Below are 55437 nucleotides of genomic sequence, written 5' to 3' on the forward strand. Positions count from 1 at the left end.
GCGACCGCCACGCGGTCGGGCAGGCTCACCTCGAGGCGCTTGCCGGAGACCTCGACGACGACGGTGTGGCGCGACTCGCCGGCGGCCGGCGACTCGAGCTCGCCGTCCCACGCGGGGATGTCGTTGACGAACTCGGTCTCGATCCAGCGGGTGAAGATGCCGAACTCGCCGTTCTCGGCCGTGAATGCCGGGTCGCGGACGACCTTGCGGTGGAACGGGATGACGGTGGGGAGACCGGCGACCTCGAACTCGTCGAGTGCGCGGCGGGAGCGCTCCAGCGCCTCCGCCCTGTCCTTGCCGGTCACGATGATCTTCGCGAGCAGCGAGTCGAACGCGCCCGAGACCGAATCGCCGGCGGTGACGCCGGAGTCGAGGCGGATGCCGGGACCCCCGAAGGTCTTGAAGACGTGGATCGGACCGGGCTGGGGGAGGAACCCGCGACCGGGGTCCTCACCGTTGATGCGGAACTCGATGGAGTGGCCCTGCGGCTTCGGGTCGTCGTAGTCGATGGTGCCGCCGGCCGCGATGCGGAACTGCTCGCGCACCAGGTCGATGCCGGTGACCTCTTCGGAGACCGGGTGCTCGACCTGCAGGCGGGTGTTCACCTCGAGGAACGAGACCGTGCCGTCGGCACCGATCAGGAACTCGCAGGTGCCCGCACCGACGTATCCGACCTCCTTGAGGATGGCCTTCGACGCCGAGTAGAGCAGGTCGTTCTGCTCCTCGGTCAGGAACGGTGCAGGAGCCTCTTCGACGAGCTTCTGGTGGCGGCGCTGCAGCGAGCAGTCGCGCGTGGAGATGACGACGACGTTGCCCTCGGCATCGGCCAGGCACTGCGTCTCGACGTGGCGCGGCTTGTCGAGGTACTTCTCGACGAAGCACTCGCCGCGACCGAAGGCGGCGACGGCCTCGCGGGTGGCCGACTCGAACAGCTCGGCGACCTCGTCGAGCTCGCGGGCGACCTTGAGGCCACGTCCGCCGCCGCCGTATGCCGCCTTGATGGCGATCGGGAGGCCGAACTCCTTCGCGAAGGCGATGACCTCGTCGGCTCCGGCCACGGGACCGGGGGTTCCGGGCGCGAGGGGAGCGCCGACCTTCTCGGCGACGTGACGCGCGGTCACCTTGTCGCCGAGGGCCTCGATCGCCTCGGGCGACGGGCCGATCCAGGTCATCCCCGCGTCGATGATGGCGCGGGCGAACTCGGCGTTCTCGGCGAGGAACCCGTAGCCGGGGTGCACGGCGTCGGCACCGGCGCGGCGGGCGATGGAGAGGATCTTCTCGATCTGCAGGTACGTCTCGGCGCTGGTCGAGCCGCCGAGCGCGTACGCCTCGTCTGCGAGACGGGAGTGCAGGGCATCACGATCCTGGTCGGCGTAGACGGCGACCGACGCGATCCCGGAGTCTCGAGCGGCGCGGATGATGCGTACGGCGATCTCGCCGCGGTTGGCGACGAGCACCTTGGCGATAGCAGGCATGGTTGCCAGCCTAGCGAGAAGGCCCTCGATCCCTTTGACGACTCCCCACAAGAAAGTGGGGGAAACGTGGAGGGGAGTCTACGACCACAGATCCGTCCATCGGACGCCGAGCTCTGCGACCAGGCGCCGCACGGTCGACAGGGACATGCCCACGACGGTCGAGGGATCGCCGTCGACCCGGGTGATGAAGGCGCCGCCCAGACTGTCCACGGTGAAGGCTCCGGCCACGTGCAGCGGCTCGCCCGAGGCCACGTAGGCCGCGATCTCCGCGTCGCTCACGTCTTCGGCGAAGGTCACCGCCGCCTCGGCGACGGCGGTCGCCTCGACGGGCTCCGCGCCGGGAACGACCCGGAACACCGAGTGCCCGGAGTGCAGGATGCCCGTCGCTCCGCGCATCTCCTCCCACCGCCGGGTGGCCTCCTCCGCGGTGTACGGCTTGCCGTAGACCCGCCCGTCGAGCGCGAACATCGAGTCACCGCCGATCACGAGACCGTCGAACTCGCCCTCCTCTGCGAGACTGCGGGCGACCGCTGCGGCCTTGGCGCGGGCGAGGAGCAGCACCAGCTCGGCGGGGGCGAGCGCGGCGCCGCGTTCGGCCTCGGCGGCTGCGGCGACGGCATCCTCGTCGACATCGGGAGAGAGGGTGAGCGGCTCGATCCCCGCCTGCCTCAGCAGCATCAGTCGGGCGGGAGAGGTGGAGGCGAGGCAGACGCGCATGTCCACCACCGTATCCTCGAAGAATGACTTCCTCCGCAGCCGACGTGCTCGAACTCGACATCACCGGCATCGCACACGGGGGCACCTTTGTCGCCCGCCATGAGGGCCGCGTGGTCTTCGTCTCCGATGCGATCCCCGGGGAGCGTGTCCGTGCCAGGGTGATCGCCCCGCAGGAGGGCGCGGACGCCTCCACCCGCAGCTTCTGGCGGGCCGAGACGATCGAGGTCCTCGACGCGTCGGAGCATCGCCGTCCGCACATCTGGGCCGAGGCCGATCTCTCCCGGGATCCGGCGGACCGCCCGGGCGGAGCCGATCTCGGCCACATCGACCTCGGGTACCAGCGGGTGCTCAAGCGCCAGGTGCTGACGGAGGCGCTCGACCGGTTCGCGGGATCAGGTCTCGTCGCTCCCGAGATCGAGGCCGTCGACTCCGGTGACGGCACCGGCTGGCGCACCCGCGTCACCCTGCACGTCGACGAGTCGGGTGAGGTCGGTCCGTTCGCTGCGCGCAGCCACCGCGTGATCCCCGTCACCAGCTACCCGCTCTCGCGTCCCGCCATCGCCGAGGCCGCACTTGCCCTGCACGGCGAGGCGCCGGGACGCATCGAACTCGTCGAACCGGCCGACGGCCGAGTCCGCGTCATCCGGCGGGAGGAGGCCGAGCGGCCGGCGAAGGTCGCTCGCGGCTTCCGTCGCCGCCCGACACCGGAAGTGATCGAGGAGGTCGTCGGCGACCGCCGCTTCCAGGTCGATGCGACGGGATTCTGGCAGGTGCACCCGCGCGCGGCGTCCGTGCTCGACGCCGCGGTCTACGGCGTGCTCGAGGGGCACGTCGACGAGCAGAAGACGCACTACGACCTCTACGGCGGTGTCGGACTCTTCGCTGCGACCCTCGCCGACCTCGGCGGCTCCGACATCGTCACGGTCGAGTCGAGTGCGCGGGCCACCCAGCACGCAGCCGCCAACCTCGCCCCGCTCGATGTGAAGGCCGTGACCGCGCGCGTGGATCGCTTCCTCTCCACGCAGAAGAGCGGTGGGCGCACCGGAGCCGTCATCCTCGACCCGCCGCGTGCCGGGGCCGGGCGCCAGGTCGTCGACGCGGTGCACGCCCTCGCGCCGGAGGCCATCGCGTACGTCGCGTGCGACCCGGTGGCCCTCGCCAGAGACCTCGGGACGTTCCGGACCCTCGGGTGGAAGGTCGACCGGCTGCGCGGCTTCGACCTCTTCCCGCACTCGCACCACTTCGAGGTCGTCGCGCTCCTCACCCGGTGACCGATCCCGGCCGCCGCCGGGTACTCACTAGGCTGGGTGGATGAGCAGGGTCGCACTCATCGACGATCACGAGTCCGTTCGCCTCGGCCTCGAGGCCGCGTGCGCGCGTGATTCGCAGACGGTGGTGTTCTCCGGCAGCACGGTCGTCTCCTACCTCGAGTGGCGAGTGGCCTCCGCGTCCGCTCCGGCCGACGTGGTCGTGCTCGACCTCACTCTCGGTGACGGGTCGACCGTGACGGAGAACGTGACCTCGCTCGTGAACGACGGGGCGAGCGTCGTGATCCACAGCGTGGCCGACCGTCCCGCAGCAGTGCGCGAGGCGCTCTCGGCCGGCGCCGCCGGCGTCGTCAGCAAGTCATCCGCTCTCGACGACGTGTTGGATGCGATCCGCACCGTCGCCCAGGGCGAAGCGCTCAACAACGTCGAATGGGCCAGCGCCGTCGACGGCGATCGGGCGTTCGCCGACGCGCAGCTCTCCACTCGCGAGCGCGAGGTGCTCCGGCTCTATGCCACGGGACTGCCGCTGAAGGCGGTCGCCGAACGTCTCGGCGTCGCCTACTCCACGGCCAAGGAGAACATCACCCGCGTCCGCGTGAAGTACGTCGAGGTCGGTCGTCCGGCACCCACCAAGGTGGACCTCCTCCGTCGGGCGATGGAGGACGGGATCGTCGCGGCCGACGGGGCGGCGAGTGCCCGCTGATCCGCTCAGCATCCGCGATGCCTGGAGCAAGATCCCCTCGCCCGGCAGCGCGGACACCGAGTTCGAGCGCTTCACCGGCAAGCGCATGGAGCGGATCCTCGCGATCGTCGTGGCGATCGGCTCTGCTGCGCTCGGCGTGCAGGCTCTGATCGCCGCGCTGAGCTCTCCGTTGCGTACAGATGCGGCGGATGCCGTGATCCTGGCCGCGGTCTTCGTGCCCCTGGCGGCGATGCTCGCCGCGTGTCTGATCGGGCGCGGTGTCCGCCTCTTCTCCGGCGTCTTCGCCGTGATCTACGTCCTGGCCCTGGCCGCATGGCCGACCGTCGTCGATCCGACCGACAAGAGTGCGGGGGATCAGCCGTGGATCTTCTTCCTCGTCAACGTCGGCGTGGTCGCGGCGATGCTCGCGTTCCCGCTGCGACTCCAGTTCGCCTGGGCGGCGGGGATGCCGTTCGTCTACGGGTACGTCCGACTCGTCCAGGGCGAGTTCTCGCGGGAGTTCTGGGTGACGACCGCGTTCGATGTGTCGTTCACGCTGATCCTGGGCGTGGTTATGATCTCGCTCGGCTGGATGTTCCGCTCGGTCGCGGCCGGCGTGGACGAGGCCAGAGGCCAGGCGGTCTCGTCGTACTCGACCGCCGCCGCTGCTGCTGCCGCAGAGGAGGAGCGGGTGGCCATGTCGGCACTCATGCACGACAGCGTCCTGGCTGCGCTGATCGCCGCGGAGCGCGCCGAAGGCGATCGGGCGAAGGAGCTCGCTGTCGCGATGGCGCGCGAAGCGCTCACCCGGCTGGCGAACACCGAAGCCGCGGTGGCGCAGGAGGGGAGTGATGAGCCGATCGGGACGGCGCAGATCGTGGTGGAGCTGCGTCGAGCGCTCTCCGAACTCGGCGCCGACGCGATCGTCGAGGAGCGGGGCGGGATCGGGCTGATTCCCGGTCGCGCGGCCCGGGCCCTGGTGCTCGCCGCGCGTCAGGCCATCGGCAACGCCGTCGCACATGCCGGCGGGCGCGGCCTGCACATCGTCGCCGAGGGACACGGCGACGAGGGGATCGCCGTCACGGTGTCCGACGCCGGGCCGGGTTTCGACGTCGAGAGCATCGGGGCGGATCGTCTCGGCATCCGGGCGTCCATCCTCGCTCGCATGGCCGGCGTCGCGGGCACCGCGGAGATCCGATCCGACGAGCACGGCACGATCGTGGTCCTGGGCTGGGAGCGCTCGTGAACCGCACCGTCCGCAGCGTCGCCACCTCGCTCGCCGTCGGGTTCGCGCTGTACTTCGTCGCGCGCGGTATCTGGTGGATCGAGCAGCCGACCGCACCGCTGGCGATGGTCCTCGCGATCGGTCTCTACCTCGTCGTCGTCAACATCGCGATCCTCGGCAGCGCCACTTCGGTGCGGATGCCGTTGTGGTCGGCCGTGCTCGCGCTGCTGGCCAGTGCCGTCATCCCGGCGCTGGTGACGTTCGCGCTCGACCCCGCCGACCGCACTGCGCCGTTCGCCACCTGGTACATCGGCGCACTCGGCCTGCTCGGGGTCGTGTGCGTCGTCCGTCGTCGGTTCCTCGTCGGCTGGGCGACGCTGGCGGTCCTGGTGGCGGCGACGTCCGCCTATCTCGGCCTCGGTGTGGCGTTGAGCCTCGGTCTGGTGGGCTCGATCATGTGGGTCGTCGTCGCCCGTCTGCTCGTGATGTTCTGGGATCGCGCGGTCCGCGACACGGAACGCCTCGCCGAGATCCAGCAGGCGGTCTCGGCCTGGCACGCCACGCAACGGGTGCGTCAGCGTGAACGGCGCCTGCGCACGCAGTTCGCTCTGGCTGTCGCGGGGCCCGTCCTGAGCCGTGTGGTGGCGTCTCGCGGGTCGCTGGACGATCAGGAGCGCCTGGATGCCCGTCTGGCCGAGGGGCGACTGCGGGATGAGCTGCGCGGTGCGGATCTGCTCAACGATGCGGTGCGGAATGCGATCGACAGCGCGCGTCGACGGGGCGCGGTCGTGACGGTGTTCGACGAAGGCGGCTTCGACGGCATCGACGAGGCGCGACGGGTCGAGATCCGGGATGAGCTGGCCGCCGTGCTCATCCGTGCCCGGAGCGCTCGCCTCATCATCCGTTCGGCTCGTGATCCTCGCGTCGCCGTGACCGTGGTCGGCCGCGCCGGCACTCGCTCCTCCGGCGACGATGATTCCGTCGACCTGTGGCACGAGATCCTGCGGGACGCCGCCGCGGTCTGATCCCCACCGACGCGGCGCGCCGCCCCTCGGCTCCGGTGGGGGAGGAGACCGGAGTCGAGGCGGTAGAGAGTGGGCGAGGGGCGGCGTATCCGCCTGCCCCTCGCCGTGCGGACAGTTACCCGAAAACCGTCCGCTGGTGGCCGATCAGCGTCTGTCTACCCTGGGACAGAGAGACCAGCCGAACGCGAAGCGTCTCATTCAGTCTGAGGGTTCTTCCAATCGTTGTCTGTAGGTATTTTGGGGGACACGATTTCCCCGCCGATGGGGGATCATTGGACGATGGGAACGCGCCGGGGCACGAATCTTCCGCGGATGGGCGACTTCAATCAGTCCGTCGTGTTGGAGGCCATCCGTCAGTCCGGTGAGGGGTCGAGCCGGATCGAGCTCGCCGCAGCGACGGGTCTGTCGGCGCAGACCGTCACCAACATCACACGGCGGCTGCTCGACGAAGGCCTCATCCGCGAGGCCGGACGCACGATCAACGGACCGGGCAAGCCGCGCGTCACGCTGCGGCTCGTCGCGGACAGCCGCTTCTCGGTCGGTGTGCATCTGGATCCCGCCCTCATGACTTTCGTGCTCCTCGACCTGTCCGGTGCGGTCGTGCGGCGTGTCGGCGTGCGCACCCCGGCCATGGAACCTCCTCGGATCGTCCAGGCCATGGCGGCGACGGTCGACGCGCTCATCACGGTCTCGGGCATCGACAGGGCATCGATCGCCGGTGTCGGGGTCGCGGCGCCCGGCCCCCTCGATGCGGAGAAGGGCACCGTGATCGACCCGCCGAAGCTGCTCGGCTGGAACCGGGTGCCGCTTCGCTCCGTGCTGGCCGAGGCGATCGGCCTCCCGGTGGTACTCGAGAAGGACACGACCGCCGCCGCGGTGGGCGAGCTCTGGACGCGGAGGGCGTCGGCCGACGACTCCTTCGTGTTCGTGTATCTGGGCACGGGTATCGGGGCGGCGCTGGCCAGAGACGGGGAGGCCGTCCCCGGAAGCACCCGCAACATCGGAGAGATCGGACACCTCATCGTCGACCCGGACGGACCGCCGTGCACGTGCGGCTCCCGTGGGTGCGTCGAGGTCGTCTGCACCCCGCAGGCGATCGTCGCGCAGGCGGAGCGGGCGGGAGTGTTCCGCGACGATCGTGAGGTCAGCGATGTCGAGGCGGTGGACGCGCGTTTCACGGAGCTGTGTCAGCGGGCGGCTGACGGCGATGAGCTCGCCGACGGTGTGCTGACGCGGGCCGCGGCGCACATGGCGGTGCTGACGGCCGGGCTGACGAACATGCTCGACGTGGACCGTGTGGTCTTCGGCGGCCCGTTCTGGTCGCGGCTGGCCGAGGTCTACCTGCGGGAGATCCCCGACCGGCTCGAACGGGCGAGCGCCACACGTGCGGTGCGCTCGCTGCCCGTGGACGGAACGGTCGTCGGTGACGATGTCGCCGCTGTGGGGGCCGGCTGCGTGGTGCTCGATTCCGTGCTCAGCCCGCGAGCATCGGCGCTGCTGCTCGACCACTGATCCCGATCAGCCGGAGAATCTTCCCCAGGGGATGTCTCGACGCAGCGGGCGACGGAGCGGGCGCTGCGTGCGGGTCCAGGCCGAGACCGAAGGCTCCTCGACGACGGCGTCCGCAGCCTCGGCGGCGTACGCCTCGCTGATCACCGCGATGAGTGCGGCGAGTTCCTCTTCGGTGGCGGCTCCACGGGTGATCTCGAGCATCGGCGCGACGTCCCCTGATGCTGCGTCCTGCGTGTCGTGCGCGGTCACAGGGGGATGTTCCCGTGCTTCTTCGGCGGCAGCTCTGCACGCTTGCCGCGCAGAGCACGCAGCGCCTTCGCGATCGAGACGCGGGTGTTCGCGGGCTCGATGATGCCGTCGAGCTCGCCGCGCTCCGCCGCGAGGAACGGCGACGCCACGTCGTAGGTGTACTCGTTCGCGAGGCGGGTGCGCACGGCGGCGACGTCTTCGCCGGCCTCCTCCGCCTTCTTGATCTCACCGCGGTACAGGATGTTGACGGCACCCTGGCCGCCCATGACCGCGATCTCGGCGGTGGGCCAGGCGAGGTTCACGTCGGCGCCGAGCTGCTTGGATCCCATCACGATGTAGGCGCCGCCGTAGGCCTTGCGCAGGATGACGGTGACCAGCGGCACGGTGGCCTCGGCGTACGCGTAGAGGAGCTTCGCACCGCGCCGGATGACGCCTTCCCATTCCTGGTCGGTGCCCGGCAGGTATCCGGGCACATCGACGAGGGTGACGATCGGGATCGAGAACGCGTCGCAGAAGCGCACGAACCGGCTGGCTTTCTCTCCGGCCTCGATGTTGAGCGTTCCGGCCATCTGCGACGGCTGGTTGGCGATGATGCCGACCGAACGTCCCTCGATGCGGCCGAAGCCGATCACGATGTTCGGGGCGAACAGCGGCTGGACCTCGAGGAAGTCGCCTTCGTCGACGATGTGCTCGATCACCGTGTGGATGTCGTAGGGCTGGTTCGTCGAGTCCGGCACGATCGTGTTCAGCGTGCGGTCGGCGTCGGTGGTCTCGAACTCGAAGGTGCTCTCGTACGAGGGCAGCTCCGCCATGTTGTTGTCGGGGAGGAAGCTGAGGAGCGTGCGCGCGTAGTCGATCGCATCGTCCTCATCCTCGGCGAGATAGTGCGAGACGCCGGAGCGGGTGTTGTGCGTGTACGCGCCGCCGAGCTCCTCCATACCCACGTCCTCGCCGGTGACGGTCTTGATCACGTCGGGTCCGGTGACGAACATCTGGCTGGTCTTGTCGACCATGATGACGAAGTCGGTGAGTGCCGGCGAGTACACAGCTCCTCCGGCGGCCGGGCCCATGATGATGGAGATCTGCGGGATGACTCCGGAAGCGCGGGTGTTCAGGCGGAAGATCTCGCCGTACTTGCCGAGCGCGACCACACCCTCCTGGATGCGTGCGCCGCCCGAATCCAGGATGCCGATGCACGGCATGCCTCCGGAGAGCGCGAACTCCATGATCTTGATGATCTTCTCGCCGGCGACCTCGCCGAGCGATCCGCCGAATGTCGAGAAGTCCTGGGAGTACACCGCGACGGTGCGTCCGTTGATCGTGCCGACGCCGGTGACGACCGAGTCGCCGTAGGGACGGGAGCGGTCCATGCCGAACGCGGTCGTGCGGTGGCGCACATACTCGTCGAACTCGACGAAGCTCCCGGGGTCGACGAGCAGTTCGATGCGCTCGCGGGCGGTCATCTTGCCCTTGGCGTGCTGCTTCTCCTTCGCCTTCGCTTCCGCGTCGACGACGGCTTCCGTGTAGCGAGCGCGCAGATCCGCGATCTTGCCGGCGGTGGTAAAGAGGTCGGGCTTGTCCGTCACGGATTCCACCCTAGCGTCGGGGCGACGCGCTCCGTTGGATGCTCGGCACAACGGGTCGGTCAATCCTTTGGCGATGAACGCGCGAGCTCAGTGCCCGCCGGGGTCCGGTTCCTGCTCGTGGTCGGTCTCCTCCAGTGCCGGATCGTTTCTGGGCGAGCGGCCGAGGGAGAGCGCTTTGCGACCGACCCACTCGACACCGCGGACTGTCGTCCCGGCAGCACCGGCCACCGCCGTGCCGGCGTACCGGGCGCCGCGCAGCACGCGCAGTTCGACCTTCTCGGCGCCGGGAACGGGCTCCAGCTCGAACGGGAGATCGATCGGAGCTGCACCGAACGCCCGATGCGATGTGGTGAGCACGCGACGACCGAGGATGTGGTTTCCGGCCCCGCCGATCGCCGCCCCGATGCCGAACGGCAACGCTTTGCCGATGATCGACGCTCCGCCCTTCGCGGCGAACTGCTTCACGAACATGCTCTTGAGCTGGTCGACCAGGGGGCCGACGGCGGCGCGGGGCAGCGACTTCGTGACCAGCTCGCCCCAGTACGACGATCTGCTCCCGCCGCGCCCGGCCATCTGCCCCGCCAGCTGCCCGACCAGGTCGACGCCCTCCTTGCCCAGCATCAGGGTCATCACGAGAGCGCGTGCGCGATCGGGGTTGGCGACCGCGATGCCGTGCACCTCGGCGACCGACTGCGCGAAGAGCGCCGTCGACTCCACGAAACCCACGGTCTCGACGCCCGAGAGTGCCAGGGTCACGCCGGTACCGATGCCGGGGACGACCGCGGTCGCTCCCACTGCCGCCCCGCCCGTGGTCACGGCAGCGAGGTAGCGTCGCTCGAGGATGCGGATGATCTCGGCGGGCGTCGCGTGCGGGTTGCGCAGGCGGATGCTGCGGATGTGCGCGAGCACGAGCGGGCGCTGGATCGACAGCACGCGGTCGAGCCCCCGCACCATCATCGGATGCTCCGGGGATCCGGCGGGAGGCACGCCCTTGTCCCACGGAGCATCGTCCGGCAGGGAGTGGATCTTGTGCACCTTGGGGGTCATGCGGCGATCCTAGGGAGTCAGCCCGCGAAAACGCCGAAAGCCCGGCCCCACGACGGGGGCCGGGCTTTCGGGAATCGGGTCAGACGAAGAGGTTCGCCCGCTCGAGGTCTTCTGCGAAGTCGACCTCGACCGCGTACAGGTCAGAGACGTCCATCGGCTCGAGGAGGAGACCGTCCTCGGCGATGGCCAGCTCGAGACCGCGCTCGAAGTAGTCCTGATCCTCGACGCGCTGCAGCTGGCGCATGAACGCCTTCTTGTGCGCGGAGGAGATGTAGTTGATGCCCACGGCCTCACCCAGACCGCCCTTGACGGTCTTGGACAGCTCGTTGATGAAGCCCTCGGCGGTGACCGTGTACTTCACCTCTTCGTCGCTGACCTTGGAGGTGTTGACGGTGACGAACGACTGATCGCGCTCGATGAAGGCGGCGGCACGACCGAGGATCATCGGGTCGAACACCACGTCGCCGTTCATCCACAGCACTCCACCCTTGCCGGTCGCGCCGAGGGCGCGCAGCAGGCTCTTCGACGTATTGGTCTCGTCGTAGCGCTCGTTGTGGACGTAGTTGACGGCGGGGAAGGCGTCGATGATGGTCTCGGCGCGATAGCCGACCACTGTGGTGATGCGCGCGTCCGAACCGAAGGCGGCGCGGATGTTGTCGTGCTGCTGGCCCATGATCGTGCGGCCGTCGCTCAGTTCGGTGAGCGGCTTCGGCAGCGCTCGGCCGAGGCGCGAGCCCATGCCGGCGGCGAGGATGACGGTCTGAAGAGTCACGAGTGCTCCTAAAGGAAGTTGTGTTCACGGTCGATTCACCGACCAGACACTTCGTCGTGCCGAGTTCATGGTAGCGAGGCAGCCTGGGAAGCCCCGGGTCGGGGAGCCTCCCGTTGTCATTTCGTGATCGAGTACACACCGGACGCACAGGCTCGCCCTCCGGGCCCATTGTGTCGGATCCGAGGGTTCGTCGGTGAATGTTGCGCGGCGGCCTTGGCATGCGGCTCCCCATTGATACCGTAGGACGGTGACTTCCTCCCCTGACGACCGCGCCGCCCAGGTGGACGAGACCGAGACCGCGCCGCCGAAGGCATCGACGAAGCCTGTAGCGAAGACGACTGCCGCAAAAACGACGCCCACGAAGACCGCTGCTGCGAAGTCGACTGCTGCGAAGACCGCTGCTGCGAAGTCGACTGCTGCGAAATCGACTGCTGCGAAATCGACCGCCGCGAAGACCACTGCCGCGAAGAAGCCCGCCGGGAACCGCGCTCCGGCGAAACCGGCCGCCTCGAAGGTGGCTCCTGCCAAGAGGCCCGCCGCCACGACGACGGCGAGATCGGCTGCAGAGCAGGCGGCACCGACCGCTGAGGTCGTCGTGGAGCCTCTGAAGAACGCCATGCTCGATCGATCCGCGTCGAACGCCGCTCCGAAGCGCGCGTCTGCGACGGCCCGCACGGCCGCGGCGAAGAACACGGCCGCACGTGCCGCGGCGACGAAGCCCGCCGCGGGGACAACGGCATCGGCGAAGTCCGCGGCAGCCAAGACCGCCGCAGCGAAGACCGCCGCAGCCAAGACCGCCGCAGCGAAGACGGCGGCGGCCAAGACTGCGGCCGCGAAGACCACGGCCCGGTCGACGACCGCGAAGACGGCGGCAGCGAAGACGGCGGCGGCGAAGGCTGCCGCGGAGAAGGCTGCCGCGGACAAGGCTGCCGCGGAGAAGGCTGCCGCGGCCGCCGCGGAGGCCGAGACGGTTGCCGCCACCGCAACGCCCGTCGTCGAGCCGGCGCCGGCTGGCGACCAGACGGCTCCCGTCGAGTCCGCTTCGGCGATCGAACCCGCCCCCGCATCCGAGGAACCGGTGCGCGGTGAGGTAGAGGCACCCGCGGTGACGGCGGCAGACGACGTCGCTGTACCGACCGAGGTCGAGGTCGAGGTCGAGTCGGAGCGCGAAGCGACGTCGGTCGAGGTCGTCGAAGCCGTGGTCGACTCCGACGACGCGGCCTCCGATGCGGTCGGCGCAGCCGACAGCACGTCCGACGGCGAGGCGATCAGCATCCGCGGTCTCGTGAAGCAGTTCGGCGACAACCGTGCCGTCGCCGGGATCGACCTGACAGTCCCGGCCGGGTCGTTCTACGGCGTCGTCGGCCCCAATGGCGCCGGTAAGACCACCACGCTCTCCATCGTCGCCGGTCTGCTGCGCGCCGATGAGGGCAGCGTCGTGATCTGCGGAATCGATCAGGCGGTGCAGCCGCAGGCGGCGAAGCGAATGATGGGCGTGCTGCCCGACCGGCTGCGCACGTTCGACCGGCTCACCGGCCGCCAGCTCCTCTACTACTACGGTCTTCTGCGCGGGCTCACGGCCGATGTCATCGAGAAGCGTGCGGCTGACCTCGCTCGTGCCTTCGATCTCGGCGACGCGCTCAGCCGAGTGGTCTCGGACTATTCGGCGGGCATGACGAAGAAGATCATGCTCGCGGGAGCCATGATCCATTCGCCGCGCGTCCTCGTGCTCGACGAGCCGTTCGAATCGGTCGATCCGGTCTCGTCCGCGGTCATCCTCGACATCCTGCGCGCCTACGTCTCACACGGCGGCACCGTCGTCCTCTCCAGCCACGGCATGGATCTGGTCGAGCGCGTCTGCTCGCGTGTGGCCATCATCGTCAACGGCGAGGTGCTCGCAGAAGGAACGATCGACGAGGTGCGCGCAGGTCAGACCCTCGAAGCCCGCTTCGTGGAGCTCGCCGGATCCAGCGGAGAGGTGGAGGGGCTCGAGTGGCTGCACACGTTCTCCGACTGAGAGTCGCGCTCCTCTTCGGGGCGCTGCGCAGCGATCGTCGGGTTCGGATGCTCGTGATGCTCGCAGCGGTCGTCGCCGTCACGGTCATCGTCTGCCTCGCGATCTTCAGCCTTGCCGATGCTCCTGTTCCCGTCGCCCGCGCGGTCACGGTGCTCGGCGGGGCCGCCCTGCTCGTCGGCTTCCTCGTGGGCCCGATCCTCGTCGGCGCGGTCGACCAGCTGGATCCCCGTCGGTTCGCGGTCTTCGGCGTGGACGAACGCCAGATGCCCTGGGTGCTCACGCTGGCGGCCTTCGTCAGTGTGCCCAGCCTGGCGCTGCTCGCCGTCTACATCAGCGTCTGCATCGTCGCGGTCCAGGCGGGAACGCCGTGGCCGCTCGCCATCCTGATGACGCTCCTCGGCGTCGTGACGACCGTGCTCGTCTCCCGGATCGGTATGGCGGTCAACGCCCTGCTGCTCCCCGAGCGTCGCTCGCGCGAGCTCACCGCGCTGTTCGCGCTCGCGCTGCTGGTGATCGCGTTCCCCGTCGCGGTGTTCCTCGGGTCCCTGCGCTGGGACGGTCTCGTCCCCGACTCACTGGCGACGCTGTCGACGGTGCTCGGGTTCAGTCCGTTCGCCGCGGCGCCTGCCTTCCTCTTCTCGTCCGCTGCAGGAGGGACGGCATCGGCGTGGGTGAGCGGCATCGTGGCGGTCCTCACCGTCGGCCTCCTGTGGGTCGCCTGGTCGTGGCTCGTGCGTCGCCTGCTCACGACGACCGAGCGCCCCGTCACCTCGCGAGAGCGCACCGGGCTCGGTTGGTTCGGTCTCCTGCCGTCCAACGCGTTCGGCGCGATCGCCGCCCGCAGTCTCGTGTACTGGCTCCGGGATCGCCGGTACATCATGAACATCATCGTCGTGCCGGTCGCCGGGGTGCTGACGGTGCTTCCTCTCATCGTCGCGGGCGTGCCCGTCGAGGTCGCCGCCCTGGTGCCCGTCCCGGTGATGGCGCTCTTCTTCGGCTGGCTGCCGCACAACGACGTCGCCTACGACTCGACGGCTCTGTGGACCCACGTGGCGAGCGGGGTGCGCGGGCTTCCCGATCGCCTCGGTCGCCTGGTTCCGGTTCTGCTGGTGGCTGTTCCCGTCCTCGCGATCGCCACGCCGCTGTCGCTCCTCCTCATCGGCGACTGGAGCCTCCTGCTGCCGCTCGGGGGGCTTGCGGCGAGTCTGCTGTTCTCGGCGCTCGGCATCTCGAGCATCGTCTCGGTCGTGGCCCCGTACGCGGTCTCCCGGCCCGGTGACAGCCCTTTCCAGCAGCCGCAGCGGCCCAGCTCGCGAGGCACGTACGGCCCGGCGGCCGCTTTCCTCGGAGCGATCGTGGTCAGCATCCCGACCGCCTGGCTGTTCGCGGCCACGGTCCTCGAGGGGTCGGCCTATGCGCCGGCGACGTTCTGGGTCGGGCTCCTCGTCGGGCTCACCGTGCTGGCAGCCGGAGCGGTCATCGGCGGCCGCATCTTCGAGCGCAGCGGCGAGAGGCTGATGGAGTTCGTCGAGACCGCGTGACGACCGCCCGCGGCGTCTTCGACGCCGCTAGACTCTCGGGATGAGTACTCCGCTGGACAGCCCCGATCAGGGCGGCGTGGCAACGCTTGATCGCGAACTGGAAGAGCTCCTCCGCGAGGAGAATCTCGAGCCGGGCGACCACGAGCGCTTCTCGCACTACGTGAAGAAGGACAAGATCCTCGAGTCCGCGATCACCGGGAAACCGGTGCGGGCACTGTGCGGCAAGAAGTGGACGCCGGGTCGCGACCCGGAGAAGTTCCCGATCTGCCCCACGTGCAAGGAGATCTACGAGTCGATGATCGGCTGACGTCAGTCGGCTTCGACGTACACGGTGGGAATCGCCGGGTCGGACTTGCTGAGCGCGAGAGCGCGCACCGGCAGTTCCTCGCGCACGCGCAGGTGGTGCGCTCGCGCGGCCGCTGTCCCCGCCGCCCCCTCGTGGGCGGTGTCGATGTCTCCCGCCTCGACGAAGGTCACCTGAAGCGCACGGCCGTCGGGGTGCTCGTCGGGCGTGTCCAGTTCCTCGAAGCCGTCGGAGACGACGACCGTCTCTGCGGTCGCGACGCCGTCGACCACGGTGCGGAACGCCGCCTTGCGGCCGCCGTACGAGGCCTTGTCGGCAGACGCCTTCGCCACGCCGATCCACGACCCGTCGGCATCCTGCCGTGCGACGAGCTTGTAGACCATGCTCGCCGTGGGGTATCCGGAGCCGGTGACCACGGATGTGCCGACACCGTAGGCATCGACCGGTGATGCGGCGAGAGCCGCGATGGCGTACTCGTCGAGGTCGCTGGTCACGGTGATGCGTGTGTGGGCGGCACCGAGCTCGTCGAGCTGTGCGCGCACATCCGCGGCGACGATCGGAAGGTCCCCGGAGTCGATGCGCACACCGCCGAGACGGGGGCCGGCGACGCGGATCGCCGTCTCGACGCCGGTGCGGATGTCGTATGTGTCGACGAGCAGCGTGGTGTCGGCGCCCATGCTCTCCACCTGGGCGCGGAACGCCTCCTCCTCGGTGTCGTGCAGCAGCGTCCACGAGTGGGCGGCCGTGCCCATCGTGGGAATGCCCCAGCTCCGCCCGGCTTCGAGGTTGCTCGTCGCGCCGAACCCCGCGATGTAGGCGGCGCGGGCTGCGGCCACGGCTGAGCGCTCGGCCGCACGTCGCGAACCCATCTCCGCCAGCGGACGCTCGCCCGCCGCGATGCTCATCCGCGCGGCGGCGGTCGCGACTGCTGAGTCGTGGTTGAGCACGCTGAGCGCCAGCGTCTCCAGGACCACCGCGTCGGCGAACGTCCCCTCGACGGTGAGGATGGGGGAGCCGGGGAAGTACAGTTCACCCTCGCGGTAACCGCGGATCGATCCGGTGAACCGGTAGTCCTCGAGGTACTTCAGCGACTCGGCGTCCACGACCTGCGCGTCACGCAGGAAGCGCAGCTCCTCCTCACCGAAGCGGAACTCGCGCAGCAGCCCGAGAAGGCGACCGGTGCCGGCCACCACGCCGAACCGGCGACCGCCGGACAAGCGGCGGGAGAACAGTTCGAAGACGCTGGGACGGAAGGCCGTCCCGTCCCGGAGGGAAGCGGCGAGCATCGTCAGCTCGTAGCGGTCGGTGAGCAGCGCCGTCGACGTGGTCATGCGCTCAGCATACTGAGCGTGCTGATGCGCGCGTCGGGCCGCGCGCGGGTAGGCTGGGGAGTCATGAACGACGCGCCGATCGGGATCTTCGACTCCGGTGTCGGCGGGCTCACGGTGGCGCGGGCCATCCGCGCCCAGCTGCCCCGAGAGTCGTTCGTCTACATCGGCGACACCGCGCACTCCCCGTACGGTCCCAAGCCGATCGCCGACGTCCGCCGCTACTCGCTCGAGGTGCTCGACACACTCGTCGACCAGGGCGTGAAGATGCTCGTGATCGCGTGCAACACGGCGTCGGCCGCGATGCTCCGTGACGCGCGGGAGCGATACGACATCCCCGTCGTCGAGGTCATCGGCCCCGCCGTGCGCCGAGCCGTCTCCACGACGCGCAACGGACGGGTCGGCGTCATCGGCACGGTGGGCACCATCGGATCCCGGGCCTATCAGGACATGCTCGAGGTGAACGAGAGACTGCGGGTCTTCACGGCGGCCTGTCCGCGGTTCGTCGAGTTCGTCGAAGCGGGGATCACGGGGACTCCCGAGGTCCTCGCGGTCGCCGAGGAGTACCTCGCTCCGTTGCGGAACGCGGACGTGGACACGCTCGTGCTCGGGTGCACGCACTATCCGTTCCTCCGCGGTGCCATCAGCTATGTCATGGGCGAGGGCGTCACCCTCGTCTCCAGCGACGACGAGACCGCAGGCGACGTGTACCGCCAGCTGGTCAGAGGCGACCTCCTGGCGTCGCCCGACGCGACGGCGACCTACGTCTACGAGGCCACCGGAGCCTCCGCCGATGAATTCACGGCATTGGCCAACCGGCTCATGGGTCGTGAGGTCCGCGACGTGCAGCTCGTGCAGACCGGCGTGATCCCCCTTCCCCGCATCGCCTTCGAGTAAGGCCTCCTCGAATCGTCCTGACTCGATTCGTCCACCCCGACCGAGAGAAGCACATGACCGAAATCGTCCGCGTCGACGGCCGTTCCACCGACCAGCTGCGAGAGATCACCATCGAGCGCAACTGGAGCGCGCACGCCGAGGGGTCCGCCCTGATCAGCTTCGGCGGCACGAAGGTGCTGTGCACCGCCTCCTTCACCAACGGCGTCCCGCGCTGGCTGACCGGGAAGGGCAAGGGATGGGTGACGGCCGAGTACTCGATGCTCCCGCGTGCGACGAACAGCCGCAACGACCGCGAGAGCGTCAAGGGGCGTATCGGCGGTCGCACACACGAGATCTCCCGCCTCATCGGCCGCGCGCTGCGCGCCGTCGTCGACACCAAGGCACTCGGTGAGAACACGATCGTGATCGACTGCGATGTGCTGCAGGCAGACGGTGGCACGCGCACCGCAGCCATCACGGGCGCGTACGTAGCGCTGGCCGACGCGATCGAGTGGGGTCGGGAGAAGAAGTTCATCGGCAAGAACTCCACGCCGCTGCTCGACTCCGTGGCCGCCGTGTCGGTGGGGATCATCGACGGCGAGCCCATGCTCGATCTGGCATACACCGAGGATGTCCGGGCCGAGACCGACATGAACGTCGTGGTCACCGGGCGCGGGCTCTTCGTCGAGGTGCAGGGCACTGCGGAGGGAGCGCCGTTCGACAAGCGCGAACTCGATGCGCTGCTCGAGCTCGGCGTGGCCGGCTGCGAGGACCTGAAGGGCAAGCAGCTCGCCGCGCTGGCGGGGGAGTGACGATGCAGGTCGTCCTCGCGACCCACAACGCCCACAAGGTCGCGGAGTTCCAGCAGATCGTGGCGCAGGCGCGTCCTGACCTCGAGGTCGTCGGCTACGACGGACCCGAACCGGTCGAAGACGGAGTCACCTTCGCCGAGAACGCGCTGATCAAGGCGCGGGCGGCGTCCGCGCACACCGGACTCGCTGCCCTGGCTGACGACTCCGGGATCTGCGTCGACGTGCTCGGCGGCTCTCCCGGAGTCTTCTCCGCCTACTGGGCAGGACAGAAGAAGGATGCTTCGGCCAACCTCGAGCTGCTGCTCGACCAGCTGCGCGATATCGCTGACCCGCACCGGGCCGCGCACTTCACCTCGACGATCGCTCTGGTTCTGCCGGATGGACGCGAGCATGTCGTGGAGGGGCGCTGGCCTGGGCGCCTCGCGCACGCGTCGTCGGGCGACGGCGGCTTCGGATACGACCCGATCTTCATCCCCGATGGTCAGCCGGAAGGGCAGGAGCGGACCGTGGGCGGCTTCTCCGCGGACGAGAAGCAGTCGCAGTCGCATCGGGCCCGCGCTTTCGCCGAACTGCTGCCGCTGCTCGGCGCGCTCTGACGTCGCACGGTCCTTCAGCGAATCGCAGATGACGGTGAGAATCGTTACCCTTCCCGACTAGTCGGAACCGGGCTTCCGGCCCGGTTTCCCGGTCTAGCCTGGGGGCATGCACGATCACGCACCCGCCGCCGGCGGCATCCGTTCGGCCAGCAGTCGACGCCTGTTGGCGATCTCGTTGTCGCTCACCGCGACCGTGATGGTCGTGCAGGTCGTCGGTGCGATCCTGACCGGATCGCTCGCGCTCCTCGCGGACACCGCCCACATGTTCACGGATGCGTCCGCCCTCGTCATCGCGCTGATCGCGGCGACGGTGGCCGCACGCCCGGCCGATGACCGGCGCACCTTCGGCTATCAGCGCGCCGAGGTGTTCGGCGCGCTGATCAACGCGGTGATCCTGATCGCTCTGGCGACCTGGGTGGCGGTGGAGGGCATCGGTCGGCTCGTGAACCCGGGAGACGTCGAGGTCGCCGGCGGGCTCATGCTGGTCGTCGCCGTGGTGGGCCTGGTCGCCAACGCCATTTCGATGTGGTTGCTGAGCCGCGCGCAGCGCACGAGCATCAACGTGCGTGGGGCGTATCTCGAGGTGATGGGCGACCTGATCGGATCTGCGGCCGTCATCGTCGCGGCGATCGTCATCCTCCTCACCGGATGGATGCCGGCGGATGCCATCGCGTCCCTCTTCATCGCCGCCATGATCATCCCGCGGGCGGTCACACTCCTACGCGAGGTCTTCTCGGTCCTCGCCGAATCCGCGCCGAAGGGGACGGCCGTCAGCGACATCCGGACGCACCTGCTCGGATACGCGGGTGTGGTCGGAGTGCACGATGTGCATGTCTGGCAGCTGACCCGAGGGGCGCCCGTGTTCACGGCCCACGTGAGCGTCGATCCGCAGTTGATCGCCGACGGACGATCGACGCAACTGCTCTCCGACATGCAGGCGTGTCTCGCCGATCACTTCGACGTCGAGCACTCGACCTTCCAGATCGAGCCGGCGGAACAGTCGGACTGCGAACCGCATCACGCCTGAGGCGAGCCGACGAGTGGGTGTTCAGGGCTCGACGACGATGTCGTCCGGCTCCTTGTCCGGGCGCAGCCCCCGCCACCGGGCGTGGCGAAGGACGCCGTCCGGAGTCCAGTTCGCGAACTCCACTTCGCCGACGAGCTCGGGGCGCACCCAGAGTGCATCGGACGCATCGGGGGCCGGCACGCCCTCGAGGGGAGCGGTCTTCACGCGCAGCGGCTCCAGGCGCGTGAGGAGGTCGCGCAGGATGCGTTCCGTGAACCCGGAGCCCACGCGTCCGACGTAACGGAGCCGTAGCGGTCCGTCGACACCGTCAGCAGGCTCCGGCACCGCGAGCAGCAGCGAGCCGAGGGTGCTCTCCCGATCCCCCTTCCCCGGGCGGATGCCGACGATCACGGCCTCCTGCATGCGCGTGTGCTTGAGTTTCAGCCAGGACGGGCTTCGTTGCCCCGGGCGATAGCGGGACTGCGGATCCTTGACCACGACCCCTTCGAGGCCGAACTCCCGGCTCGCGGCCAGGGCAGCGTCGACGTCGTCGAAGACCGGCGGGAGCTGGACGGGAGCGTCGAGGTCGGCGATCACGTCTTCGAGCAGTGTGCGCCTTTCCCGCAGCGGCATTCCGGTGAGGTCATGACCGTCGAGGCGCAGCAGATCGAACAGCATGTAGACGATCGGCGTGCGGATGACCTCACGCTCGATCTCACGCGGCCTCGTGAGGTGCATGCGGTTCTGCAGCAGCGAGAAGCTCGGTCGCCCGTGGCCGTCGAACGCCACGATCTCCCCGTCCACGACGGCGTCCGTGACCGGGAGGAACGGCGCACCATCCGCTGTCAGTTCGGGGTAGCGGGCGGTGATATCGGTGCCCCGACGTGCGTGCAGCAGCATCCGCCCGTCCGCCCACGTGCCCATCGCGCGGATGCCGTCCCACTTCACCTCGACCCAAGAGGGGTCGCTCAGCGCGCGCGCGACTCCGGGCGTGCCGTTCTCCGCGAGCATCGGTGCGAGCGTGGCGGGGGTGCTGTCGGTCGCCGGGATCGGTCCGCTACGCGGATGGCGCGAAGATCGACGCGGCGATGTCGTCGCCGCGGGCGGCGGCGGCGGCGTCGACTCGACGGCGTGGGGTCGAAGGCTCGCGAGAGGATCCATACCCGAAGCCGACCTGTTCAGAACCTGTTCGAAGTCGAGCTGCGCCAGGGTGGGGTCGTCGAGCTCCTCCCAGGTGCGAGGGGCGGCGACCCAGGGGCGTGCGCGACCACGAAGGGAGTAGGGCGAGATGGTCGTCTTCTTGCCGTTGTTCTGGCTCCAGTCGAGGAAGACCTTCCCCCCGCGCACCGCCTTCGACATGACGCTGGTGGCGAGGTCGGGGTGATCGTTCTCGATCAGGCGCGCGAGTTCCTTCACGACGGCGGAGATCTCGTCGCTGGTCTGCTCGCCCGGCAGAGCCGCGTACAGGTGGATGCCCTTGCTCCCACTCGTCACAGGGAACGGATCGAGTCCCATGTCGGTCAGGATGACGCGGGCGAACCGGGCGACCTCGGCGCACTGCGCAAGACCCACCCCGGGCCCGGGATCGAGATCGAGGACGAGACGATCGGGGCGACCGGGCAGCCCGTCCGGGGCGAAGCGCCATTGCGGCACGTGCAGTTCGATCGCCGCGACCTGGGCGAGCCACACCAGGGTGGGCACGTCCTCGACCAGCGGATACTCCTTCGGGCCGTCGGAATGCTGGATCGCCTGCCGCGGAATCCACTCGGGCGCCCCGGGTTCGAGCTGCTTCGTGAAGAACGCATCGGCCGGAGCATCCGCGGTTCCGACTCCCTCCACCCAGCGCTTGCGGGTCACCGGACGACCGTCCAGGAGAGGAAGGAGGAGGGGGGCGATGGTGCTGTAATAGGCGATGACCTCACCCTTGGTGGTGCCGGTCTCGGGGTACACGACCTTGTCGAGGTTCGTCACGCGCAGACGACGGCCGCCGACCTGCACGACCTGCCCCTGTCCGACCATGCAGCCAGCGTAGTCAAGGGTCTGGCCGCGACGGTGTCGGCTGGTGTTCACTGGTCACATGAGAACGATCTGGAAGGGCGCGCTGACGTTCGGCCTCGTGAACGTGCCGGTCAAGGTGTACTCCGCGACCGAGGACCACGACGTGCCGCTGCATCAGGTGCACGAGAAGGACGGCGGGCGCATCCGCTACCAGCGCACCTGCGAGGTGTGCGGTGAGACGGTGGCCTACGCCGACATCGACCGCGCCTACGTCGAGGAGGGGCAGACCGTCGTGCTCACCAAGGACGACCTCGCAGCCCTCCCTGCGGAGAAGAGCCGGGAGATCGACGTGGTCGAGTTCGTCCCGTCCGACCAGGTCGATCTGCTCACGCTCGACAAGCCGTACTACCTCGAGCCCGACTCGAAGTCTCCCAAGGCGTACGTGCTGCTGCGGAAGACCCTGGAGCAGACCGATCGCACCGCGATCGTGCGGTTCACGCTACGGCAGAAGACGAGGCTGGCGGCGCTCCGCGTGCGGGGCAAGGTGCTCGTGCTGCAGACGCTCCTATGGGCCGACGAGGTGCGCGAAGCCGAGTTCCCCGCGCTGGACGAGGACGTGCGGATCTCGAAGAAGGAGCTCGAGCTCTCGGCATCGCTCGTCGACAGCTACTCGGCTGATTTCGATCCCGAGGAGTTCGTGGACGAGTACCAGAAGGAGCTGCGCACCCTCATCGACGCGAAGATCGAGGCAGGCGACACGTTCGACGTGGCAGAGACCTTCGGCGAAGCCGAGAAGGCGGCCGAGGGCGGCGAGGTCATCGACTTGATGGAGGCGCTCCGCGCCAGCGTCGCGCGCACCAAGGAGGAACGCGCCAAGAACGCGGGCTGAGAGGTCGGCGCCGCGGTGACGGCGCCGGGAACTCAGTGCTTGCCGTCGCCGTCCAGGTCGGGCGCGCGGTCGAACACGTCGGCGTCCAGGACGAGCTCCTGCGCCTCCTCGGCATCCGTCACGACGTCTTCACCGGCCGCTGCAGCCTTCTTCGCCTTGTGGCGCTCGGAGAAGTAGTGCCAGAGCGTAACCAGAGCGGTGCCGCCGACCGCGATCAGCAGGATCACGTCGATGTACTCGACGACGAGATCGCGCACCCACGGGATGTAGGCGATCAGGTAGCCGACCATCGTGAGGCCGAAGCCCCAGATCATGGCGCCGATGAAGTTGTACAGCGAGTATCGACGCCACGGCATGTGTCCGACGCCCGCTGCGACCGGGGCGAAGGTGCGCACGATCGGGACGAAGCGCGCCAGGATGACCGTGAGACCGCCGAAGCGCTCGAAGAACGCGTTCGTCCGCTCCACGTTCTTCTTGCTGAAGAGCCCCGATTCCTTGCGCTCGAAGATCGCCGGGCCGCCCTTGTGGCCGATCAGATAGCCGACTTCGCCGCCGATGAACGCCGAGAGGGCGATCAGGAGCGAGACGACCCAGATGTTCACGCCGAACACGTTGCTGGTGTGCGTGAGCAGGCCCGCGATGATGAGCAGCGTGTCGCCGGGAAGCAGGAACCCGACCAGCAGACCCGTCTCGGCGAAGATGATGAAGCACACGACGAGCAGTGCCCACGGCCCGGCCGCGCCGATGATCGTCTGGGGGTCGAGCCAGGGGATGAGAGCGGTCGGCGCGTGCAGCATGGTTTCGAGCACTGGGGGAGTCCCGTCGGTCGTGAGTGGTCGGCGGTGCGGCTGAGCGACGCGTGCGGCGACCGGCGGACGGCAGCATCGTCTCTCGTGCGGAAGGTGGGACTTGAACCCACACGCCCTGGGGCACAGGAACCTAAATCCTGCGTGTCTGCCAATTCCACCACTCCCGCGCGGTGGAATCAGTCTACTGACCGCTGAAACCGCGTGTCTGGGGATCAGCCCGCAGTTCGCCCCCGCCGACCGACGGGCCGCGCCTCACGCGTGAGGAGCCGAGGGTGGGATGCCGGGCTCCGACGGGTTCGGCGCGAGAGGTTCTTCGGGGTTCGGCGCGAGAGGTTCTTCGGGGTTGGGCGCCAGCGGCTCTTCCGGGTTGGGGGCGAGCGGCTCATCGGGGAAGAGCGGAGAGGGCTCGTCGGGGTTCGACGGGGACGGAGTGGTGTCGGTCATGTCGGTGTCCTTTCGCTGAGATCACGTCATGCATCGCCGAGTCCAGCAGGGGACGGCCACGGCGTCTGCTCCCTTGCGCGACGGCGACGGATGTGGTGAGGGTCGTGCTGAGGCGGCGCTCCCGCGGTCCCCAAGATGGCTGTGGATAACTTCGGAGCCACCCGGCGGATTGTTGCGAGGATGCCGGGGTGAGTCATCCTTCCGCCCTTGTCGCCGAACGTGTGCGGATGCGTCTCCGATCCGAGGGCATCGATCCCGCCGTGGATCCGGACTCGGCGTGGCGGATCACTCACGCGGAGGTGCGTCGTCATGACGACCGCGCCCTCGCGCGCGGGGAGGCCCTGATCGAGGACGAGGCGGCGTGCGTCCGCGAGGTGCTGGCATCCCTCAGCGGATTCGGGGCGCTGCAGCCCCTGCTCGACGATCCCGTGGTCGAGGAGATCTGGCTGAACGGCTCCGGCCACGTGCATGTGGCTCGTGAGGGCGTAGCGGAACGGACCCGGCTGCGACTCGACGAGATCGCGGTGCGCGATCTCGTCGAACGGATGCTGCAGTCCACCGGACGACGTGTGGACATCAGTCAGCCGTTCGTCGACGCTTCGCTACCCGACGGGTCTCGTCTGCACGTGGCCATCGCCGATGTCGTGCGAGGGTCGTGGGCCGTCAACATCCGCAAGTTCCTGCCGAAGTACCGGTCGCTCGAGGCATTGACACGTCAGGGCATGATGCCCGCCACCGTCGCGGAGACCCTGCGGGGCGCGATGCACGACGGTCGCAGTGTGATCGTCTCCGGAGCGACGCATGCCGGCAAGACGACCGTGCTCGGGGCGCTGCTGGACTCATGCGCCGGGTCGCAGCGCATCGTGACGGTCGAGGAGACCTTCGAGTTGGCCGTCGACGGCCCCGACCTCGTCGCGCTCCAAGGGCGTCAGGCCAGCCTGGAAGGCACAGGCGAGATCACCCTGCGCCGTCTGGTCAAAGAAGCGCTGCGCATGCGGCCGGATCGGCTGGTGGTCGGTGAGGTGCGCGACGCCGAGGCGCTCGATCTGGTGCTCGCGCTCAACACCGGCGTCCCCGGTGCCTGCACCGTACACGCGAGCTCCGCCACGGAGGCGCTCGAGAAGCTGAGCATCCTGCCGTTGCTGGCCGGCCGGAACATCGATCGCGGATTCATCGCTCCTGCGCTCGCGGCGTCGGTCGATCTCGTGGTGCACTGCGTCCGCGACCGTGCCGGGGAACGGCGGGTGCAGGAGATCATCGCTCCCACCGGCGACGTCGATGACGGACGCATCCGCACCACCCGGATCTATCAGGCCGAGGTCGCGTCGTGACGTTCCTCCTCGGGGCGGTCCTCGCGGCCGGAGTGCTCCTGTGCGCGTCTCCGTGGCTGTGGCCACCGAGACCGGACGCCGCCCCGACGGCCCCCAAGGCGCGACTGATCCGTTTGAACGCCGAGGCGGGGTTCGACAGTCTGTCGGCGCGTGCGCTCATCGCCGTGATCATGGCCGCCGGGCTCACCGCCGCCTCCACCGCATGGCTGCTGACCGGACTCCCCATCCTCGTGCTGCTCGCCGCGTCGGCGGGAGCCTTGACGCCGATCATGTTCCTGCGCGGAAGGCGGCTGCGGCTGCGCCGGCTGCGTCGGCAGCTGTGGCCCGACGTCTGCGACCTTCTGATCGCGTCGATCCGCGTCGGACTCTCCCTCCCCGATGCCGTGGCGAGCCTGGCCGAGTCCGCGCCCACGATGCTGCGGCCCGCGTTCGGCGTGTTCGCCAGAGACCTGCAAGCGAGCGGTCGATTCGAGACGAGCCTCGATCGGCTGAAGACGTCGTTGGCGGACCCGATCGGCGATCGCATCGTCGAGACCCTGCGGATGGCGCGTCAGGTCGGCGGCACCGAGCTGGTCGGGGTGCTCCGCGCGCTCTCCGCGTCCGTGCGGGCGGATGCCGCCCTGCGGGGAGAGGTCGAGGCGCGGCAGTCGTGGATTCGCGGCGCGGCCGTGCTCGGCGCGATCGCACCGTGGGTCATCCTCGCGCTACTGGTCATGCGACCGGAAGGCGCCTCGGCGTATGGCACACCCGAAGGCGTGATCGTGATCTGCGTCGGCGCGGGGGTCTCGGTCATCGCCTTCCAGATCATGGTCCGCGTCGGGCGGCTCCCGGAACCTCGGCGGTGGTTCGGGTGAGCGGGTTCTCTGCGCTCGCCTGTGCCGTGCTCGTCGGTGGCGGCTTCGCCGTCGGGGTGCTGAGCATCCTCGCCGGCCTCCCGCGCTGGCGGGCCGCTTCACTGAGCGTGCGGATCGGCCCCTACGTGCGAGAGGTGGTCCCGGATGAGGACCTCCCACGGGGTGTTCTCCCGCTCGCGGGCACACTGCCCGCGAACGCCCGAACTCTGTGGGGCGGGCTGCGGGACGTGTTCGAGCGCATACTCGGAGGCGGAGAGGTGCTTCGGCGGCGGCTCTCCCAGGCCGGTGTTTCGATGGAGCCGGCGACGTTCCGTGGCAGGCAGTTGGGCTGGGCGCTCGCCGGCATCGGGGCCGGCGCCGTCGTTCTGATCGTGCTCGCCCTGACCGGACGGCTGTCCGTTCCCACAGGCGTCATGCCGTTGCTGTGCGGCGCCGCCGCCGCGACCGCGTACGATCTGCAGCTGTCGGCACGGGCCAAGGCGCGCCGCGTGCGTCTCACCGATGAGCTTCCGACGACCCTGGAGTTCCTGGCCCTGTGCCTGTCGGCAGGCGAGGGGTTCCTCGATGCTCTGCGTCGTGTGGCCGCTGTCGGCTCCGGCGAGCTGACCGGCGAGCTCCGTGGCGTCGTGGTCGCGGTCGGCACCGGGTCGCCGCTCGCCGATGCGCTGACCGAGATGGCGAGACGCCTCGACCTGACCGCGCTGTCACGTGCCGTCGACCAGGTGATCGCCGCCCTCGAGCACGGTGCACCGCTCGCCGCCGTGCTGCATGCGCAGGCGGGAGACGCACGGGAAGACGCGAAGCGAACGCTCATCGAACAGGCAGGGCGCAAGGAGATCCTGATGCTGCTGCCGCTCGTCTTCCTCATCCTCCCGCTGTCGGTGCTGTTCGCCGTCTACCCGGGACTCTTCATCCTCCGACTCGGTATCGGCTGACCGGCCATGACGATCAGCCATGAAAGGACGACCATGTTCGCACCACGACAGGACACCCGTCATCTTCAGGGCACCCGGCGACGCCCGTGGCGCTCGGTCGCGAGCCGCGTCGACGCGTTCGCCCGCGACGAGACCGGAGACGTACCCGGCTGGGTGCTCGTCACGCTGATGACGGCCGGACTGGTCGTCTTGATCTGGGCTGTCGCCGGCCCTGCGCTGACCGCACTGTTCGAGCAGGCCATTCAGCGCGTCTCCGGGCTCTGACATGCGCGTCGCGCGGTCACTCGCCGACGACCGGGGATCCAGCCCCGTCGAGTTCCTGCTGGTCGGGACGCTCCTCACAGCGCTGACGCTCGGAGTCCTCCAGCTCGCGCTCGCCGTGTACGTGCGCAACGTGGTCCACGACGCGGCCGTGGAGGGCGCGTATCACGCGGCCCTCGCCGACACGACTCAGGAGGAGGGGATCGAGCGCACCCAGGAGGTCATCACCCGGGCGATCGGTGCGTCGTATGCCGAAGACGTCCGGATCGGCTCCTCGGGCGCTCGAGGGCAGGAGACCGTCGACGTTCGAGTGCGCTCGACCTTCCCTCTGCTCGGACTGATCGGCGTACCTTTCGCGATGGAGGTGGAGGCGCATGCACCGGTGGAGGCGTTCGGTGATCGATGACGCCGGTTCCGCGGCGCTCGAGTTCATCACCGTCGGAGTGATCCTCCTGGTGCCGATGATCTACCTCGTCGTCGCACTCGGAACGATCCAGGAGCAGATTCTCGGAGCGGAGGCGGCCGCTCGCCACATCGCCCGCGCCATCGCGCAGGCTCCCGACGCCGCGTCGGCCGCGGCACGCGGCGACGTCGTGCTCGCACAGGTGATCGACGAGTACGGGCTCGATGCCGGCGCGGTCGATCTCACACTCTCCTGTCGCCCCACGGGCACCGAATGCCCTTCTGCCGGAGCGACGATCATCGTCACCGTCGCCACGCGGGCGCGACTCCCGCTGGTGCCGGAGATCCTCGCCTTGGACCGATCCACCGCGGTGCCCGTGCAGGCGCAATCCGTGCAGAAGATGTCGAGGCTGTGGGGCTCGGAGTGAGCGGCCGCAGTATGCGCGGAGCGCGGGCGGCCGGCATGGGCGATGACGGCAGCACGCTTCCGTTGATCCTCGGCTATGTGCTCCTCACCCTGGTGGTGATCTTCGTGTGTGTCTGCGCCACCGATCTCTATCTCGCGCAGAAGCGACTGGACGCGCTCGCCGACTCCGCCGCGCTCGCCGGGGCGGACGGATTCACCGTGCAGGCGATCGATGGTGCGGTTCGGGCCGAGCTGACGGATGCCGCGGTGACGGAGCAGGCGGCCGAGTTGGTGAGTGCATTGCCGGGGGAGGCGTCACTCGTCTCGGCCAGGACTCCGGACGGGGTGTCTGCGCGAGTGACCGTGGCGGCCTCGTGGCATCCGCCCCTGTTGTCCCCGTTCGTGCCCGACGGCGTCCGCCTGGAGTCCACGGCGACCAGTCGCACCGCGCTGCGTTGACGAGCGAGTCGGTTCAGCGGGGATCGCGCAGCTGCGTGAGCAGACCGTCGAGCCGGGGTTCGAGCTGTGGTGGTATCGCGGTAGGCAGCGCGTCGACCGGCCACCAGCGCAGATCCTCGGATTCGTCGCTGACGGTGAGCACTGCATCTCGATCGACCACGACGGCGATCCCGATGTCGAGGTGCGAGACGCACGCACCGAAGCGGGAGGACAGCCCATGGTGGTCGAGGTCGTACGCGAGGGGAGCGGCCGGTGGGTCCGTCACGATACCGGTCTCCTCACGCAGCTCCCGCAGTGCTGCGCTCACGACAGAGTCGTCGCCGCGCTCGACGTGACCCCCCCGGCTGCACCCAGAACTGTCCCTTGCGGTGGAAGACGAGCAGCGTGTGTTGCAGCGAGGCGTCGAAGACCACGCACGAGGCGGTCAGATGATCCGGACCTGAGCCGCGATGCACCGGCCCCCGGGCCTCCCCGAAGAACGAGGCGAAGTCCGCGTGTGCGCGGCGGTCACGCTCGGAGCGGGGCACGAACGTCGAGACCAGACGATGGGCATCGGCCGTCAGATTCGTGATCATTCCGCACCCTCGTCGGTCGGGTTGTCGTTCGGTCGCTCCCGCGGCACGAACCTCGGTATCCAGCGCACGAACCCTGCCGCGCCGACGAGACCGATCACACCCATGGCGGCCGCGGCGAACGGCAGCGCGGCGACCGCGGTTATCGCCGAGACCAGCAACGGCGCGAGCGCACCGCCCGCATCGGTCAGCGTCCGCCAGGAGCCCAGGAAGGCGGCCGGCTCGCGCTTCGGGGCCACGTCCGCGCCGAGAGTCAGCAGGATGCCGCTGGACAGGCCGTTGCCGACGCCCAGCACCGCCGCGAACATCCCGAACCACAGCACCGCGGCGTCGGCATCGTGCGTGAATGACAGGGCGAGGAAGCCGGCACCCATCAGCACCATCGCGGGCATCGCCGCCCACAACCGCCCGAAGCGGTCCATCACCTGGCCGCTCGCGTAGAACAGCGCGAAGTCGATCGCCCCGGAGACGCCGACCACGAGGGCGATCGTCGAGGCATCCAGTCCCAGCGAGAGTCCCCACAGAGGGAGCACGACCTGTCGGGCGGATCGGACGGCGGAGAGTGAGGCGGCGGCCAGTCCGAGGCGCCCGAGCACCGCGCGCTGTCGCCACATGGTCTGGAAGATCCCCAGCCGTTCGATCGTCGGGATGGATCCGCTCACGGCCTCACCAGAGTCCTCCAGATAGCGCTCGTGAGTGGTCGACGGAAGGGGAGCGATCGCTTTCTCGGGGTCGGGCCCGAAGAGGACCAGCACGACCATCACGACGAGGCAGCCCAGGAAGAACCAGATCGCCGCACTCTCGCTGCCGAAGACCTGCAGGAGCCCGGCGGCGACGAACGGCCCGATGAAAATTCCGAGGCGGAAGCTGCCGCCGAGCAGCGAGAGGGAGCGCGCACGGAAGGCGACCGGCACGCGGGTGGTCATGAACGCGTGACGGGCGAGGCCGAAGGCCGCCGCGCAGATGCCGAGCAGGAACACCGACGCCGCGAGCACGCCGAGCGAGGGCGCGAACACCATCCCGATCCCCGCGATGATCGCGATCACGCCGGCGATCACCATCGTGTACCGCTCGCCGATCCTGCCCACCGCCCATCCGGCAGGGAGGTTGCCGCACAGCTGGCCGATCACCAACGCCGACGCCACGAGCGCGGCGAACGCCACGTCTGCGCCCATGGATGCCGCCAGCACCGGGATGAGCGGGATCACGGCGCCCTCGCCGAGCGCGAACAGGACCGTCGGCAGGTACACCATGGGTCCGAACTGTCGAAGGACCGCCGATGCACTGCTCACGTCTTCACGCTACTCCGGCCGATGTGCCGTCGAAGACGAGGTCCCCGTGCGTGCGGGCGGCACGTTAGGCTGAGGTGTCATGCTCGAACTAGATCTCTCCGCCGAAATCCAGGCGCTCAGGCACACCTTCGGCGACATCAGCGAGGTCGTCGATGTCTCCCGTCTCCGCGACGACATCGCGCGTCTCAGCGAGGAGGCCGGTGCCCCCGACCTCTGGGACGACACCGAGAACGCGCAGAAGGTCACCAGCGCACTCAGCCACCGTCAGTCCGAGCTCGCCCGCATCACCGGCATCGCGCAGCGTCTCGACGACCTCGAGGTGCTCGTGGGTCTCGCGAACGAGATGGGGGATGAGGAGTCCGCGCAGGAGGCTCGCACCGAACTCGCCTCGCTCACCGACCTGATCAACCAGCTCGAGGTGCAGACTCTGCTCGACGGCGAGTACGACGAGCGCAGCGCCATCATCACCATCCGCTCCGGTGCGGGCGGCGACGACGCCACAGACTTCGCAGAGATGCTGATGCGCATGTACCTGCGCTGGGCCGAGCGGCACAAGTACCCGGTCAAGGTCATGGACACCTCCTATGCGGAGGGCGCGGGCATCAAGTCGGCGACGTTCGAGATCGACGCGCCCTACGCGTTCGGCACCATCTCGGTCGAGGCCGGCACACACCGTCTGGCCCGAATCAGCCCGTTCGGATCCGCCGACAAGCGCCAGACGTCGTTCGCCGCGGTCGAGGTCATCCCGCTGATGGAGGAGGCGACCGAGGTCGACATCCCCGAGAACGACATCCGCGTCGATGTGTTCCGCTCTTCCGGCCCCGGCGGTCAGTCGGTCAACACGACCGACTCCGCTGTGCGCCTGACGCACCTTCCGACCGGCATCGTCGTGTCGATGCAGAACGAGAAGTCGCAGATCCAGAACCGCGCCGCCGCCATGCGCGTGCTGCAGACCCGCCTCCTGCTGCTGCAGAAGGAACAGGAAGCAGCCAAGAAGAAGGAGCTCGCGGGCAACATCACCGCGAGCTGGGGTGACCAGATGCGCTCGTACTTCCTCTACGGCCAGCAGCTGGTGAAGGATCTGCGCACCGGCCAGGAGTCGGGCAACCCGGCTGCCGTGTTCGACGGAGACCTGGATGACTTCATCTCCGCGGGCATCCGCTGGCGCAAGCGCAAGATCGAAGACTGAATCCATGAAGAAGGCCCCGGATCACTCCGGGGCCTTCTTCGTGTGACTCGTCAGTATTTCGCACCCTCGAGAGTGCCGGTCACGTCTTCATAGCTGTACAGGATGCACTGGACGGTGCGATCGTCTGCGCGGGCCCAGGAGGTCTCCGTCGGCTGATAGGTGTAGAAATCCAGCACCGAGTCTTCATAGGCGATGCCGACGTATGCGTCGAAGTGCGAGGCACAGCCGTCCCATGCCGCTTCGCCGAGAGCATCGTCGCCGGGGAACGCCTCTTCATCGACCTCGAAGATGAAGTACACCTCATCCGTGTGCGGCCGCTCACACGGGACGACGGGCAACTCGTAGATCTGACCCGTGTCCTCGTAGTCGACGAACGGCAGGCAGTCGCCGACCTCGAGCTCGGCGAAGGGCACCATCTCGGCACCCTCGATCGGCGCGGGGTCCGTGCGCTCCTCGGCGCTCGCAGCGGCGTCGGCCGGGGCCGAGACGGTCGCGAGCAGCAGCAGCGACACGGCGAACGCCAGGAGCGCTCCGATCGCCGACACCACCAGCCCCGTGATCCCCGGCCACTTGCGGCCGCGGAGGAACAGGGACACGAGCGACAGCACGAATCCGACGCCGAGAAGCGCCCAGCCGACGATCGAGATCACCGGGATGCAGGCGCACACGACGCCGACGACCACCACGGCGAGACCGATGATTCCGAGCACCGAGACTCCGGGCGCGGGCGGCTGCGGTGCCGGCGCACCCCACGCCCCGCCGGGTGCTCCGACGAGGTCGGGCGCGATCATCCGCTCGGTCGACACCCCCGACGAGGGCAGCGTGTAGGGCGGGGTGAACGGCGCTGTGCCGGGCGACGGCACGGCGGAGGCAACCGGCTCGACCGACGGTCGTTCCGGGGCCACCGGCGCACCGTCGGAGGTCCGCACGTGCGCGGTCCACTGCGTGCCGTCCCACCACCGCAGGCTGCCGGAGCCGTCGTCATACCAGCCGGCAGGCGTCGTCATCAGATGGTTCCGCTCGTCCGACGGCTCAGGGGACGAAGCACGCGGTGATGGCTTCGGTGTCGCCCAGTACCTCGGCGAAACCGTACGCGGCGTCGACATCCGTCAGCGTGCCGTCGCTCTCCGCGATCGCGCGCAGCGTCGAGTTGTCGAGCTCGGACTCGACGAGAAGGTCCGAGAGGCACGTGATCTGCGGCTCGGTGTAGCCCTCCGTGCCTTCGGCGGCCAGGATCGCGGTCAGTCCGACCGCCACCTCGGCCGAGGTGGGACGCGTGCCGTCGTCGGCGCTGTCCGTCCCGTCGGTCTCGCCCGGCTCGGTGGCTTCGATCGACGGCGAGGAGCTGGGCAGGTTGTTCATCTCTTCACTCGCGTTCTGGGCGATAGCGAAGAAGAAGACGAAGAACATCACGGCGCTGATGATGCCGCCGACCACGGAGAGGATCAGGCCGGCGATCCCCGGCCACTTCTTCCCCTTCAGGAAGAGCGAGATGAGGGAGACGATGAAGCCCGCGCCGAGGAGGATGAAGCCGATGAAGCCGATCAGCGGGATGAACGCCAGGATCGTGCCGACGGCCGACAGTCCGAGTCCGACGAGTCCGAGCACCGACAGCTTCTTCGGAGCTTCCGGCTCGGTCTGCACGTACGGGGCAGCTGCGGGATAGCCGGACGGTGCGCCCGCGCCGGGGTATGCCGGAGCCGCGCCCGGGTAGCTCGACACGGGCTGTTCCGGCGTGGCCGTCGGGGAGTAGTCGGGCGCTGCCGGAGCCGCGTAGGCGGCCACGTCGTCGCCGAGCGGTGTGGTCGCGGCGGTCGGCGCCTCGGCGGAGGTGCGGATCACGGTGTCATCGGTGGACGGTGCCTCCGGTGCGTCATAAGAGGGCTCCTCGTCGACGGCGGGAGCGTCGGTCACCGGTGTCTCGATTCCGGTCGACGCCTCGGCGGCATCCGGTGCCACCGGTGTCGACTCCGCATCGGCTGCGGCGGTCGCGTCCGGAGCGAAGTGCTCCGTCCACTGCTCACCGTCCCACCACCGCTGGCGTCCGCTGCCGTCGTCGTACCAACCTGCAGGTGTCGTGCTCATGGGTCCCCCTCGAAGACGATTCGGCCGCTCCATGGTGCGACCGCACCCTTATGTATAGCAGTGGCCGGTGACTTCGCAGGGAGTTCCTGATGGGGAGCAATCCCCATGCTCTCCGGATGCGGACGCGCCGGTGCGGGGTGTCGCTCGCGGTCAGCAGGAGGGGCGCGCTTAGGCTCGAACCGTCATGATTCGGTTCGAGAACGTCACGAAACGCTACCGCGGGACGTCGAAGCCCGCCCTCTCCGGTGTCGACTTCGAAGTGCAACGCGGGGAGTTCGTCTTCCTCGTCGGCGCCTCGGGCTCCGGCAAGTCCTCCTGTCTTCGTCTGATCCTGCGCGAAGACGTACCGACGGCAGGCCGCGTCGCCGTGCTCGGCCGGGATCTCCGTTCGCTCGCCAACCGCAAGGTGCCCTACTTCCGGCGCCACATCGGTTCGGTGTTCCAGGACTTCCGCCTCCTGCCGTCGAAGACGGTCTACCAGAACGTCGCCTTCACCCTGCAGGTGACCGGCTCTTCGCGCGGATTCATCCAGCAGGCAGTGCCCGAGGCGCTCGCGCTCGTGGGACTCGACGGCAAGCAGAAGCGCATGCCGCATGAGCTGTCCGGCGGCGAGCAGCAGCGCGTCGCGATCGCTCGTGCCCTCGTCAATCGTCCGCAGGTGCTGCTCGCCGACGAGCCCACAGGCAACCTCGACCCTGCGACCTCCGTCGACATCATGCAGCTTCTCGCGCGCATCAACGCCGGCGGCACGACCGTGCTGATGGCTACGCATGAGGCCGGCTTCGTTGACCAGATGCAGCGCCGGGTGATCGAGCTGCGCGACGGCGAGATTGTGCGTGACGAGGTTCACGGCGGATACGGCGACACCTCCAACATCCCGCGCCTCGTGCCGGAGAAGGTGCGCGGTGCTGCCGCCGCAGCGGCGTTGACGGCGGTGCAGGAGGTCCAGCGTCAGACAGCGGACCTCTCCTCGGTCCGCGCTGCCTTGGCCGAGGAGCTCAGCTCCCAGCGGAAGGCCGCCGCAGACGAGCGCGCCTCGGATGCTCCGGCAGGTGCTCCGCAGAAGGCCGAACCCCCGCGCACGGTCGAGCCACCGGAGCCGAGCGCCGTCCCGGCGACCGGCGCCATCGCCGCTGTCGTGGAGCCGCCGACCGTCGTGGAACCACCGGCCGTCGTCGAGCCGCCGACCGTGACGGAGCCGCCGGCGGTCGTCCGACCTCGCACGCACCCGATCACCCTGCCCACCGTCGATGTCGCCGAGCTCGGAGTCGCAGATCGCCTCGGGCTCTCCGACGAAGACGACGAGGAAGTGGGCCCGACCTCATGAGAATCGGACTCATCCTGACCGAGGCCCTGGGCGGTCTCCGACGGAACATCTCGATGGTCATCTCGGTGATCCTCGTCACCTTCGTCTCGCTCACCTTCGTCGGCGCGGCGATCCTGATGCAGTCGCAGATCGGCGTCATGCGGGGTTACTGGGCCGAGCGTGCCCAGGTCGCCGTGTACATGTGCTCCGCGGTCTCGGAATCCGACACCTGCATCGACGGAGCCGCGAGCGAGGAGCAGGTGGCCGCGGTCCGGGCGCAGCTCGAAGGCGACGCGCTGGCACCGCTCATCAGCTCGCTGACCTTCGATACCAAAGAGGACACGTACGCCAAGCTCGTCGAGCAGCTCGGCGAGGACCAGGCGAGTGTGCTCACGCCCGACCAGGCATTCGAGGTCTTCTTCGTGACGATGAAAGACCCGGGGCAGTCGCAGGTGCTCGCCGAGGCATTCAGCGGCCAGGCCGGAGTGGAGCAGGTCAAGGATCAGCTCCAATACCTCGAACCGCTGTTCTCCGCTTTGACCGTCGCGACGTATATCGCCGTCGGCATAGCGGTGCTCATGCTGATAGCGGCGACCCTGCTGATCGGGACGACGATCCGGTTGTCGGCGTATGCGCGTCGCAAGGAGATCGGCATCATGCGCCTGGTCGGCGCTTCGAACCGGTTCATCCAGACACCGTTCGTGCTCGAAGGCGTGTTCGCGGCGTTCCTCGGCTCGGCGCTGGCCAGTGCCGCGGTCGTCGCCGGCATGCATTTCGGGGTGAACGGCTACCTGCGAGGCCGCGTCCCGTTCATCACGACCTGGGTGACGATGCAGGACGCGATGCTCGTCGTCCCGGTGCTGATCGGCATCGGCGTCGTCCTGGCCGCGTTGTCCGCCGGCTTCGCGATCAGGCGTTGGCTCCGTACCTGATATCCTGAAAGGCTGCTCGGTCGGAACGATCGATCGAGCTCATCACGGCAACAGGAGAGCATCATGCCCAGGGAACGCGGAGAGAAGGTCGTCGCGACCAATCGTCGCGCACGTCACGACTACACGATCGAGAAGTCGTACGAGGCGGGGATGGTGCTCACCGGCACCGAGGTCAAGTCACTGCGTCAGGGGCGCGCCAACCTCAGCGACGGTTACGCGTTCGTGAAGGGCAACGAGGTCTTCCTCGATTCGGTGCACATCCCGGAGTACTCCCAGGGGCATTGGACCAATCACTCGGCGAAGCGGATCCGCAAGCTGCTGCTGCATCGCGAGGAGATCGCCAAGATCGCGCATGCCGTCTCGGCGGGTGGATACACCCTGATCCCGCTGAAACTGTACTTCTCCGATGGGCGGGCGAAGGTCGAGATCGCCCTCGCCAAGGGAAAGCGCGAGTACGACAAGCGGCAGACCCTGCGCGAACGTCAGGACACCCGCGAGGCGGATCGTGCCATGCGCCTGCGCAATCGCGTGGGCGAGTAGCGACCGGTCGTCACAGCGTCGGCTCGAAGCCGAACACGCGGCCGAGGAAGATCAGTTCACGCTCGAGCGCGTCGATGATCGTGTCGGCACTGCGGAACCCGTGCCCCTCAGCGGGGTAGAGGACATACTCGTGGTCGACGCCTCGGGCGGCCAGCGCGTCTCTGATCGCCTCGGACTGCGAGGGCGGGACCACTCGATCTTCTCCGCCCTGCAGCAGCAGCACGGGGACTCCGATGCGATCCGCGTGGGTGAGTGGTGATCGTTCGACGTAGATGTGCTCGTACTCGGGGAGAGGCCCCACGAGACCGTCGATGTACGACGCCTCGAAGTCGTGCGTCTCGGCGACCAGCATCCGCAGATCGGCCACGCCGTAGCGGCTGATCCCCGCGGCGAAGGCCCCGCCGCGCACGAGCGCGGACAGCACCGTCCAGCCGCCCGCGGATCCACCGCGGATGGCGATGCGGGACGGGTCGGCGAGGCCGGCATCCGCGAGGCCCTGTGCGGCGGCGATCACGTCATCGACGTCCACGACGCCCCATCGGCGGTCCAGGCGTTCGCGGTAGGCGCGTCCGTAGCCGGTGGAGCCGCCGTAGTTGACGTCGAGCACGCCGATTCCCCTGCTCGTGTAGAACGCGTTGGCGGCGGAAGCCGCGCCGGTGACGTGCGCGGTCGGTCCGCCGTGCACCAGCACCACGTACGGGGGGAGCTCGTCGGCGGGGGCTGTCGCGTCGGGGTTCGCCGGGGGGTAGGCGAAGGCGTGCACGACTCCGTGCCTTCCGTCGACCTCGATCGGCACAGCGCGCGGCATCCATTCGGCATCGACGGGCTCACCTCCGCGCACGGCGACGGTCGCGCCGGAGTCCACATCGATGCACCACAGGCCGGCGGTCACGCCGGAGCCACTGCCGGAGAGCAGCACGCGCGACCCGTCCACATCGTCGATGCTCACATGGCCGTCGGCTGGGATATCGATCGGGCGTGCGGCACCGTCCGGTGAGATCAGGACGACCTCGTCGCGCCCGTTCGTGCGGACGGCGACGATCCGTCCGTCGGCGAGGGGTCGATACCAGCGGTTGCCGAGCACCCACAGCCCGTAGCCGGTGTCGGCATCGGTCGGGCTGAGCGCGCGCGGTGCGCCGACCGGCGAGACTCCGTCGAGCTCGATGCGATGCAGGCCCCAGCGGTCGTCCGGATCATCGGCGAACATCAGCTCCGTCTCGCTGAGCCACTCGGGCTGCAACGCCGCTCGAGCGGGGATCTCGTGCACGTCGCTGCCGTCGCTCTGCGCGATCTGCAGCTGCGAGGCCTCCCAGGGCATCCGTCCGCGGTTCCAGGTGATCCAGGCGACGCGGCCGCCGTCGGGCGAGAGTGCGGGGTGAGCGAAGAAGCCGTCGCCCTCGACGATGACTCGAATTCCGGACGCGTCCTCCGCGGCGGAGCCGTCGATCGGGATCTCGACGATCGCGCGGGTATGCGGCGCGGCCGACAGATCTTCGCGCACGGCGAGCAGACGGCCGTCTTGCACGCGGAGGCCTCCGTGCGATGGCCCCGCCGGTGTCAGCGGGACGGGCTCGGCACCGGCGACCAGTCGATGGACACGCTGATCGCCGGCATCGACGAAGTACAGGATGCCCGTGGAATCGGCGGTCCATGCCCCGCCGCCGTACTCGTGTACACGAGAGCGAGCACTCCAGGGCGCCGGGAGCATCTCGGCTCCCGAGGAGCTTCGCACCGTGACCCGCCCCTTCTCGGCGGGCACGGATTCTCCCCACCAGATCTCGGAGCCGACGAAGCGCGCCCCGTCGATGCGCGGGGACGATGCCGCGACGGAGGCTGCGGAGAACGGAGAGGGCCAGGAACCGTGAGGCGACGACATGCTCCGAGCCTATGGTCTGAACTCAGACGGCGCGCAGCACCGCCACGACCTTACCGAGCACCACGGACTCGTCGCCGAGGATGGGTTCGAAGGAGGAGTTTCGGGGGAGGAGCCAGGTGTGGCCGTCGCGACGGCGCAGCACCTTGACCGTGGCCTCGCCGTCGAGCATCGCGGCCACGATCTCGCCGTTCTCCGCATTGTTCTGCGAGCGCACCACGACCCAGTCGCCGTCGCAGATCGCGGCGTCGATCATCGACTCGCCCGAGACCTTGAGCATGAAGAGGTCTCCCTTGCCCACCAGTTGACGGGGGAGAGGGAAGATCTCCTCCACCTGCTGATCGGCGGTGATCGGCACGCCGGCGGCGATGCGACCGACCAGGGGCACGAGCGCCGCGTCGCCGACCGGAGTCGCCACGTCGGCGGGGTTCTCGCCGCTGGCGCCGGGGAGATCGATCAGGACCTCCATGGCACGTGTCTTGCCGGGGTCGCGTCGCAGGTAGCCGCTCAGTTCGAGTTGACCGAGTTGGTGGGTCACGCTCGACAGGGACTTCAGGCCGACGGCGTCTCCGATCTCCCGCATGCTCGGCGGGTAGCCGTGATGAGCGATGGAGTTCTGGATGACCTCGAGGATCGCCATCTGCTTGGGGCTCAGGCTCTTGCGGCGTCGCGTCCGCGGTGCCTCCGACTCGGGGGCCGAGTTCTCGCTCATGGTGCTCCTTAAGTGCGGTGTTCCGACGTCGCTCTTCGAATGTCGGAGGCCCGTGGTGTGGTGTTCTCATCGAAACCGTATCCGAGAAACGGCCCGATCTGGAAGATCTGTTCGAGCGTGTCGGCAGAATCGTGCATCCGGTTTCGAAGACAACTTGACAGATGTTCGAACTCGAAGATATCTTCGGTACGTAGCTTCGCATTCACGGCTCCCGGCCGAGGCGGGAATGCGAACGCTACGCCAACTTCCCCGGCAGCTTCACCGCTCCGGGACAGGCTAAGGAGCACCACATGAGCAGCATCGGCTTCAGCACCGCGGCAGTCATTCCGGCGTCGACCCGTCCTACGACGCGACTCCGTCTGACCACGCGCGGTCGCGCCGTGCTGCTGGGGTTCGCCTCCGTGCCGCTCGCGATCGGCATCGCCTTCGCCGCACTCAGCGGTGGCAGTGCGATCGCCTCGGGCGCAGACACGGCAGCCGTCAGCGTCGAGACCGTGACCGTCATGCCCGGTGACACTCTCTGGTCGATCGCCACCGGTGTCGCCCCCGGTGCCGACCCGCGCGACGTCATCGGTGAGATCAGCCGCATGAACCTGCTGCGTGGCGGTGAGCTCCAGATCGGCCAGACGCTCGCCATCCCGGCCCAGTACGTGGATTGATCCCGTCGCGCCCGAGCTGCGGCAACTTTGCGTCATCGACTCGGGGTGCCGCTTAACATGGGAAGGGTGACCCTCTCCCTCAACGATCTCCCGCTACGCGACGATCTTCGCGGACTGACTCCGTACGGCGCTCCTCAGGCACCGCTCCCGATCGCCCTCAACGTGAACGAGAACACGCATCCCATTCCGGACGCGGTGGCGAGCGACATCCTCGACGACATCGCGCTCGCGATCCGTGATGTGAACCGTTATCCCGACCGGGAGTTCACCACTCTTCGCGAGTCGTTCGCAGAGTATCTGGGTCACGGCCTCACCCCGGAGCAGATCTGGGCGGGCAACGGCTCGAACGAGGTGCTCCAGCACATCCTGCAGGCCTTCGGCGGCCCCGGGCGCACGGCCTTCGGTTTCGCTCCGACATACTCGATGTACCCGCTCATCGCACAGGGCACGGGCGCGCGGTGGATCCCCGGGACGAGGCAGCCCGACTACACGATCACACCGGAGGAGGCAGCGGAGCAGGTGCGCACCGCGGACCCCGACGTGATCATCCTGTGCACCCCGAACAATCCCACCGGCACCCCGCTCGGCCTGGACGTCGTCGAAGCCGTCTACGAGGCGGCGCGGGGCATCGTGATCGTCGACGAGGCCTACCAGGAGTTCGCACCGCACGACGCGCCTTCCGCGCTGACACTCCTCGAGGGGCGCCCGCGCCTGGCGGTCTCCCGCACGATGAGCAAGGCCTTCGCCTTCGCCGGTGCGCGGGTCGGGTATCTGGCGGCAGATCCGACGTTCATCGATGCGCTGCGTCTGGTGCGCCTGCCCTATCACCTGAGCACGCTCACGCAGGCTGCGGCCGTCGCCGCTCTGCGCAACTCCGACGTGATGCTCGGCATGGTCGAGGAGATCGTCGAACAGCGCGACCGCATCACCGCGACCCTCGAGGCGCTCGGATATACGCCGCACGAATCCTGGTCGAACTTCGTCCTCTTCGGCGGCATCGCCGATCCGCGTGCGACGTGGCAGCAGCTCTTCGACCGCGGCGTGCTGGTGCGTGATGTCGGCATCCCCGGTCACCTCAGGGTCAGCGCGGGCACCGAGGCCGAGACCACCGCGTTCCTCGATGCTCTGGCCTCGATAGGATCGGCATCATGAGCACCCCGTCATCGACCCCGCGCACCGCGAGCCGCGTGCGCAGCACGTCGGAGTCCACCGTCGAACTCGAGCTGAACCTCGACGGCACGGGGGCGAGCCGCATCGACACGTCGGTGCCGTTCTTCGACCACATGCTCACCGCTTTCGCGAAGCACTCGCTGACCGACCTGACCGTGCGCGCTTCGGGCGACACGGACATCGATGCGCACCACACCGTCGAAGACGTGTCGATCGTGCTCGGACAGGCGATCCTCGAGGCGCTGGGCGACAAGTCCGGCATCTCCCGCTACGGCGATGCGCTCGTGCCGCTCGATGAGGCGCTCGCGCAGGCGGTCGTCGACATCTCGGGTCGTCCGTACCTCGTGCACACCGGCGAGCCCGCCGGATTCGAGCACCACCTCATCGGTGGGCACTTCACCGGCTCGTTGGTGCGTCACTCTTTCGAGGCGATCACCTTCAACGCCGCGCTGACCGTCCACGTGCGTGTGCTGGGCGGCCGCGACCCGCACCACATCGCCGAGGCGGAGTACAAGGCTTTCGCCCGCGCGTTCCGCCAGGCCAAAGCACTCGATCCGCTGGTCGACGGGATCCCGTCCACCAAGGGCGCACTGTGAGCGCGATCCCCCGCGTCGCCGTCTTCGACTACGAGTCGGGCAACGTCCACTCGGCTGTCAAGGCGCTGGCCGCTGCCGGCGCGGATGCCGTGCTGACGCGCGACCGCAAGGCCGCCCTGGAGGCCGACGGTCTCCTGGTTCCGGGCGTCGGCGCGTTCCAGGCGGTCCGTGACGCGCTCCACGCACACGGCGGCGACGAGATCATCGACCGGCGTCTGGCCGGCGGACGACCGGTGCTCGGGATCTGCGTCGGCATGCAGGTGCTCTTCGAGCACGGGGTCGAGCGAGGGCACGACACCGCGGGTCTCGGCGAGTGGCCCGGAGCGGTCACCGAGCTCAACGCACCCGTGCTGCCGCACATGGGCTGGAACACCGTCGAGCCCGGCGCGGACAGCGTGCTCTTCCGGGGCCTGGAACATGAGCGTTTCTACTTCGTGCACTCCTACGCCGCCCAGTCCTGGGAGCTCGACGTCATCCCGCCGTTCCCCGAGCCCGTGCTGACCTGGACGACCTACGGCGACCCCTTCCTCGCCGCCGTCGAGAACGGTCCGCTCTCGGCAACCCAGTTCCACCCCGAGAAGTCGGGCGAAGCGGGCATCCAGCTCCTGCGCAACTGGGTCGGGAGTCTCTGACACCCATCGTGGACGTCATCCGTTTTGTCACCCGCTCTCCGGCGGACTACCCTCGGTTCTCGTGCCCGCTCCGGGCTGCAGACCTTCCCTAGCCAAGGACCCCATGAACGACTTCGCGCAGTCTCCCTCGCTCACGCTCCTTCCCGCGGTCGATGTCGCCGGTGGCAAGGCCGTCCGCCTCACCCAGGGCGAGGCCGGAACCGAGACGAGCTACGGCGACCCGCTCGACGCGGCAGGTGAGTGGGCCGCACAGGGCGCGAAGTGGATCCACCTCGTCGACCTCGACGCCGCTTTCGGCCGCGGGAGCAACGCGCCGATCCTGCGCAAGGTCATCAAGCAGTTCAAGGGCGTCAGCATCGAGCTCTCGGGCGGCATCCGCGACGACGCGACCCTCGAGGCGGCGCTCGAGAGCGGCGCCACCCGGATCAACCTCGGCACGGCTGCACTGGAGAACCCCGAGTGGGCCGCCGATGTGATCGGTCGTTACGGCGAAGCGATCGCGGTCGGCCTCGACGTGCGCGGCACCACGCTCGCCGCACGTGGTTGGACCAAGGAGGGCGGCGACCTCTGGGAGGTCCTCGAGCGTCTGGAAGACGCCGGATGCAGCCGCTACGTCGTCACGGACGTGACGAAGGACGGCACGCTTCGCGGCCCGAACCTCGAGCTCCTTCGCGAGGTGACCTCGCGCACACCGAAGCCGGTCGTCGCATCCGGGGGGATCTCCAACCTCGACGACATCGCCGCGCTCCGTGAACTCGTGCCGCTGGGCGTCGAGGGTGCGATCGTCGGCAAGGCCCTGTACGCCGGTGCGTTCACGCTGGCTGAGGCACTGGATGTCGCAGGAGACTGACGGCCACGCCTGCGGGCCCGAGTCGCACAACCACGGAGACTCGGCCGGTGTCCCCTGGGAGGGACGCAGCTTCGAGTCGAATCCGCACGCAGCGGACGACGGCTCGGCCGACCCGGCGCTGCTGGCCGCACTGCTGCGCTTCCGCGCCGGCGAAGGCAGTCAGGTGGAAGTCGTCGACGCTTTCCGCTCGGCTCGCGTGCTGATCCCTCTGATCGCCGAGAAGGGTGAGGAAGGCGTCGCGCCGAGCGGCCTCGCCGTCGACAAGACGCAGGAGCTGTCGATCGTCACGGTCGCGGCTCCCGACGGGCGGCGGGTGCAGCCGGTTTTCTCCTCCGTCGAGGCGATGCAGAAGTGGGATCCCACGGCACGCCCGATTCCCGTGGAGGCGCTCCGGGCGGCGCTGGCGGCCTCAGCCGAAGACACCGACCTGATCGTGCTCGACCCGACGGCCGACACGGAGTTCGTGATCCGGCGGCCGGCCGTCTGGGCGATCGCCCAGGAGCATGCCTGGGAGCCGAGCTTCCTCTCCACCGAGGTCTACACCGCGCTCCAGGAGAGTGTGGCCCACGAACTGGCCGTGATCGATGTGGCGGTGGCGTCCGGCGACCCCGACGCACGTCTGCGCGGCCCGGAGCTGATCGTGGTCCTGGAACTCGTCGACGGTCTGGAGCGCGAGGTGCTCGACGCCGTGCTCTCGCGTCTGGCTCAGCGCTGGGCGTCGGACGACCGCATCGCCGTCCTGGCGGACTCGCTCACGGTGAAGCTCCGCCGCAGCGTCTGAGCGCGCTTCGCTACGATCGGGGCATGTCCCGAGGTCTCCTGCGCGCCATCGCCGTCGTTGCTCTCCTCGGGGGCGCCGTCACCGGCAGCTCGGGCTGCGCGCTGGCTTGCCCCGCGATCGGATGGACGAACGCCGTCGCACTCGAGACCAGCGCCGTAGCGGGGGTGGTGGCGGTCCAGTTCTGCGTCGCGGGGGAGTGCTCACCGGCGCCGGGTACCGAGCCGACCTCATCGACCAACCTGTTCATGGTGACGCCTCAGGGTGACGGGACGTGGGTGCTCGGGTTCGACATGTCGACGCCCGACGGCGTCGACATCCGCCTGTTCGACGCCCAGAACACGCTCATCCACGAGTCCGAGGAATCGATCTCGTGGACGCACTCGGATGCACCGTGCGGCGGCCCCTCGACCGCGGATCCGATCGTCCTCGAATCCTGAACTAGTTGACCGGCCCGGTCCACTTCTCGCCCGGACCCTTGCCGATGGGGTCGGGGATCGTCGATGCCTCGCGGAACGCGAGCTGCAGGGAGCGGAGCCCGTCGCGGAGCGAGCGTGCGTGCATGTCGCTGATCTCGGGGGCGCCGGCGGTGATGAGCCCGGCGAGGGCGTTGATGAGCTTGCGAGCCTCGTCGAGGTCGAGCTGTGCCGCCGCGTCGGGGTCGTCGGCGAGGCCGAGCTTGACGGCGCCGGCGCTCATGAGGTGCACGGCCGCCGTGGTGATCACCTCGACCGCGGGTACGTCGGCGATGTCTCGAGTGGCCGACGACGCAGCCTCCTCCTGACGTGCCCAGCGCTCTTCGCGCTCGCGTGCAGCCTCGTCCGGTGCCTGGTTCGTCACTTCGCCTTGCTTTCTGTTAGACTTTGGCGGGCTCCGGAGCGTCATGCTCCGGATCGAAAGAGGATTCACTTCCCACCCGCGCTTGCCGTTCAAGGCTACCGGGTCTTGCACTCCACCGGCTCCGTTCGCAAGACGGACCCGGCAGGCAGGGTGCGGAGCCGGCGTCTGAATGCCGGTGGGTGGGGACGATTCCGATTTCGCCCGTGATGCAGACAGCGTCGCGGTGGCCGAATCACATCGTCTAAGGAGTTCCGCATCAGCGATCCCCGTACCAATGAGCGCATCCGCGTCCCCGAGGTCCGCCTCGTCGGCCCCGCGGGTGAGCAGATCGGCGTCGTCCGCATCGAGGCAGCGCTGCGCCTCGCGCAGGAAGCCGATCTCGACCTCGTCGAGGTCGCCCCCAACTCGAAGCCGCCCGTCGTCAAGATCATGGACTACGGCAAGTTCAAGTACGAGGCCGCCCAGAAGGAAAAGGAAGCGCGCCGCAACCAGGCGAACACGATCCTCAAGGAAGTCCGCTTCCGTCTGAAGATCGAGGCTCATGACTACACGACCAAACTGAAGCGCGCCGAGGGCTTCCTCAAGGCCGGCGACAAGGTCAAGGCCATGATCCTGTTCCGCGGTCGTGAGCAGTCGCGTCCCGAGCAGGGTGTGCGTCTGCTGCGCAAGTTCGCCGAAGACGTGGCCGAGCTCGGAACGGTCGAGTCGAACCCGACCATCGACGGTCGCAACATGGTCATGATCGTGGCTCCGCTGAAGAGCAAGTCCGAGGCCAAGCAGGAGCAGAACGCGGTTCGCGACGCACAGCGCGCGGCGAACAAGCAGGCATCCCGCGACGCCAAGAGCGATGCCGACGCACCGGCAGAAGCTGCCGCGGAGTAGATCCGCCCCAGAACTCCCGCACCGCGGGTTGACACCGTCGCCTGAGAAGGCGCCATACGAAGGAAGAGAAGATGCCGAAGCAGAAGACCCACTCGGGTGCTAAGAAGCGCTTCAAGATCACCGGCAGCGGCAAGCTGAAGAAGCAGCAGGCCGGGATGCGCCACAACCTCGAGCACAAGTCGAGCCGTCGCACCCGTCGTCTGAACCAGGACCAGGTGCTCTCGAAGGCTGACACCAAGGTCGCGAAGAAGCTTCTCGGCCGCTGACGCGCGCCCGAACGCACGAATAGGAACACAGGAAAATGGCAAGAGTCAAGCGGGCAGTAAACGCCCACAAGAAGCGCCGGGTCATCCTCGAGCGCGCAAAGGGTTACCGCGGTCAGCGTTCGCGCCTCTACCGCAAGGCCAAAGAGCAGGTCATCCACTCGCTGGTCTACTCGTACCGTGACCGTCGCAAGCGCAAGGGTGACTTCCGTCGCCTCTGGATCCAGCGCATCAACGCTGCGGCTCGCCAGAACGGCATCACGTACAACCGCTTCATCCAGGGCCTCGGCCTCGCGGGTGTCACCGTCGACCGTCGCATGCTTGCCGACCTCGCGGTCAACGACGCTGCCACGTTCACGACGCTGGTCGAGACGGCGAAGAAGGCTCTGCCCTCCGACGTCAACGCACCGAAGTCGGCTGCGTAAGCATCTCGCTTCAAACGGGCGCCTCCCTTCGGGGAGGCGCCCGTTTCGCGTATCCGGCGTCCGCGGTGACCCTAGACTGTGAACGTGCTGGAGAACCCCCGTTCGCCCCGAGTCCGTGCTGTCGCGAAGCTGACCAAGCGCAGCGCGCGAACCGAGACGGGCCTGTTCCTTCTGGAAGGTCCGCAGTCGGTGCGTGAAGCGCTCACGTATCGCCCGGAGGCGATCGTCGAGCTGTTCGCGACGCCGAGCGGGTGGGAGAAGCACCCGGACATCCGTGCCAAGGCCGCCGACGCAGACATCGAAGTCGAGTACGTCACCGAGTACGTATTGAACGCGATGGCCGACACGGTCACTCCGCAGGGATTGGTCGCCGTCGTCCAGCAGACACCGACCTCGGTGCGCGACATCTTCGATGCCTCGCCTCGTCTCGTGGCGATCTGCGAAGAGGTGCGCGACCCCGGGAACCTGGGCACGATCATCCGCGCGGCCGATGCGGCGGGCGCGGATGCCGTCGTGCTGACCGGCCGGACCGTCGATCCGTACAACCCGAAGGTCGTGCGCGCCACGACCGGGTCGCTGTTCCACCTCCCGGTCTCGGTCGGGGGAGACCTCGCCGACGTCGTGAAGCGCGCGCACGCCGCGGGTCTGCGCATCCTCGCCGCCGACGTGAAGGGCGCCGATCTGCTGGAAGCCCGCGCGGACGGAGTGCTCGCCGAGCCGACCGGATGGCTGTTCGGAAACGAGGCGCGGGGTCTGGAAGACGATGCTCTCGCCTTGGCCGACCAGGTGCTGCGGCTGCCGATCTTCGGCAAGGCCGAATCCCTCAATCTGGCGACCGCTGCGAGCGTCTGCCTGTACGAGAGCGCCTTCGCACAGCGGGCGACCTCTGTCGGCTGACGTCCGGCCGACGAAGGAAGCGGGTCACAGGGTCGATGAGGATTCTGATCGTCGAAGACGACGACCGTGTCGCTGGGGCGCTCGAAGCGTTCCTCGCGCGGTCGGGCTACGCGACCGTGCGCGCCTCCGATGGGGCGTCGGCGCTGGCTCTCCTCGGCGCTGACACCGAGGTCGTGCTCCTCGATCTGGGACTCCCCGACATGGACGGCGTCGACCTGTGCCGCCGCATCCGCGGACGCTCCGAGGTTCCGATCATGATCGTGACCGCGCGCAACCAGGTCGCCGAGCGCATCAAGGGACTGCGTGCCGGCGCCGACGACTTCGTGGTGAAGCCCTATGACGTGCATGAGCTTCTGGCCAGGATCGAGGCCGTGACCCGGCGTTCGCGGCCGATGCGCCCGGAGTCCGACGCGCGAGTGCTGCTGCTCGAAGGCTCTCTGGAGATCGATCTCGTCGCGAGACAGGTGCTGGTCGATGGAGCGCCGATCGAGCTCACCCGCAAGGAGTTTGACATCATCGCGGTGCTCGCACGCTATCCGGGGGTGGCGGTCCCGAAGGAGCGCCTCATCCGCGAGGTGTGGAACACGGACTGGCGGGGGTTCGGGCATTCCCTCGAGGTGCACGTCGGGGCGATCAGGAAGAAGACCCGATCCCGCGGTGTGATCGAGACCGTCCGCGGCGTCGGCTACCGTCTCGTGGGGTCCTGAGCCGTGCGTCGACGTCTGGTGATCGTCTTCCTCGTCCCGCTCGTGGCGATCCTGGTCGCTCTGGGCGGTGCGGCCGGATGGAGTGCGGCCCGGAGCGTCCAGCAGTCGTTCTACACGCAGCAGCTCGGCGACCTCGGCTACTTCATCACCAGCGCGCGTCAAGCGCTTCGATCGGGCAGCGCGGCGGTGATCGATGCCGAGGTCGTCCGTTTCGAGGAGGTGTACGGCATCGAGGTGACGGTCTTCGATCTCGGCGGTGCCCCCTGGGCGGCGGGGGAGCATGGCTCGACCGTGCTCGCGGAGGAGGACGCGGAACGGGTGCGGCTGGCGCTGTCCGGGCGACGCGCCGAGCAGCCGGCGGCCGTTTTCCCCTGGACGGTGGCGGATGCCGCGCTGGCGGAGCCGGTCTTCGACGACGGCGACGTGATCGGGGCCGTGCTGGTCGCCGGAGATGTCGACGCCCCCCGGGCCGCGATCGTGCAGCAGCTTCTGATCATCTCCGCCATCGCGCTGGTGCTGATCGCGCTGGGCGTGCTGCTCGTCTTCCGGCTCGCCCGATGGGTGCTGTCCCCGGTGAGGCGGTTGGACGAGGCGATGGTGGCCATCGAGCGGGGCGAGATGGACGCGCGTGTCCCCGAGGATGCCGGGCCACCGGAGCTCCGCCGCATGGCGCAGGTGTTCAACGGCATGGCCGACGAGATCGAGCGCGTCATGACGCGACAGCAGGAGTTCGCGCTGAACGCCTCCCACGAGTTGCGCAACCCCCTCAATGCGCTGCTCCTGCGCGTGGAGCACCTCGCGACCGGGCTCGGGCGGGAGTGGCGCGACGACGTGGAGGAGACGAGGGAGGAGGGGCGTCGGATGACGCGGATCCTCGAGACACTGCTCGGCCTCGCACGCGGCGGGCGCGTGGACACCACGATCTCCGCCGTCGACCTCGCGACTCTGTCCGCCCGCCGTCTCGAGGCCTGGCGCGACGTCGCCGGGCAGCGGGGGATCGCCCTGCGTTCGGCGGGGGACCCGTCGGTGATGAGCGTGACCGACCGGACGGTCGTGGAGAGCGCGCTGGACGCCGTGATCGACAACGCCGTGAAGTTCTCGCCGGACGGCGCGTGGATCGGCATCGGAGCGCATCGCGAGGGAGACGTCTGTCGGATCACGGTCCGCGATCATGGTCCGGGGCTCTCCGCCGAGCAGGCGGCGGCGGCGACGGACAGGTTCTGGCGGAGCGCCGAGAGCGCGGACACGCCGGGCTCCGGACTCGGACTCGCGATCGCGAGCGACCTGCTGGCGACGGTCGGCGGCGAGGTGGCGGTGGCAGCGGCCGACGGCGGTGGACTCGAGGTCGTGCTGCTGCTCCCCGACAGGACGACCCCATGATGGCCGTTGGGCGGCGGGCGGTCGCCGGAATCCTCTCGGTCCTGCTGCTCGGGGCGCTCACCGCATGCAGCCAGCGCGGGAGCGAGTGGACCGACGCCGAGTACGCGATCGCGGCGGGCGGCCCCACGGGGGTCTACTACGACTACGGGAGCCATCTCGCCGAGGCGCTCTCTGCAGACCTGGACATCAGGATCGTCGGGCAGGAGACGGCCGGGTCCGTGGACAACCTGCTGCGCGTGGACTCCGGTGAGGCGCTGCTGGGCTTCGCGCAGGGCGATGCGGCAGCCGATGCCGTGGCGGGAACCGGTGCCTTCGACGCGCCCCTCCAGGTGCGGGCTCTGGCGCGTCTCTACGACGAGTACGTGCAGGTCGTCGTGCGCGGAGACTCCGACATATCGAGTCTCCCGGAGCTGGAGGGGCGCACCGTGTCGCTCGGTGCGGAGAACTCCGGGGTGCACGTGATCGCCTCACGTGTCCTGGACACCGCCGGCGTCGGCATCGGGTCCGTCCGCGATCCCCAGCTCGACCTCGGGGAGTCGATCGCCGCGATGGAGCGCGGCGAGATCGACGGGTTCTTCTGGGTGGGTGGGCTGCCGACACCGGGAATCGCGGCGCTCTCGCAGACCACGTCCGTGCGCCTGCTCCCGATCGAGCAGGATTGGGTGAACGAGGTGAACGACCGCTACTCGGATGCCTATCGGCCCGCCGATGTGCCCGCCGGCACCTACGGCATCGCGGCCTCGGCGCCGACCATGGCCGTGCCGAACTACCTCGTCACGAGTTCCTCGACCCCGGACGGCGTCGCGCGCGACATCCTGACCGGACTGTTCGATGCCCGCTTGCGGATCGCGGGGGAGGTCCCGACCGCCGCGCTGCTGGATCGTCGATCGGCGATCTTCACCGGCCCGGTTCCGTTGCATCCGGGCGCGGTCGAGTACTACCGGGACCTGCGCGGCTGACTGCTCAAGAAATCCTCAAGAAGTCTGACACCGGGCCCCCGGCTCTGCCAGTGTGAGGTCGATCGCGCGCGATCGGATCCTGCAGCTCCGCTGTCGCTGGGGGGCGAGGCCGCAGGACGATCCCGCGGCCCGTGGGGGCGGGCCGTGGGGTACCCGTGCAAAGCAGCATTGGTACCGCGATCAGGTGATTACGAACGTGTAAATCTCACCGAGGCGCCTGGAGACCCGCGTCCGACGTGGCTAGTTTGGAGAAATGATGACCTCTGATACACCCCTCGTCGTGGTCGAGAACGTCCAGAAGCACTACGGAGATTTCCAAGCTCTCGCCGACATCGACCTCACGGTCAACTCGGGAGAGGTCGTCGTCGTGATCGGCCCGTCCGGGTCCGGCAAGTCGACCCTGTGTCGCACGATCAACCGACTCGAGACGATCACCAGCGGCACGATCCGCATCGACGGCAAGGAGCTCCCCGCCGAGGGCAAGGGCCTCGCACACCTCCGTGCGGACGTCGGCATGGTGTTCCAGTCGTTCAACCTGTTCGCCCACCTGACGATCCTCGAGAACGTGACCCTGGGACCGATGAAGGTCCGGGGCCTCAAGAAGGCGGATGCCGAGAAAGAGGCGATGATCCTGCTCGAGCGCGTCGGCGTCGCACAGCAGGCATCCAAGCTTCCCGCGCAGCTCTCCGGCGGCCAGCAGCAGCGTGTGGCGATCGCTCGGGCGCTCGCGATGCAGCCCAAGGTGATGCTCTTCGACGAGCCGACCAGCGCGCTCGACCCCGAGATGATCAACGAGGTCCTCGACGTGATGGTCGAGCTGGCTCACGAGGGAATGACCATGATCGTCGTCACGCACGAGATGGGCTTCGCTCGGAAGGCGGCCGACCGTGTCGTCTTCATGGCCGACGGGCGGATCGTGGAGGAGGCGACTCCGGAGGAGTTCTTCACGCACCCGAAGAGCGACCGTGCCAAGGACTTCCTCTCGAAGCTCCTCACGCACTGACGCCCGACCACACAGACCCTGCACACACAGCACACGAAGGAGACGCACATGCGACGCACACGGACACTGGCAGGCATCGGAATCGCAGCGGTGGCACTGCTCGCGCTCACGGCCTGCAACAGCGGCACGCCGTCGAGCTCGGGAGCCCCGGAAGACGGCGGCGAGGAGGAGACCTCCGGCACGCCGTGGACGGTCCTCGAGGATGTCAGCATCGACGGGAGCCCGACCTTCGATCGGATCTCGTCCTCCGGCACGATCAAGGTCGGCGTGAAGGAAGACCAGCCCGGTCTTGGCTACCTCGACCCGGTGACCGGCGACCGCACCGGTTTCGACGTCGACATCGCCCGCTGGATGGCGGCATCGCTCGGCGTCGACCCGGAGACGATCGAGTTCACGGCGATCGCCTCGGCGAACCGCGAGCAGGCGATCGTGAACGGCGACATCGACTACTACGTCGGCACCTACTCGATCACCGACAAGCGCAAGGAGCAGATCTCCTTCGCCGGTCCGTACTTCCTGACCGGACAGGGCCTCCTGGTCGGAGCCGACAGCGACATCGCGAGCGTCGACGACCTGAGCGACTCGACCACGGTGTGCTCGGCGACCGGCTCGACGCCGATCCAGAACATCAAGGAGAACTACCCCGACGTCCCGACCAAGGAGTACGACACGTACTCGAAGTGCGTCGAGGACCTCAAGAACGGGCAGGTCGACGCCGTCACCACCGACGAGGCGATCCTCATCGGTTACGCGGCGCAGGACCCGGAGAAGCTGAAGGTCGTCGGCGAGCCGTTCAGCGAGGAGCGCTACGGCATCGGACTCGCCAAGGGCGATGACGCGCTGGCCGAGTACTTCAACACCCAGCTGACCGACGGTGGCGACATCTGGCAGCAGATCTTCGACAACAACCTCGGTGCCTCCGGCGTCAAGGCGACGCAGCCTGAGGTCGACCCGATCGGTTGATCGCATGGGGGTGGCCGACACCATCGGCCGCCCCCATCCGTCAGCAGGGCCATCGCGAGAACACGAATCGACAGGAGCAGCCGTGGGAGTCATCAGCGACCACCTCGATCTCTGGGGTGAAGCACTGTGGGGAACGATCGTGCTGTTCCTGGGCGGCGGCCTCATCGCCCTGGTGCTGGGACTGATCGTGGGAGCGGCACGGGTGTCCCCGGTGCCGATCGCCCGCGCAGTCGGGGGCATCTACGTGAACTGGATCCGTAACACCCCGCTCACCCTCGTGATGTTCTTCTTCGCGTTCTGCCTGCCGATCCTTCTCGGCGAGCGGGTCAACTCCCTGCTGCTCGCAGTCATCGCACTCGGGCTCTACACCGCGACCTACGTCGCCGAGGCTCTGCGCGCCGGCATCAACACGGTGCCGGTCGGGCAGGCCGAGGCGGCGCGAGCGATCGGTCTCAACTTCGGTCAGGTCATGCGCTACGTCGTCCTGCCGCAGGCCACGCGCTCGGTGGTCCCGCCGATGATGAGCGTCCTCATCGCCCTCATGAAGAACACCACGGTGGCGGCCGGCTTCTCGGTCGTCAACCTCGGCACCATCCGCGCGGCACTCAGCGAGCGCGGCGAGAACGCGCTCGTCGTCCTGCTGTGGGTCATGGTCATCTTCGTGGTCCTGGTGCTGCTGCTCGCCTGGGTGCAGCGAACGCTAGAGAACAAGTGGAGGATCGCGCGATGAGTTCCGTCCTGTTCGACGTCCCCGGCCCCCGTGCCATCGCCCGCAACCGCCTCATCGGAGTCGCGACGGTGCTCGTCGTCCTCGCCGTGCTCGGCTGGGTCGTGTGGCGGCTGTTCGCCACCGGGCAGTTCACCGCCGAGAAGTGGAACATCTTCACGTTCTCCGCCGTCTGGGTCCGTTTCGGTGAAGGACTGCTGGCCACGCTGGCGGCCTTCGGTGCCGCCGGAGTCGGCTCGATCATCCTCGGCTTCGTCCTCGGCATCGGTCGTCTCTCGGAGCATGCCTGGGTGCGTGAGCCGGTCCGCTGGATCATCGAGGTGCTGCGGGCCGTGCCCGTCCTCGTGCTGATGATGCTGCTGTACTACGGCCTGCCCGTGCTCGGCGTGAAGATGCCGCCCTACTGGGCGGTCGTGATCGCGCTCATCGTCTACAACGGGTCGGTGCTCGCCGAGGTGCTGCGGGCCGGCATCGAGTCGCTGCCCCGCGGACAGTCCGAGGCGGGATACGCGATCGGACTGCGCAAGACCGGGGTGATGTACTTCATCCTGATCCCGCAGGCCGTGCGGGCCATGATGCCCGTGATCATCGCGCAGCTCGTCGTCGCGCTGAAGGACACGGCGCTCGGGTTCATCATCACGTACCAGGAACTCCTCTACGTGATCAACCAGATCGGCAACCAGGCGCCCTACGGCTCCCCGTTGATCCCCGCCGCGATCATCGGCGGATCGATGTACGTCGCCGTGTGTCTCCTGCTCTCCTACGTCGCCTACCGCCTGCAGCGTCGCGCCAAGCGCTCGCCGAAGGCCGGACCCGCAGTGCCCGATCCCCGTCAGCACGGCGGCGAGACGAACACCTCGCTCATCGTGCTGCAGGGGGACGGGGCCGAGCCGACGCGCTGATCAGCGAAAGGGACCCACGCGCCCCCGGTAGACTCGATTCTCGTGTCAGAGTCTCCTGAAATCACCCCGGAAGCGGTCGAAGCCGCTGTCGCCGACGCCCTCTCGGCGATCGCCGCAGCCGCCGACACCGCCGAGCTGAAGGCGGCTCGCGCCGCACACGTCGCGGAGGGTTCGCCGCTCGCGGTCTTGAACGCCTCGATGCGCCAGGTCGCCCCCGAGAACAAGGCCGCGTTCGGCAAGCTCGTGGGGCAGGGGCGCGGGCAGGTGACGCAGGCGCTCGCCGCCAAGGAGGCCGAGCTGGCCGCAGCCGAGGTCGCTGCGCGTCTCGAGTCCGAGCGCGTCGACATCACGGCGGTGCCCTCGCGCACGCGGGTCGGCGCCCGGCACCCGCTCACGCTGCTCCAGGACCAGGTCTGCGACATCTTCGTCGGCATGGGCTGGGAGATCGCGGAGGGACCGGAGCTCGAGCACGAGTGGTTCAACTTCGACGCCCTGAACTTCGACGTCGACCACCCTGCCCGCCAGGAGCAGGACACGTTCTACGTCGACCCGCCCTCGCGCCACCTCGTCATGCGCACGCACACGAGCCCGGTGCAGGTGCGCTCGATGCTCGACCGCGACGTGCCGATCTACGTGCTGTGCCCGGGGCGCGTGTACCGCACCGACGAGTTCGACGCCACGCACCTGCCGGTGTTCACCCAGTTCGAGGGCCTCGTGATCGACAAGGGCATCACGATGGCGCACCTCAAGGGCACGCTCGACCACTTCGCGAAGCAGCTGTTCGGCCCCGAGGCCGAGACGCGCTTCCGCACCAACTACTTCCCCTTCACCGAGCCCTCCGCCGAGCTCGACCTGTGGCACCCGACCTTCAAGGGCGGCGCGCGCTGGATCGAGTGGGGCGGTTGTGGCATGGTCAACCCGAACGTGCTGCGCGCGGCCGGGATCGACCCCGAGGTGTACAGCGGCTTCGCGTTCGGCATGGGCATCGAGCGGGGACTGATGTTCCGCAGCGATGTGCAGGACATGCGCGACATGGCCGAGGGTGATGTCCGTTTCAGCGAGCAGTTCGGGATGGTGGTGTGATGCGCGTCCCGCTTTCGTGGTTGCGTGAGTACGTCGATCTGGCAGCGGATGCCACGCCCGAGGATGTCCTCGCGGCACTGGTGACCGTCGGCTTCGAAGAGGAGGACGTGCATCGGTTCGAGATCTCCGGTCCCGTCGTCGTCGGGCAGGTCGTCTCGATCGAGGCCGAGCCGCAGTCCAACGGCAAGACCATCAACTGGTGCCAGGTCGACGTGGGCGAGGCGAACGGCGGCATCCGCGGGATCGTCTGCGGTGCGCACAACTTCGTCGCCGGCGACAAGGTCGTAGTCACCCTCCCCGGCGCCGTGCTGCCGGGGCCGTTCCCGATCGCCGCCCGCAAGACCTACGGTCACGTCTCCGACGGCATGATCGCCTCGGCGCGCGAACTGGGCCT

General features: G+C 68.7%; 61 protein-coding genes, 1 tRNA gene and 1 pseudogene (1 of these 63 only partly in view). 44 read left to right on the top strand and 19 right to left on the bottom strand.

Going from position 1 to position 55437, the window contains the following annotated elements; translation table 11 throughout:
* Together GZ67_RS0113410 and GZ67_RS0113415 are read right to left on the bottom strand one after the other, a co-directional pair.
* On the bottom strand, positions 1–1475 hold a 1475-nt coding region (locus GZ67_RS0113410; RefSeq protein WP_029273920.1), incomplete at its 3' end, for an acetyl-CoA carboxylase biotin carboxylase subunit.
* A 78-nt stretch (positions 1476–1553) separates the two neighbouring features.
* Positions 1554–2192 (bottom strand): Maf family protein, encoded by a 639-nt coding sequence (locus tag GZ67_RS0113415; protein ID WP_029262530.1) that lies wholly within the window; start codon positions 2190–2192, stop codon positions 1554–1556.
* A gap of 23 nt (positions 2193–2215) precedes the next feature.
* Here GZ67_RS0113415 and GZ67_RS0113420 point away from each other — a divergent pair, with 23 nt between their 5' ends.
* The 5 genes from GZ67_RS0113420 to GZ67_RS0113440 all read left to right on the top strand — a co-directional run bounded on the left by GZ67_RS0113420 (position 2216) and on the right by GZ67_RS0113440 (position 7904).
* A complete protein-coding gene (locus GZ67_RS0113420; RefSeq protein ID WP_029262529.1) occupies positions 2216–3463 on the top strand; it encodes a class I SAM-dependent RNA methyltransferase in 1248 nt (415 codons plus the stop codon).
* 40 nt (positions 3464–3503) lie between these two features.
* Positions 3504–4163 carry a response regulator transcription factor gene (locus GZ67_RS0113425; RefSeq protein ID WP_029262528.1) on the top strand — a complete coding sequence of 220 codons (660 nt, stop codon included), beginning with the start codon at positions 3504–3506 and terminating at the stop codon, positions 4161–4163.
* A complete protein-coding gene (locus tag GZ67_RS0113430; RefSeq protein WP_029273921.1) occupies positions 4153–5388 on the top strand; it encodes a hypothetical protein in 1236 nt (411 codons plus the stop codon). Before GZ67_RS0113425 ends, GZ67_RS0113430 begins: the two co-directional genes overlap by 11 nt.
* Positions 5385–6392 carry a hypothetical protein gene (locus GZ67_RS0113435; protein WP_231481809.1) on the top strand — a complete coding sequence of 336 codons (1008 nt, stop codon included), beginning with the start codon at positions 5385–5387 and terminating at the stop codon, positions 6390–6392. The genes GZ67_RS0113430 and GZ67_RS0113435 overlap by 4 nt, the downstream gene beginning before the upstream one ends.
* Positions 6393–6704: 312 nt before the next feature.
* Positions 6705–7904 carry an ROK family transcriptional regulator gene (locus GZ67_RS0113440; protein ID WP_029262525.1) on the top strand — a complete coding sequence of 400 codons (1200 nt, stop codon included), beginning with the start codon at positions 6705–6707 and terminating at the stop codon, positions 7902–7904.
* A gap of 6 nt (positions 7905–7910) precedes the next feature.
* Here the strand turns inward: GZ67_RS0113440 and GZ67_RS0113445 are convergent, their stop codons facing one another.
* From GZ67_RS0113445 to GZ67_RS0113460, 4 genes are all read right to left on the bottom strand, one after another.
* Entirely contained in the window at positions 7911–8153 is a 243-nt protein-coding gene (locus GZ67_RS0113445) for an acyl-CoA carboxylase subunit epsilon (RefSeq protein ID WP_029262524.1), read from the bottom strand.
* On the bottom strand, positions 8150–9739 hold the full coding sequence (locus tag GZ67_RS0113450; protein ID WP_400859087.1) for an acyl-CoA carboxylase subunit beta: 1590 nt from the start codon (positions 9737–9739) through the stop codon (positions 8150–8152). The genes GZ67_RS0113445 and GZ67_RS0113450 overlap by 4 nt, the downstream gene beginning before the upstream one ends.
* 87 nt (positions 9740–9826) lie before the next feature.
* Entirely contained in the window at positions 9827–10786 is a 960-nt protein-coding gene (locus GZ67_RS0113455; protein WP_029262522.1) for a hypothetical protein, read from the bottom strand.
* A 79-nt stretch (positions 10787–10865) separates the two neighbouring features.
* On the bottom strand, positions 10866–11558 hold the full coding sequence (locus GZ67_RS0113460; protein WP_029262521.1) for a phosphocholine cytidylyltransferase family protein: 693 nt from the start codon (positions 11556–11558) through the stop codon (positions 10866–10868).
* Between the two features lie 247 nt (positions 11559–11805).
* On the opposite strand from GZ67_RS0113460, the gene GZ67_RS21040 reads away from it, so the two are divergent.
* From GZ67_RS21040 to GZ67_RS0113475, 3 genes are read left to right on the top strand one after another with little or no spacing between them, the layout of a single operon-like run.
* Complete coding sequence (locus tag GZ67_RS21040; RefSeq protein ID WP_231481810.1) at positions 11806–13575, top strand: ABC transporter ATP-binding protein; 1770 nt, start codon at positions 11806–11808, stop codon at positions 13573–13575.
* A complete protein-coding gene (locus tag GZ67_RS0113470; RefSeq protein ID WP_029262519.1) occupies positions 13551–15116 on the top strand; it encodes a hypothetical protein in 1566 nt (521 codons plus the stop codon). Before GZ67_RS21040 ends, GZ67_RS0113470 begins: the two co-directional genes overlap by 25 nt.
* 40 nt (positions 15117–15156) lie before the next feature.
* Positions 15157–15423, top strand: coding sequence for a DUF3039 domain-containing protein (locus GZ67_RS0113475; RefSeq protein ID WP_026049764.1), 267 nt, complete (start codon positions 15157–15159; stop codon positions 15421–15423).
* Between the two features lie 2 nt (positions 15424–15425).
* Here the strand turns inward: GZ67_RS0113475 and GZ67_RS0113480 are convergent.
* Positions 15426–16817: pseudogene (locus GZ67_RS0113480) on the bottom strand (nicotinate phosphoribosyltransferase); the annotation flags it as partial.
* On the opposite strand from GZ67_RS0113480, the gene murI reads away from it, so the two are divergent.
* The 4 genes from murI to GZ67_RS0113500 all read left to right on the top strand — a co-directional run bounded on the left by murI (position 16815) and on the right by GZ67_RS0113500 (position 20059).
* Positions 16815–17645: a glutamate racemase gene (gene murI / locus GZ67_RS0113485; RefSeq protein ID WP_029262517.1), complete on the top strand. Its 831-nt coding sequence runs from the start codon at positions 16815–16817 to the stop codon at positions 17643–17645. The pseudogene GZ67_RS0113480 and the gene murI sit on opposite strands and share 3 nt — an antisense overlap.
* A gap of 53 nt (positions 17646–17698) precedes the next feature.
* A complete protein-coding gene (rph, locus tag GZ67_RS0113490) occupies positions 17699–18436 on the top strand; it encodes a ribonuclease PH (protein ID WP_029262516.1) in 738 nt (245 codons plus the stop codon).
* Positions 18437–18438: 2 nt separating this feature from the next.
* Entirely contained in the window at positions 18439–19032 is a 594-nt protein-coding gene (rdgB, locus tag GZ67_RS0113495; RefSeq protein ID WP_029262515.1) for an RdgB/HAM1 family non-canonical purine NTP pyrophosphatase, read from the top strand.
* Positions 19033–19138: 106 nt separating this feature from the next.
* Entirely contained in the window at positions 19139–20059 is a 921-nt protein-coding gene (locus GZ67_RS0113500) for a cation diffusion facilitator family transporter (RefSeq protein ID WP_029262514.1), read from the top strand.
* 21 nt (positions 20060–20080) lie between these two features.
* On the opposite strand, the gene ligD is transcribed toward GZ67_RS0113500, so the two are convergent.
* Positions 20081–22057 (bottom strand): non-homologous end-joining DNA ligase, encoded by a 1977-nt coding sequence (gene ligD, locus GZ67_RS0113505; protein ID WP_029262513.1) that lies wholly within the window; start codon positions 22055–22057, stop codon positions 20081–20083.
* A gap of 58 nt (positions 22058–22115) precedes the next feature.
* Between ligD and ku the strand changes: the two genes are divergently transcribed.
* Positions 22116–22925: a non-homologous end joining protein Ku gene (gene ku / locus GZ67_RS0113510; protein ID WP_029262512.1), complete on the top strand. Its 810-nt coding sequence runs from the start codon at positions 22116–22118 to the stop codon at positions 22923–22925.
* A gap of 32 nt (positions 22926–22957) precedes the next feature.
* Here ku and GZ67_RS0113515 read toward each other — a convergent pair whose 3' ends face one another.
* The 3 genes from GZ67_RS0113515 to GZ67_RS0113525 all read right to left on the bottom strand — a co-directional run bounded on the left by GZ67_RS0113515 (position 22958) and on the right by GZ67_RS0113525 (position 24178).
* Positions 22958–23722: a DedA family protein gene (locus GZ67_RS0113515; protein WP_029262511.1), complete on the bottom strand. Its 765-nt coding sequence runs from the start codon at positions 23720–23722 to the stop codon at positions 22958–22960.
* Between the two features lie 97 nt (positions 23723–23819).
* Positions 23820–23901, bottom strand: a tRNA-Leu gene (locus tag GZ67_RS0113520).
* Positions 23902–23986: 85 nt separating this feature from the next.
* Positions 23987–24178: a hypothetical protein gene (locus GZ67_RS0113525; protein ID WP_051662534.1), complete on the bottom strand. Its 192-nt coding sequence runs from the start codon at positions 24176–24178 to the stop codon at positions 23987–23989.
* 188 nt (positions 24179–24366) lie between these two features.
* Between GZ67_RS0113525 and GZ67_RS0113530 the strand changes: the two genes are divergently transcribed.
* From GZ67_RS0113530 to GZ67_RS0113560, 7 genes are read left to right on the top strand one after another with little or no spacing between them, the layout of a single operon-like run.
* Entirely contained in the window at positions 24367–25509 is a 1143-nt protein-coding gene (locus GZ67_RS0113530; RefSeq protein WP_036303606.1) for a CpaF family protein, read from the top strand.
* The gene (locus GZ67_RS0113535) at positions 25506–26363 is read left to right on the top strand and encodes a type II secretion system F family protein (protein ID WP_029262508.1); all 858 of its coding nucleotides are present in this window, start codon (positions 25506–25508) and stop codon (positions 26361–26363) included. Before GZ67_RS0113530 ends, GZ67_RS0113535 begins: the two co-directional genes overlap by 4 nt.
* The gene (locus tag GZ67_RS0113540) at positions 26360–27298 is read left to right on the top strand and encodes a type II secretion system F family protein (protein ID WP_029262507.1); all 939 of its coding nucleotides are present in this window, start codon (positions 26360–26362) and stop codon (positions 27296–27298) included. Before GZ67_RS0113535 ends, GZ67_RS0113540 begins: the two co-directional genes overlap by 4 nt.
* 33 nt (positions 27299–27331) lie before the next feature.
* Positions 27332–27562: a hypothetical protein gene (locus GZ67_RS0113545; protein WP_036303604.1), complete on the top strand. Its 231-nt coding sequence runs from the start codon at positions 27332–27334 to the stop codon at positions 27560–27562.
* Between the two features lies 1 nt (position 27563).
* Positions 27564–27965: a TadE/TadG family type IV pilus assembly protein gene (locus GZ67_RS0113550; RefSeq protein ID WP_029262505.1), complete on the top strand. Its 402-nt coding sequence runs from the start codon at positions 27564–27566 to the stop codon at positions 27963–27965.
* Positions 27955–28389 (top strand): TadE family protein, encoded by a 435-nt coding sequence (locus GZ67_RS0113555; RefSeq protein WP_231481811.1) that lies wholly within the window; start codon positions 27955–27957, stop codon positions 28387–28389. The genes GZ67_RS0113550 and GZ67_RS0113555 overlap by 11 nt, the downstream gene beginning before the upstream one ends.
* Positions 28386–28826, top strand: a complete 441-nt coding sequence (locus GZ67_RS0113560) for a pilus assembly protein TadG-related protein (RefSeq protein ID WP_315985401.1) — start codon at positions 28386–28388, stop codon at positions 28824–28826. Before GZ67_RS0113555 ends, GZ67_RS0113560 begins: the two co-directional genes overlap by 4 nt.
* 13 nt (positions 28827–28839) lie before the next feature.
* Here the strand turns inward: GZ67_RS0113560 and GZ67_RS20240 are convergent, their stop codons facing one another.
* From GZ67_RS20240 to GZ67_RS0113570, 3 genes are read right to left on the bottom strand one after another with little or no spacing between them, the layout of a single operon-like run.
* The gene (locus GZ67_RS20240; RefSeq protein ID WP_051662535.1) at positions 28840–29133 is read right to left on the bottom strand and encodes an NUDIX domain-containing protein; all 294 of its coding nucleotides are present in this window, start codon (positions 29131–29133) and stop codon (positions 28840–28842) included.
* Positions 29105–29401, bottom strand: a complete 297-nt coding sequence (locus tag GZ67_RS20245; protein WP_051662536.1) for a hypothetical protein — start codon at positions 29399–29401, stop codon at positions 29105–29107. Before GZ67_RS20245 ends, GZ67_RS20240 begins: the two co-directional genes overlap by 29 nt.
* A complete protein-coding gene (locus GZ67_RS0113570; protein WP_029273922.1) occupies positions 29398–30651 on the bottom strand; it encodes an MFS transporter in 1254 nt (417 codons plus the stop codon). Before GZ67_RS0113570 ends, GZ67_RS20245 begins: the two co-directional genes overlap by 4 nt.
* Before the next feature lie 118 nt (positions 30652–30769).
* Between GZ67_RS0113570 and prfB the strand changes: the two genes are divergently transcribed.
* Positions 30770–31879, top strand: coding sequence for a peptide chain release factor 2 (gene prfB / locus GZ67_RS0113575; protein ID WP_029262501.1), 1110 nt, complete (start codon positions 30770–30772; stop codon positions 31877–31879).
* Positions 31880–31929: 50 nt separating this feature from the next.
* On the opposite strand, the gene GZ67_RS20835 is transcribed toward prfB, so the two are convergent.
* Positions 31930–32886, bottom strand: coding sequence for a DUF2510 domain-containing protein (locus GZ67_RS20835; protein ID WP_051662537.1), 957 nt, complete (start codon positions 32884–32886; stop codon positions 31930–31932).
* 25 nt (positions 32887–32911) lie between these two features.
* A complete protein-coding gene (locus GZ67_RS0113590) occupies positions 32912–33964 on the bottom strand; it encodes a DUF2510 domain-containing protein (protein ID WP_029262500.1) in 1053 nt (350 codons plus the stop codon).
* A gap of 184 nt (positions 33965–34148) precedes the next feature.
* Here GZ67_RS0113590 and ftsE point away from each other — a divergent pair, with 184 nt between their 5' ends.
* The 3 genes from ftsE (at position 34149) to smpB (ending at position 36742) form a co-directional block, all read left to right on the top strand.
* Positions 34149–35291, top strand: coding sequence for a cell division ATP-binding protein FtsE (gene ftsE, locus GZ67_RS0113595; RefSeq protein ID WP_029262499.1), 1143 nt, complete (start codon positions 34149–34151; stop codon positions 35289–35291).
* A complete protein-coding gene (gene ftsX / locus GZ67_RS0113600; RefSeq protein ID WP_029262498.1) occupies positions 35288–36202 on the top strand; it encodes a permease-like cell division protein FtsX in 915 nt (304 codons plus the stop codon). The genes ftsE and ftsX overlap by 4 nt, the downstream gene beginning before the upstream one ends.
* 63 nt (positions 36203–36265) lie before the next feature.
* A complete protein-coding gene (gene smpB / locus GZ67_RS0113605) occupies positions 36266–36742 on the top strand; it encodes an SsrA-binding protein SmpB (RefSeq protein WP_021199784.1) in 477 nt (158 codons plus the stop codon).
* 10 nt (positions 36743–36752) lie between these two features.
* Here the strand turns inward: smpB and GZ67_RS0113610 are convergent, their stop codons facing one another.
* Together GZ67_RS0113610 and lexA are read right to left on the bottom strand one after the other, a co-directional pair.
* The gene (locus GZ67_RS0113610; protein ID WP_029262497.1) at positions 36753–38618 is read right to left on the bottom strand and encodes a dipeptidyl-peptidase 5; all 1866 of its coding nucleotides are present in this window, start codon (positions 38616–38618) and stop codon (positions 36753–36755) included.
* 22 nt (positions 38619–38640) lie between these two features.
* Positions 38641–39327 (bottom strand): transcriptional repressor LexA, encoded by a 687-nt coding sequence (lexA, locus tag GZ67_RS0113615; protein WP_029262496.1) that lies wholly within the window; start codon positions 39325–39327, stop codon positions 38641–38643.
* 290 nt (positions 39328–39617) lie between these two features.
* Between lexA and GZ67_RS0113625 the strand changes: the two genes are divergently transcribed.
* The 7 genes from GZ67_RS0113625 to GZ67_RS0113655 all read left to right on the top strand — a co-directional run bounded on the left by GZ67_RS0113625 (position 39618) and on the right by GZ67_RS0113655 (position 44452).
* On the top strand, positions 39618–39986 hold the full coding sequence (locus GZ67_RS0113625) for a LysM peptidoglycan-binding domain-containing protein (protein ID WP_029262495.1): 369 nt from the start codon (positions 39618–39620) through the stop codon (positions 39984–39986).
* Between the two features lie 66 nt (positions 39987–40052).
* Positions 40053–41138: a histidinol-phosphate transaminase gene (locus GZ67_RS0113630; RefSeq protein ID WP_036303599.1), complete on the top strand. Its 1086-nt coding sequence runs from the start codon at positions 40053–40055 to the stop codon at positions 41136–41138.
* Entirely contained in the window at positions 41135–41752 is a 618-nt protein-coding gene (hisB, locus tag GZ67_RS0113635; RefSeq protein WP_029262493.1) for an imidazoleglycerol-phosphate dehydratase HisB, read from the top strand. The genes GZ67_RS0113630 and hisB overlap by 4 nt, the downstream gene beginning before the upstream one ends.
* Positions 41749–42384, top strand: coding sequence for an imidazole glycerol phosphate synthase subunit HisH (gene hisH, locus GZ67_RS0113640; RefSeq protein WP_029262492.1), 636 nt, complete (start codon positions 41749–41751; stop codon positions 42382–42384). Before hisB ends, hisH begins: the two co-directional genes overlap by 4 nt.
* 103 nt (positions 42385–42487) lie before the next feature.
* Complete coding sequence (priA, locus tag GZ67_RS0113645) at positions 42488–43234, top strand: bifunctional 1-(5-phosphoribosyl)-5-((5-phosphoribosylamino)methylideneamino)imidazole-4-carboxamide isomerase/phosphoribosylanthranilate isomerase PriA (protein WP_029262491.1); 747 nt, start codon at positions 42488–42490, stop codon at positions 43232–43234.
* Positions 43218–44015: an SseB family protein gene (locus GZ67_RS0113650; RefSeq protein WP_029262490.1), complete on the top strand. Its 798-nt coding sequence runs from the start codon at positions 43218–43220 to the stop codon at positions 44013–44015. The genes priA and GZ67_RS0113650 overlap by 17 nt, the downstream gene beginning before the upstream one ends.
* A gap of 23 nt (positions 44016–44038) precedes the next feature.
* Positions 44039–44452: a hypothetical protein gene (locus GZ67_RS0113655; RefSeq protein WP_029262489.1), complete on the top strand. Its 414-nt coding sequence runs from the start codon at positions 44039–44041 to the stop codon at positions 44450–44452.
* A 1-nt stretch (position 44453) separates the two neighbouring features.
* Here GZ67_RS0113655 and GZ67_RS0113660 read toward each other — a convergent pair whose 3' ends face one another.
* The gene (locus GZ67_RS0113660) at positions 44454–44852 is read right to left on the bottom strand and encodes a DUF1844 domain-containing protein (RefSeq protein WP_029262488.1); all 399 of its coding nucleotides are present in this window, start codon (positions 44850–44852) and stop codon (positions 44454–44456) included.
* Positions 44853–45083: 231 nt separating this feature from the next.
* Here GZ67_RS0113660 and infC point away from each other — a divergent pair, with 231 nt between their 5' ends.
* The 13 genes from infC to pheT form a co-directional block, all read left to right on the top strand.
* Positions 45084–45734, top strand: coding sequence for a translation initiation factor IF-3 (infC, locus tag GZ67_RS0113665; RefSeq protein WP_081860006.1), 651 nt, complete (start codon positions 45084–45086; stop codon positions 45732–45734).
* A 71-nt stretch (positions 45735–45805) separates the two neighbouring features.
* Entirely contained in the window at positions 45806–46000 is a 195-nt protein-coding gene (gene rpmI / locus GZ67_RS0113670; protein ID WP_017828564.1) for a 50S ribosomal protein L35, read from the top strand.
* Positions 46001–46035: 35 nt separating this feature from the next.
* Positions 46036–46422, top strand: a complete 387-nt coding sequence (gene rplT, locus GZ67_RS0113675; protein ID WP_029262486.1) for a 50S ribosomal protein L20 — start codon at positions 46036–46038, stop codon at positions 46420–46422.
* Between the two features lie 84 nt (positions 46423–46506).
* The gene (locus GZ67_RS0113680) at positions 46507–47319 is read left to right on the top strand and encodes a TrmH family RNA methyltransferase (protein WP_029262485.1); all 813 of its coding nucleotides are present in this window, start codon (positions 46507–46509) and stop codon (positions 47317–47319) included.
* Positions 47320–47354: 35 nt separating this feature from the next.
* On the top strand, positions 47355–48026 hold the full coding sequence (locus tag GZ67_RS0113685) for a response regulator transcription factor (RefSeq protein WP_029262484.1): 672 nt from the start codon (positions 47355–47357) through the stop codon (positions 48024–48026).
* A gap of 3 nt (positions 48027–48029) precedes the next feature.
* The gene (locus GZ67_RS0113690) at positions 48030–49406 is read left to right on the top strand and encodes a sensor histidine kinase (RefSeq protein ID WP_029262483.1); all 1377 of its coding nucleotides are present in this window, start codon (positions 48030–48032) and stop codon (positions 49404–49406) included.
* Positions 49403–50365, top strand: a complete 963-nt coding sequence (locus tag GZ67_RS0113695) for a TAXI family TRAP transporter solute-binding subunit (RefSeq protein WP_029262482.1) — start codon at positions 49403–49405, stop codon at positions 50363–50365. The genes GZ67_RS0113690 and GZ67_RS0113695 overlap by 4 nt, the downstream gene beginning before the upstream one ends.
* Before the next feature lie 253 nt (positions 50366–50618).
* Positions 50619–51368: an amino acid ABC transporter ATP-binding protein gene (locus GZ67_RS0113700; RefSeq protein WP_372466466.1), complete on the top strand. Its 750-nt coding sequence runs from the start codon at positions 50619–50621 to the stop codon at positions 51366–51368.
* A 48-nt stretch (positions 51369–51416) separates the two neighbouring features.
* Positions 51417–52331 carry a glutamate ABC transporter substrate-binding protein gene (locus tag GZ67_RS0113705; protein ID WP_029262480.1) on the top strand — a complete coding sequence of 305 codons (915 nt, stop codon included), beginning with the start codon at positions 51417–51419 and terminating at the stop codon, positions 52329–52331.
* A gap of 82 nt (positions 52332–52413) precedes the next feature.
* The gene (locus GZ67_RS0113710; RefSeq protein WP_029262479.1) at positions 52414–53061 is read left to right on the top strand and encodes an amino acid ABC transporter permease; all 648 of its coding nucleotides are present in this window, start codon (positions 52414–52416) and stop codon (positions 53059–53061) included.
* Positions 53058–53960 (top strand): amino acid ABC transporter permease, encoded by a 903-nt coding sequence (locus tag GZ67_RS0113715; RefSeq protein ID WP_029262478.1) that lies wholly within the window; start codon positions 53058–53060, stop codon positions 53958–53960. Before GZ67_RS0113710 ends, GZ67_RS0113715 begins: the two co-directional genes overlap by 4 nt.
* A 42-nt stretch (positions 53961–54002) precedes the next feature.
* Positions 54003–55043 (top strand): phenylalanine--tRNA ligase subunit alpha, encoded by a 1041-nt coding sequence (gene pheS / locus GZ67_RS0113720; RefSeq protein ID WP_029262477.1) that lies wholly within the window; start codon positions 54003–54005, stop codon positions 55041–55043.
* Positions 55043–55437, top strand: partial view of a phenylalanine--tRNA ligase subunit beta gene (gene pheT / locus GZ67_RS0113725; RefSeq protein ID WP_029262476.1) — the beginning only. 2116 nt of this gene lie beyond the right edge of the window; only the first 395 of its 2511 coding nucleotides appear in the window; the start codon lies at positions 55043–55045; the stop codon falls past the right edge of the window. The genes pheS and pheT overlap by 1 nt, the downstream gene beginning before the upstream one ends.

Source organism: Microbacterium sp. Cr-K20 (genome assembly GCF_000708325.1).
Taxonomy (GTDB): Bacteria; Actinomycetota; Actinomycetes; order Actinomycetales; family Microbacteriaceae; genus Microbacterium.

Bases quoted from the DNA above. Each gene is read 5' to 3' on its own strand.
- GZ67_RS0113415 (WP_029262530.1), bottom strand. From the start codon at position 2,192: ATGCGCGTCTGCCTCGCCTCCACCTCTCCCGCCCGACTGATGCTGCTG.
- GZ67_RS0113420 (WP_029262529.1), top strand. From the start codon at position 2,216: ATGACTTCCTCCGCAGCCGACGTGCTCGAACTCGACATCACCGGCATC.
- GZ67_RS0113425 (WP_029262528.1), top strand. From the start codon at position 3,504: ATGAGCAGGGTCGCACTCATCGACGATCACGAGTCCGTTCGCCTCGGC.
- GZ67_RS0113440 (WP_029262525.1), top strand. From the start codon at position 6,705: ATGGGCGACTTCAATCAGTCCGTCGTGTTGGAGGCCATCCGTCAGTCC.
- GZ67_RS0113455 (WP_029262522.1), bottom strand. From the start codon at position 10,786: ATGACCCCCAAGGTGCACAAGATCCACTCCCTGCCGGACGATGCTCCG.
- GZ67_RS0113475 (WP_026049764.1), top strand. From the start codon at position 15,157: ATGAGTACTCCGCTGGACAGCCCCGATCAGGGCGGCGTGGCAACGCTT.
- murI (WP_029262517.1), top strand. From the start codon at position 16,815: ATGAACGACGCGCCGATCGGGATCTTCGACTCCGGTGTCGGCGGGCTC.
- rph (WP_029262516.1), top strand. From the start codon at position 17,699: ATGACCGAAATCGTCCGCGTCGACGGCCGTTCCACCGACCAGCTGCGA.
- rdgB (WP_029262515.1), top strand. From the start codon at position 18,439: ATGCAGGTCGTCCTCGCGACCCACAACGCCCACAAGGTCGCGGAGTTC.
- GZ67_RS0113500 (WP_029262514.1), top strand. From the start codon at position 19,139: ATGCACGATCACGCACCCGCCGCCGGCGGCATCCGTTCGGCCAGCAGT.
- ligD (WP_029262513.1), bottom strand. From the start codon at position 22,057: ATGGTCGGACAGGGGCAGGTCGTGCAGGTCGGCGGCCGTCGTCTGCGC.
- ku (WP_029262512.1), top strand. From the start codon at position 22,116: ATGAGAACGATCTGGAAGGGCGCGCTGACGTTCGGCCTCGTGAACGTG.
- GZ67_RS0113515 (WP_029262511.1), bottom strand. From the start codon at position 23,722: ATGCTGCACGCGCCGACCGCTCTCATCCCCTGGCTCGACCCCCAGACG.
- GZ67_RS0113525 (WP_051662534.1), bottom strand. From the start codon at position 24,178: ATGACCGACACCACTCCGTCCCCGTCGAACCCCGACGAGCCCTCTCCG.
- GZ67_RS0113545 (WP_036303604.1), top strand. From the start codon at position 27,332: ATGTTCGCACCACGACAGGACACCCGTCATCTTCAGGGCACCCGGCGA.
- GZ67_RS0113550 (WP_029262505.1), top strand. From the start codon at position 27,564: ATGCGCGTCGCGCGGTCACTCGCCGACGACCGGGGATCCAGCCCCGTC.
- GZ67_RS20245 (WP_051662536.1), bottom strand. From the start codon at position 29,401: ATGATCACGAATCTGACGGCCGATGCCCATCGTCTGGTCTCGACGTTC.
- GZ67_RS0113570 (WP_029273922.1), bottom strand. From the start codon at position 30,651: ATGGTGTACCTGCCGACGGTCCTGTTCGCGCTCGGCGAGGGCGCCGTG.
- prfB (WP_029262501.1), top strand. From the start codon at position 30,770: ATGCTCGAACTAGATCTCTCCGCCGAAATCCAGGCGCTCAGGCACACC.
- GZ67_RS20835 (WP_051662537.1), bottom strand. From the start codon at position 32,886: ATGACGACGCCTGCCGGCTGGTATGACGACGGCTCCGGCAGCCTGCGG.
- GZ67_RS0113590 (WP_029262500.1), bottom strand. From the start codon at position 33,964: ATGAGCACGACACCTGCAGGTTGGTACGACGACGGCAGCGGACGCCAG.
- ftsE (WP_029262499.1), top strand. From the start codon at position 34,149: ATGATTCGGTTCGAGAACGTCACGAAACGCTACCGCGGGACGTCGAAG.
- ftsX (WP_029262498.1), top strand. From the start codon at position 35,288: ATGAGAATCGGACTCATCCTGACCGAGGCCCTGGGCGGTCTCCGACGG.
- smpB (WP_021199784.1), top strand. From the start codon at position 36,266: ATGCCCAGGGAACGCGGAGAGAAGGTCGTCGCGACCAATCGTCGCGCA.
- GZ67_RS0113610 (WP_029262497.1), bottom strand. From the start codon at position 38,618: ATGTCGTCGCCTCACGGTTCCTGGCCCTCTCCGTTCTCCGCAGCCTCC.
- lexA (WP_029262496.1), bottom strand. From the start codon at position 39,327: ATGAGCGAGAACTCGGCCCCCGAGTCGGAGGCACCGCGGACGCGACGC.
- GZ67_RS0113625 (WP_029262495.1), top strand. From the start codon at position 39,618: ATGAGCAGCATCGGCTTCAGCACCGCGGCAGTCATTCCGGCGTCGACC.
- hisB (WP_029262493.1), top strand. From the start codon at position 41,135: ATGAGCACCCCGTCATCGACCCCGCGCACCGCGAGCCGCGTGCGCAGC.
- priA (WP_029262491.1), top strand. From the start codon at position 42,488: ATGAACGACTTCGCGCAGTCTCCCTCGCTCACGCTCCTTCCCGCGGTC.
- GZ67_RS0113650 (WP_029262490.1), top strand. From the start codon at position 43,218: ATGTCGCAGGAGACTGACGGCCACGCCTGCGGGCCCGAGTCGCACAAC.
- GZ67_RS0113655 (WP_029262489.1), top strand. From the start codon at position 44,039: ATGTCCCGAGGTCTCCTGCGCGCCATCGCCGTCGTTGCTCTCCTCGGG.
- rpmI (WP_017828564.1), top strand. From the start codon at position 45,806: ATGCCGAAGCAGAAGACCCACTCGGGTGCTAAGAAGCGCTTCAAGATC.
- rplT (WP_029262486.1), top strand. From the start codon at position 46,036: ATGGCAAGAGTCAAGCGGGCAGTAAACGCCCACAAGAAGCGCCGGGTC.
- GZ67_RS0113685 (WP_029262484.1), top strand. From the start codon at position 47,355: ATGAGGATTCTGATCGTCGAAGACGACGACCGTGTCGCTGGGGCGCTC.
- GZ67_RS0113695 (WP_029262482.1), top strand. From the start codon at position 49,403: ATGATGGCCGTTGGGCGGCGGGCGGTCGCCGGAATCCTCTCGGTCCTG.
- GZ67_RS0113700 (WP_372466466.1), top strand. From the start codon at position 50,619: ATGATGACCTCTGATACACCCCTCGTCGTGGTCGAGAACGTCCAGAAG.
- GZ67_RS0113705 (WP_029262480.1), top strand. From the start codon at position 51,417: ATGCGACGCACACGGACACTGGCAGGCATCGGAATCGCAGCGGTGGCA.
- GZ67_RS0113715 (WP_029262478.1), top strand. From the start codon at position 53,058: ATGAGTTCCGTCCTGTTCGACGTCCCCGGCCCCCGTGCCATCGCCCGC.